The 57,671-nt window shown below is 28.8% G+C and carries 56 protein-coding genes, 2 pseudogenes and 2 riboswitches (2 of these 60 cut by a window edge); of the genes and pseudogenes, 38 read left to right on the top strand and 20 right to left on the bottom strand.

Going from position 1 to position 57,671, the window contains the following annotated elements; genetic code table 11:
- From tnpC to J2Z42_RS07195, 4 genes and pseudogenes are all read right to left on the bottom strand, one after another.
- A pseudogene (gene tnpC / locus J2Z42_RS14830) lies at positions 1 to 123 on the bottom strand (IS66 family transposase); it reaches 1,430 nt to the left of the window's first position.
- A 162-nt stretch (positions 124 to 285) separates the two neighbouring features.
- On the bottom strand, positions 286 to 588 hold the full coding sequence (gene tnpB / locus J2Z42_RS07185; protein WP_209701966.1) for an IS66 family insertion sequence element accessory protein TnpB: 303 nt from the start codon (positions 586 to 588) through the stop codon (positions 286 to 288).
- The gene (gene tnpA / locus J2Z42_RS07190) at positions 578 to 934 is read right to left on the bottom strand and encodes an IS66 family insertion sequence element accessory protein TnpA (RefSeq protein WP_209701967.1); all 357 of its coding nucleotides are present in this window, start codon (positions 932 to 934) and stop codon (positions 578 to 580) included. Before tnpA ends, tnpB begins: the two co-directional genes overlap by 11 nt.
- 459 nt (positions 935 to 1,393) lie before the next feature.
- Positions 1,394 to 2,056 (bottom strand): DedA family protein, encoded by a 663-nt coding sequence (locus tag J2Z42_RS07195; protein WP_209701968.1) that lies wholly within the window; start codon positions 2,054 to 2,056, stop codon positions 1,394 to 1,396.
- Positions 2,057 to 2,509: 453 nt separating this feature from the next.
- Between J2Z42_RS07195 and J2Z42_RS07200 the strand changes: the two genes are divergently transcribed.
- The 14 genes and pseudogenes from J2Z42_RS07200 to J2Z42_RS07260 all read left to right on the top strand — a co-directional run.
- A complete protein-coding gene (locus J2Z42_RS07200) occupies positions 2,510 to 3,385 on the top strand; it encodes a hypothetical protein (protein ID WP_209701969.1) in 876 nt (291 codons plus the stop codon).
- A 99-nt stretch (positions 3,386 to 3,484) separates the two neighbouring features.
- A complete protein-coding gene (locus J2Z42_RS07205) occupies positions 3,485 to 4,246 on the top strand; it encodes an ABC transporter ATP-binding protein (RefSeq protein WP_209701970.1) in 762 nt (253 codons plus the stop codon).
- On the top strand, positions 4,215 to 4,964 hold the full coding sequence (locus J2Z42_RS07210; RefSeq protein WP_209701971.1) for an ABC transporter permease: 750 nt from the start codon (positions 4,215 to 4,217) through the stop codon (positions 4,962 to 4,964). The genes J2Z42_RS07205 and J2Z42_RS07210 overlap by 32 nt, the downstream gene beginning before the upstream one ends.
- Before the next feature lie 568 nt (positions 4,965 to 5,532).
- Positions 5,533 to 5,703 (top strand): hypothetical protein, encoded by a 171-nt coding sequence (locus J2Z42_RS07215; protein ID WP_209701972.1) that lies wholly within the window; start codon positions 5,533 to 5,535, stop codon positions 5,701 to 5,703.
- Between the two features lie 507 nt (positions 5,704 to 6,210).
- Positions 6,211 to 6,894 carry a polysaccharide deacetylase family protein gene (locus J2Z42_RS07220; protein WP_245331529.1) on the top strand — a complete coding sequence of 228 codons (684 nt, stop codon included), beginning with the start codon at positions 6,211 to 6,213 and terminating at the stop codon, positions 6,892 to 6,894.
- A 783-nt stretch (positions 6,895 to 7,677) separates the two neighbouring features.
- Positions 7,678 to 8,685, top strand: a complete 1,008-nt coding sequence (locus J2Z42_RS07225) for a phosphodiester glycosidase family protein (RefSeq protein WP_209701974.1) — start codon at positions 7,678 to 7,680, stop codon at positions 8,683 to 8,685.
- 18 nt (positions 8,686 to 8,703) lie between these two features.
- Positions 8,704 to 9,720, top strand: coding sequence for a hypothetical protein (locus tag J2Z42_RS07230; RefSeq protein ID WP_209701975.1), 1,017 nt, complete (start codon positions 8,704 to 8,706; stop codon positions 9,718 to 9,720).
- A 151-nt stretch (positions 9,721 to 9,871) separates the two neighbouring features.
- On the top strand, positions 9,872 to 10,906 hold the full coding sequence (locus J2Z42_RS07235; protein WP_209701976.1) for a bifunctional glycosyltransferase family 2/GtrA family protein: 1,035 nt from the start codon (positions 9,872 to 9,874) through the stop codon (positions 10,904 to 10,906).
- A gap of 175 nt (positions 10,907 to 11,081) precedes the next feature.
- On the top strand, positions 11,082 to 11,912 hold the full coding sequence (locus tag J2Z42_RS07240; protein ID WP_209701977.1) for a phosphodiester glycosidase family protein: 831 nt from the start codon (positions 11,082 to 11,084) through the stop codon (positions 11,910 to 11,912).
- A gap of 25 nt (positions 11,913 to 11,937) precedes the next feature.
- Positions 11,938 to 12,951 carry a hypothetical protein gene (locus J2Z42_RS07245; protein WP_209701978.1) on the top strand — a complete coding sequence of 338 codons (1,014 nt, stop codon included), beginning with the start codon at positions 11,938 to 11,940 and terminating at the stop codon, positions 12,949 to 12,951.
- Positions 12,952 to 13,283: 332 nt separating this feature from the next.
- Positions 13,284 to 13,802 carry a glycerophosphodiester phosphodiesterase gene (locus tag J2Z42_RS14670; protein WP_342590008.1) on the top strand — a complete coding sequence of 173 codons (519 nt, stop codon included), beginning with the start codon at positions 13,284 to 13,286 and terminating at the stop codon, positions 13,800 to 13,802.
- Complete coding sequence (locus tag J2Z42_RS14675; RefSeq protein WP_281063532.1) at positions 13,802 to 14,083, top strand: glycerophosphodiester phosphodiesterase; 282 nt, start codon at positions 13,802 to 13,804, stop codon at positions 14,081 to 14,083. The genes J2Z42_RS14670 and J2Z42_RS14675 overlap by 1 nt, the downstream gene beginning before the upstream one ends.
- 665 nt (positions 14,084 to 14,748) lie before the next feature.
- Positions 14,749 to 15,141, top strand: coding sequence for a hypothetical protein (locus tag J2Z42_RS07255; protein ID WP_209701979.1), 393 nt, complete (start codon positions 14,749 to 14,751; stop codon positions 15,139 to 15,141).
- Between the two features lie 245 nt (positions 15,142 to 15,386).
- Positions 15,387 to 15,530, top strand: a pseudogene (locus J2Z42_RS07260) (IS256 family transposase); the annotation flags it as partial.
- A 497-nt stretch (positions 15,531 to 16,027) separates the two neighbouring features.
- On the opposite strand, the gene J2Z42_RS07265 reads toward J2Z42_RS07260, so the two are convergent.
- A complete protein-coding gene (locus J2Z42_RS07265; protein WP_209701980.1) occupies positions 16,028 to 16,429 on the bottom strand; it encodes a pyridoxamine 5'-phosphate oxidase family protein in 402 nt (133 codons plus the stop codon).
- A gap of 146 nt (positions 16,430 to 16,575) precedes the next feature.
- Here J2Z42_RS07265 and J2Z42_RS07270 point away from each other — a divergent pair, with 146 nt between their 5' ends.
- Complete coding sequence (locus J2Z42_RS07270) at positions 16,576 to 16,911, top strand: winged helix-turn-helix transcriptional regulator (RefSeq protein ID WP_209701981.1); 336 nt, start codon at positions 16,576 to 16,578, stop codon at positions 16,909 to 16,911.
- A gap of 298 nt (positions 16,912 to 17,209) precedes the next feature.
- Here J2Z42_RS07270 and J2Z42_RS07275 read toward each other — a convergent pair whose 3' ends face one another.
- Both J2Z42_RS07275 and J2Z42_RS07280 read right to left on the bottom strand, forming a co-directional pair.
- Positions 17,210 to 18,622 (bottom strand): sugar porter family MFS transporter, encoded by a 1,413-nt coding sequence (locus J2Z42_RS07275; protein ID WP_209701982.1) that lies wholly within the window; start codon positions 18,620 to 18,622, stop codon positions 17,210 to 17,212.
- Between the two features lie 679 nt (positions 18,623 to 19,301).
- Positions 19,302 to 20,138 (bottom strand): helix-turn-helix transcriptional regulator, encoded by an 837-nt coding sequence (locus J2Z42_RS07280; RefSeq protein WP_209701983.1) that lies wholly within the window; start codon positions 20,136 to 20,138, stop codon positions 19,302 to 19,304.
- 536 nt (positions 20,139 to 20,674) lie between these two features.
- Between J2Z42_RS07280 and J2Z42_RS07285 the strand changes: the two genes are divergently transcribed.
- Together J2Z42_RS07285 and J2Z42_RS07290 are read left to right on the top strand one after the other, a co-directional pair.
- Positions 20,675 to 21,553: a sugar phosphate isomerase/epimerase family protein gene (locus tag J2Z42_RS07285; RefSeq protein WP_209701984.1), complete on the top strand. Its 879-nt coding sequence runs from the start codon at positions 20,675 to 20,677 to the stop codon at positions 21,551 to 21,553.
- A gap of 118 nt (positions 21,554 to 21,671) precedes the next feature.
- On the top strand, positions 21,672 to 22,808 hold the full coding sequence (locus J2Z42_RS07290; RefSeq protein ID WP_209701985.1) for a Gfo/Idh/MocA family protein: 1,137 nt from the start codon (positions 21,672 to 21,674) through the stop codon (positions 22,806 to 22,808).
- A gap of 265 nt (positions 22,809 to 23,073) precedes the next feature.
- Here J2Z42_RS07290 and J2Z42_RS07295 read toward each other — a convergent pair whose 3' ends face one another.
- Together J2Z42_RS07295 and J2Z42_RS07300 are read right to left on the bottom strand one after the other, a co-directional pair.
- On the bottom strand, positions 23,074 to 24,270 hold the full coding sequence (locus J2Z42_RS07295; protein ID WP_439897318.1) for an MFS transporter: 1,197 nt from the start codon (positions 24,268 to 24,270) through the stop codon (positions 23,074 to 23,076).
- Positions 24,271 to 24,364: 94 nt separating this feature from the next.
- Positions 24,365 to 24,808 carry a helix-turn-helix domain-containing protein gene (locus J2Z42_RS07300; protein ID WP_209701987.1) on the bottom strand — a complete coding sequence of 148 codons (444 nt, stop codon included), beginning with the start codon at positions 24,806 to 24,808 and terminating at the stop codon, positions 24,365 to 24,367.
- A gap of 365 nt (positions 24,809 to 25,173) precedes the next feature.
- On the opposite strand from J2Z42_RS07300, the gene J2Z42_RS07305 reads away from it, so the two are divergent.
- From J2Z42_RS07305 to J2Z42_RS07315, 3 genes are all read left to right on the top strand, one after another.
- Positions 25,174 to 25,710 carry a phosphatase PAP2 family protein gene (locus tag J2Z42_RS07305; protein ID WP_209701988.1) on the top strand — a complete coding sequence of 179 codons (537 nt, stop codon included), beginning with the start codon at positions 25,174 to 25,176 and terminating at the stop codon, positions 25,708 to 25,710.
- Positions 25,711 to 26,672: 962 nt separating this feature from the next.
- A complete protein-coding gene (locus J2Z42_RS07310) occupies positions 26,673 to 26,816 on the top strand; it encodes a hypothetical protein (protein WP_209701989.1) in 144 nt (47 codons plus the stop codon).
- Positions 26,817 to 27,029: 213 nt separating this feature from the next.
- Positions 27,030 to 28,436 carry a sugar porter family MFS transporter gene (locus tag J2Z42_RS07315; protein WP_209701990.1) on the top strand — a complete coding sequence of 469 codons (1,407 nt, stop codon included), beginning with the start codon at positions 27,030 to 27,032 and terminating at the stop codon, positions 28,434 to 28,436.
- Positions 28,437 to 28,531: 95 nt separating this feature from the next.
- Here J2Z42_RS07315 and J2Z42_RS07320 read toward each other — a convergent pair whose 3' ends face one another.
- Complete coding sequence (locus J2Z42_RS07320; RefSeq protein ID WP_209701991.1) at positions 28,532 to 29,587, bottom strand: LacI family DNA-binding transcriptional regulator; 1,056 nt, start codon at positions 29,585 to 29,587, stop codon at positions 28,532 to 28,534.
- Between the two features lie 344 nt (positions 29,588 to 29,931).
- Here J2Z42_RS07320 and iolG point away from each other — a divergent pair, with 344 nt between their 5' ends.
- The 3 genes from iolG to J2Z42_RS07335 all read left to right on the top strand — a co-directional run bounded on the left by iolG (position 29,932) and on the right by J2Z42_RS07335 (position 32,296).
- A complete protein-coding gene (gene iolG, locus J2Z42_RS07325) occupies positions 29,932 to 30,942 on the top strand; it encodes an inositol 2-dehydrogenase (protein WP_342590012.1) in 1,011 nt (336 codons plus the stop codon).
- 1 nt (position 30,943) lies between these two features.
- The gene (locus J2Z42_RS07330) at positions 30,944 to 31,732 is read left to right on the top strand and encodes a TIM barrel protein (protein WP_209701993.1); all 789 of its coding nucleotides are present in this window, start codon (positions 30,944 to 30,946) and stop codon (positions 31,730 to 31,732) included.
- 129 nt (positions 31,733 to 31,861) lie between these two features.
- Positions 31,862 to 32,296 (top strand): hypothetical protein, encoded by a 435-nt coding sequence (locus J2Z42_RS07335; protein WP_209701994.1) that lies wholly within the window; start codon positions 31,862 to 31,864, stop codon positions 32,294 to 32,296.
- Positions 32,297 to 32,445: 149 nt separating this feature from the next.
- Here J2Z42_RS07335 and J2Z42_RS07340 read toward each other — a convergent pair whose 3' ends face one another.
- Positions 32,446 to 33,636 carry an MGDG synthase family glycosyltransferase gene (locus J2Z42_RS07340; RefSeq protein ID WP_209701995.1) on the bottom strand — a complete coding sequence of 397 codons (1,191 nt, stop codon included), beginning with the start codon at positions 33,634 to 33,636 and terminating at the stop codon, positions 32,446 to 32,448.
- Between the two features lie 375 nt (positions 33,637 to 34,011).
- Between J2Z42_RS07340 and J2Z42_RS07345 the strand changes: the two genes are divergently transcribed.
- The 4 genes from J2Z42_RS07345 to J2Z42_RS07360 all read left to right on the top strand — a co-directional run bounded on the left by J2Z42_RS07345 (position 34,012) and on the right by J2Z42_RS07360 (position 39,180).
- Positions 34,012 to 35,412: an MFS transporter gene (locus J2Z42_RS07345; RefSeq protein ID WP_209701996.1), complete on the top strand. Its 1,401-nt coding sequence runs from the start codon at positions 34,012 to 34,014 to the stop codon at positions 35,410 to 35,412.
- A gap of 153 nt (positions 35,413 to 35,565) precedes the next feature.
- Entirely contained in the window at positions 35,566 to 36,180 is a 615-nt protein-coding gene (locus J2Z42_RS07350) for a manganese efflux pump (protein WP_209701997.1), read from the top strand.
- Positions 36,181 to 36,277: 97 nt separating this feature from the next.
- Positions 36,278 to 36,465: riboswitch (M-box (ykoK) riboswitch) on the top strand.
- 228 nt (positions 36,466 to 36,693) lie between these two features.
- Positions 36,694 to 37,920, top strand: a complete 1,227-nt coding sequence (locus tag J2Z42_RS07355; RefSeq protein WP_209701998.1) for a magnesium transporter — start codon at positions 36,694 to 36,696, stop codon at positions 37,918 to 37,920.
- Positions 37,921 to 37,935: 15 nt separating this feature from the next.
- On the top strand, positions 37,936 to 39,180 hold the full coding sequence (locus J2Z42_RS07360; protein WP_209701999.1) for an Nramp family divalent metal transporter: 1,245 nt from the start codon (positions 37,936 to 37,938) through the stop codon (positions 39,178 to 39,180).
- A gap of 70 nt (positions 39,181 to 39,250) precedes the next feature.
- Here J2Z42_RS07360 and J2Z42_RS07365 read toward each other — a convergent pair whose 3' ends face one another.
- Positions 39,251 to 39,946, bottom strand: a complete 696-nt coding sequence (locus J2Z42_RS07365) for an acetylglutamate kinase (protein WP_245331531.1) — start codon at positions 39,944 to 39,946, stop codon at positions 39,251 to 39,253.
- Between the two features lie 212 nt (positions 39,947 to 40,158).
- On the opposite strand from J2Z42_RS07365, the gene J2Z42_RS07370 reads away from it, so the two are divergent.
- The 3 genes from J2Z42_RS07370 to J2Z42_RS07380 all read left to right on the top strand — a co-directional run bounded on the left by J2Z42_RS07370 (position 40,159) and on the right by J2Z42_RS07380 (position 42,698).
- The gene (locus tag J2Z42_RS07370; protein WP_342590009.1) at positions 40,159 to 41,130 is read left to right on the top strand and encodes a stalk domain-containing protein; all 972 of its coding nucleotides are present in this window, start codon (positions 40,159 to 40,161) and stop codon (positions 41,128 to 41,130) included.
- Between the two features lie 184 nt (positions 41,131 to 41,314).
- Positions 41,315 to 41,806 (top strand): sigma-70 family RNA polymerase sigma factor, encoded by a 492-nt coding sequence (locus J2Z42_RS07375; RefSeq protein WP_209702000.1) that lies wholly within the window; start codon positions 41,315 to 41,317, stop codon positions 41,804 to 41,806.
- Positions 41,799 to 42,698 (top strand): hypothetical protein, encoded by a 900-nt coding sequence (locus J2Z42_RS07380; RefSeq protein ID WP_209702001.1) that lies wholly within the window; start codon positions 41,799 to 41,801, stop codon positions 42,696 to 42,698. The genes J2Z42_RS07375 and J2Z42_RS07380 overlap by 8 nt, the downstream gene beginning before the upstream one ends.
- Before the next feature lie 348 nt (positions 42,699 to 43,046).
- Here the strand turns inward: J2Z42_RS07380 and J2Z42_RS07385 are convergent, their stop codons facing one another.
- From J2Z42_RS07385 to cbiQ, 5 genes are all read right to left on the bottom strand, one after another.
- Positions 43,047 to 44,285, bottom strand: coding sequence for an IS256 family transposase (locus tag J2Z42_RS07385; RefSeq protein ID WP_209702002.1), 1,239 nt, complete (start codon positions 44,283 to 44,285; stop codon positions 43,047 to 43,049).
- Between the two features lie 217 nt (positions 44,286 to 44,502).
- Positions 44,503 to 44,826: an energy-coupling factor ABC transporter substrate-binding protein gene (locus J2Z42_RS07390; protein ID WP_209702003.1), complete on the bottom strand. Its 324-nt coding sequence runs from the start codon at positions 44,824 to 44,826 to the stop codon at positions 44,503 to 44,505.
- Entirely contained in the window at positions 44,826 to 45,578 is a 753-nt protein-coding gene (locus J2Z42_RS07395; RefSeq protein WP_209702004.1) for an energy-coupling factor ABC transporter permease, read from the bottom strand. The genes J2Z42_RS07390 and J2Z42_RS07395 overlap by 1 nt, the downstream gene beginning before the upstream one ends.
- Positions 45,579 to 45,625: 47 nt before the next feature.
- Positions 45,626 to 46,471, bottom strand: a complete 846-nt coding sequence (locus J2Z42_RS07400) for an energy-coupling factor ABC transporter ATP-binding protein (protein ID WP_209702005.1) — start codon at positions 46,469 to 46,471, stop codon at positions 45,626 to 45,628.
- Between the two features lie 12 nt (positions 46,472 to 46,483).
- Entirely contained in the window at positions 46,484 to 47,326 is an 843-nt protein-coding gene (cbiQ, locus tag J2Z42_RS07405; RefSeq protein WP_439897319.1) for a cobalt ECF transporter T component CbiQ, read from the bottom strand.
- A 258-nt stretch (positions 47,327 to 47,584) separates the two neighbouring features.
- Positions 47,585 to 47,765, bottom strand: a riboswitch (cobalamin riboswitch).
- 193 nt (positions 47,766 to 47,958) lie between these two features.
- Here cbiQ and J2Z42_RS07410 point away from each other — a divergent pair.
- Positions 47,959 to 48,315: a NifB/NifX family molybdenum-iron cluster-binding protein gene (locus J2Z42_RS07410; RefSeq protein WP_209702007.1), complete on the top strand. Its 357-nt coding sequence runs from the start codon at positions 47,959 to 47,961 to the stop codon at positions 48,313 to 48,315.
- 395 nt (positions 48,316 to 48,710) lie between these two features.
- A complete protein-coding gene (locus tag J2Z42_RS07415) occupies positions 48,711 to 49,604 on the top strand; it encodes an MBL fold metallo-hydrolase (protein ID WP_209702008.1) in 894 nt (297 codons plus the stop codon).
- A 75-nt stretch (positions 49,605 to 49,679) separates the two neighbouring features.
- Here the strand turns inward: J2Z42_RS07415 and J2Z42_RS07420 are convergent, their stop codons facing one another.
- Both J2Z42_RS07420 and J2Z42_RS07425 read right to left on the bottom strand, forming a co-directional pair.
- Positions 49,680 to 51,833 carry a sensor domain-containing diguanylate cyclase/phosphohydrolase gene (locus J2Z42_RS07420; protein WP_209702009.1) on the bottom strand — a complete coding sequence of 718 codons (2,154 nt, stop codon included), beginning with the start codon at positions 51,831 to 51,833 and terminating at the stop codon, positions 49,680 to 49,682.
- A 21-nt stretch (positions 51,834 to 51,854) separates the two neighbouring features.
- Positions 51,855 to 52,757 (bottom strand): chemotaxis protein, encoded by a 903-nt coding sequence (locus J2Z42_RS07425; RefSeq protein ID WP_209702010.1) that lies wholly within the window; start codon positions 52,755 to 52,757, stop codon positions 51,855 to 51,857.
- Between the two features lie 272 nt (positions 52,758 to 53,029).
- On the opposite strand from J2Z42_RS07425, the gene J2Z42_RS07430 reads away from it, so the two are divergent.
- The 5 genes from J2Z42_RS07430 to J2Z42_RS07450 all read left to right on the top strand — a co-directional run bounded on the left by J2Z42_RS07430 (position 53,030) and on the right by J2Z42_RS07450 (position 56,386).
- Positions 53,030 to 53,494, top strand: coding sequence for a methylated-DNA--[protein]-cysteine S-methyltransferase (locus tag J2Z42_RS07430; RefSeq protein WP_209702011.1), 465 nt, complete (start codon positions 53,030 to 53,032; stop codon positions 53,492 to 53,494).
- Between the two features lie 30 nt (positions 53,495 to 53,524).
- Positions 53,525 to 54,358, top strand: a complete 834-nt coding sequence (locus tag J2Z42_RS07435; RefSeq protein WP_209702012.1) for a deoxyribonuclease IV — start codon at positions 53,525 to 53,527, stop codon at positions 54,356 to 54,358.
- 64 nt (positions 54,359 to 54,422) lie between these two features.
- Positions 54,423 to 55,178, top strand: a complete 756-nt coding sequence (locus tag J2Z42_RS07440) for a sulfite exporter TauE/SafE family protein (protein WP_209702013.1) — start codon at positions 54,423 to 54,425, stop codon at positions 55,176 to 55,178.
- Positions 55,179 to 55,319: 141 nt separating this feature from the next.
- A complete protein-coding gene (locus J2Z42_RS07445) occupies positions 55,320 to 55,925 on the top strand; it encodes a hypothetical protein (RefSeq protein ID WP_209702014.1) in 606 nt (201 codons plus the stop codon).
- A gap of 110 nt (positions 55,926 to 56,035) precedes the next feature.
- On the top strand, positions 56,036 to 56,386 hold the full coding sequence (locus tag J2Z42_RS07450; protein WP_209702015.1) for a FlxA-like family protein: 351 nt from the start codon (positions 56,036 to 56,038) through the stop codon (positions 56,384 to 56,386).
- A gap of 37 nt (positions 56,387 to 56,423) precedes the next feature.
- On the opposite strand, the gene J2Z42_RS07455 is transcribed toward J2Z42_RS07450, so the two are convergent.
- Entirely contained in the window at positions 56,424 to 57,128 is a 705-nt protein-coding gene (locus J2Z42_RS07455) for a DUF6873 family GME fold protein (protein ID WP_209702016.1), read from the bottom strand.
- 276 nt (positions 57,129 to 57,404) lie between these two features.
- On the opposite strand from J2Z42_RS07455, the gene ytxC reads away from it, so the two are divergent.
- Positions 57,405 to 57,671 carry the start of a putative sporulation protein YtxC gene (gene ytxC / locus J2Z42_RS07460; RefSeq protein ID WP_209702017.1) on the top strand. Its footprint extends 588 nt past the window's final position, so only the first 267 of its 855 coding nucleotides appear in the window; it begins with the start codon at positions 57,405 to 57,407; its stop codon lies off the right edge, out of view.

Raw genomic sequence — 57,671 nt, forward strand, 5'->3', positions numbered from 1 at the left:
AGTTTTCTGCTCAGCACAAGTCTTTGAAAGATTTTCTGTAACTTTTTGCATAGTCAATAAAATAGAAATGATATCTTCTTTGCTATATTTAGTTAGTTCAACTTCTGTATATTTCTTATCCATATTGTCAAGATACCATATTTAGAGAACAGAAACAATAGAAAAAAAGCAATTTACAAAAGTTATGGAAAACTGTTATAAATCAAGCATTTATTGTGGATAGTTTCATTACAAAACCCTTTCGGGTGAAAGAGGTTTTATAGCTTTCTTTTGATCTATAGAAAGTCATTCCATTAACCACTTATATTGTTGAGGAGAGATAGCTTTTACTTCATTTTCATTACGTGGCCATTGAAACTTTCCTGTTTCTAAACGCTTATATAAAAGAAGAAATCCATCACCTTCCCATAAAAGTCCTTTAATGCGATCTGTTTTTCTTCCACAAAATAAGAAGAGTATTCTTGGCTTAAAAGGATCGAGTTTAAATTGTTGCTGGACAATGTTAGCAAGTCCATTGATACCTCTTCTTAAATCATTGTAGCCGCAGGCAATGAATATCTTTTCAAAACCAAAAGCATCATTTAACATCTGATATCACCTTCAAAACCTTTGAAAGCAATTCTTCTGAAACAGTATTAGATATCTCTAATACGTTGTCTTGGATATGTATAATAATATCTGGTTTAAAGGAAGGAATACTTTTTAAAGTATTATTATGAATTGGAAGTTGTACAAAATTTGCCTGGTTTTCAGATTCATTTCGTTTCAAGGTTTTAAAAGCTTCTCCTCTGATACGACGTTGCCAATAGTAGAATTTTTTTTCATTAATATTGTTTTGGATACACCACGCCCTCACGGACATGCCACTTTTGTGGCATTTACTTATAATAGGCATCCAATAATCCAAACGCATTTTATGAGTAATTTTATCCATCAATACCTCCAAGAAACTAGTTTAGCTTTTCTGAAAAACTAGTAGTTTTTTAAAGCTTGAATAAATTATCTCAAAATTTGGTGCTAATACGAGGTACGTATTATTCACCGTTTACCTCACTTTAGATAGTACATGGCTTATTTCAAGTAATACAATATTCAGACTAAAAAAATACAAAAAAACAGGAAGCATTAATAAATAACCTTCCTGTAAACTCAAAAAAATCAATTTAGAACATAGTACTCCAGTTATGATTCTTGTTATAACATCTGTTGGATAATTTACATATGAATAAATCCTTGAAAAAGCTATTAAAAAATGCTATCCCCATAAATATTAACTTATACTGGCTAAAATACATAGAAAGTACTTCTTATCCCTATTTCAGAGTAACTGTTATTATATTGACTTACTCTATTAAACACACACATTATTCTTTACATATAAAAAATATAATTATCAAGATGCTGTATTAGTAGCATTATCCTCATTTCTCTTTTCTTTAATTACTGTAACTATTGCTGGAATAATGGATATTATTATAATAGCAATTACTATATAAGAAAAATGTTGTTTTATTAAAGGTAATCCTCCAAAGAAGTAACCTCCACCTAGAAATAATGTAACCCACAAAAATCCACCTAACATGTTATAAGTAATAAACTTTGAAGAACTCATTTTTCCTATACCAGCAACAAATGGTACAAAAGTTCTTATTATAGGTATAAACCGTCCTAAAACTATAGTCATAGAACCATGCCTTTCATAAAAACCATGTGCTTTCTTAAGATATTCTTTATTTATATATTTCACATCTTTCCTTTCTAAAATATTATTTCCTATCTTTTTGCCTATATAATAATTTAGAATATCGCCAGCTACTGCGCTAATAAAAAAGATAATGAATAAATTCAAAATATTAAGAATTCCAATGGAGGCAAGTGCTCCTGTAGCAAATAAAATTGAATCTCCTGGTAAAAACGGAGTAACAACTAATCCAGTTTCACAAAATATAATTAAAAATATTATGCCATAAGTCCATATGCCATAATTTTGCACTATTACATTTAGATATTTATCAAGATGTAGTAATATACTAATCAAAGTTCCTATAATACTCATTTTTTTCTCCTATCATTATTAAAATTTATTATAAAACGGACGATTAAACACAGAAAACTTATTTTCCTTTAAATAATCTTTGTTCGTTATGTTATACATTATCTACACTTAAAATTAAAATTACATTAAAATAACCTTAAACTTTTATAAAAAAGTTTCTTATAAAAGATATAAATTATATAAGAAATAATAATAAAATATATAAAAATAACATGAGCATAAAAATTTTAGCTCATGTTATTGAAAATGTAGTTATTTTAGTTCTATTAATACTTATTTATATACAATACTTTATCTTGTAATCACAAAGTACTTAAAACATTTTGTTGTTTTAATAAATTTATAGCAAATTTAAGAATTATTTAATCTGATTTTAATAATGTAATAATATTATTGATTTATAGAAAGTTACGTATGCTTTCTAAATTTTATAATAACTTGGAGGATTCAAATATGAATAAAAAGCTTGTTGCGATGGTAACTAGCTTAGTGGTTGGTAGTAGTGTGCTTTTGGGAACTGCCTATGCTAATGCTTCACAACTTTCTGGCTATGAGGCTTATAAAACATCTGTAAAGGACAGTAAAGCTTTAAAGAATGAAACTACAAATCTAAAGATGTCTGTATATGACAATGGCAGTGATATAGCTGACATGACCACTAACTATAAAATTAACTTAGCTTCTAATGCTATGAGTCAAGTAACTACTGTAAAGTCTAGTGCTGGTAATCAAACTTTTAGTAAGTATAAACAGGATGGAAAAAACATTTCTAAATCAAGTAGCAGCGATGTATATAACGTAAGAGAAAATAAGAATAAAAACGTTAAGGAAAAAGATAAGGCTGAAAATCCTGAAATAGCTAAAAGTGTAGAAACTGTGATTGATACTTTAGTAGGAAATATGAAAAATAATGTATCAGTAGTTGATAACAATGATGGTACTAAAAAAGTATCTATTAATTTAAGTGAAAATGATGTAACACCTTTAGTAAACGCTTTAGCATCAATGGCTATAATTAAAAGTAGTGATGAACCAATGCATAATGAGAAAGCTGGAGATATTAATTTAACAAATGTGCTACCACAACTTCAAAGTAATATAAAAATCAAGACTGTAAAAGTAACTGGAGATATTAACAAGAATGATATACTTGATAATCAAATTGCTAAAGTTGTTTTAACAGGTATAGATGCTCAGGGAAAAACTCATGAAATTACTATTAATGCTACTTTAGATTTATCAAATATTAATAGCACAACTACAGATGCTGTTGATTTAACTGGAAAACAGATAAACAATGTAACCCAACAATTTAAAGGAAGAGATTAATAATTAATTTTTAATTAACCTAGTAACATAAAAATCAAAACTAAAAATTGAGCAGTGTATATGCTCAATTTTTAGTTTTAATTATAGAAAGGAAATAGTATGGAAAAGGTTCTCGAAGTAAAAAATTTAACTAAGCTCTATAAGAATGGCAGAGGTGTAAAAGATATAAACTTTGATGTCTATAAAGGTGATGTGTTTGGTTTTCTTGGACCAAATGGTGCGGGTAAAACTACTGTTATGAAATCAATTATAGGATTAAATATTTTTGAAAGAGGAGAAGTTAAAATCTTAGGTTTTGATATAAAAAATCAGTTTGAAAAAGCTCTAGAAAAAGTAGGTGCAATTATTGAAACGGCTGATGCTTATGAATATATGAGTGCTTACAAGAATTTAAAAATAGTTTCTAGATTTTATAGTAGTATTAAAGAATCGGATATAGATGAAATGCTTGAAATAGTTGATTTAAAGGAATTTAAAAATGAGAAAGTATCTAAATTTTCATTAGGAATGAAACAAAGATTAGCACTGGCATCAGCACTTTTATCTAACCCTAAGCTAGTAATTTTAGATGAACCTACTAATGGATTAGATATAGAAGGTACAGTACAAATGAGAAACTTAATAATTCAATTAGCTAAGGAAAAACAAATAACATTTTTCATATCTAGTCACCTTGTACATGAAATAGAACTTATGTGCAGTAAAGTTGCTATAATTCATAAAGGTATACTAATAAACCGAGGAGAAGAAATTAAAAATATAAAAGAAAAATATGCCTCCTTAGAGGATTTCTATATGAATGAGATAAATAAGAGGAGGAGAGAGTCTAATGAATATCTTAAAAGCAAATATTATAAATGAGATTCAAAAACTTTTCTTAAAGAAAAAGATAATAGTATTCTTAGTAATTACAGCCGTCATATGTTCTTTGTCAACATTTTTTGTTTCAAGTATTCAAGCAAAACTTGTATTCGTAGCTTTAAGTTCATTGAGTTTTCCTTTGATAACTTTAAGTATATTTACTAATATATTCTTGCCTCTATTTATATTTATGGCAGTGTCAGAATTATTTTCAGGTGAAGTTAGCGATAAGTCACTAAAACTAGTTCTTATAAGACCTATAACTAGATTAAAGATTTTTATTTCTAAAAATGTGGCAGTAGCTATCTATATCATCATAAATTTATTAGTTGTTCTTATAGTGTCTATGGTTTCTATAATGTTTTTGCATAAAGGTTCTATGATTCAAAGTATTTCACAAATTGTCTTTGCTTATTTTATTGATATAATTCCAGCAGTAGTTTTGGCCCTATTTGCAGCATTTATAACACAGTTTTTTAAAAGCAGTAGTGGTGCTTTAATTACCTGCATTTTATCTTTTATTGGCATTAAGATATTATCTATATTTATAAAAGGGCTGAATAATATTATTTTTACATCTTATTTAAATTGGTATTCAATATGGTTAACAGGAAGCTACAGTTTTTTAAGGAATATTAATACTCTTTTTATGGTGTTATCATATGGAGTAATTTTCTTTACAATTGGCTATTATATATTTTATAAGAAAGAAGTATAATTATAGGGAATAACAACTTTGGGGTATCATCTATAATGGTCTTAATAATACAGTGGTATTATGTCAAGAAAAAGTACAAATTAAAAAGAGTAAGTTAATCCGAAATACTAATTTATTACATTAATATAAAAATAGATATAAATTAAGAGCAGTATCTGAAAAGCTTCTGGAATTACATCGTCATCCAGATAACGTTAGATATCTCTATTTATTGTAGCCTATCCACTGATTTTAACAAGAACTATAAAAACTATATTTCTTTGTGAGTGCTTAAATTCAGAGGAATTGAGAATAGAAATATATGAAGGTCTTAATGTAGTTGAAACAGCCAGAGCCAATGAATTGGAACCATATAGTTATCCTGAATTTCTGAAAGCATGTCTGCCATAGGATTCATGAGTTCAATCTTCATGTAAAAAGAACAAATGACAAGTTATGACCATTCTAATGAATAGCCGTAACTTGTTTATTTTTGCAAATATACACCGGGTAATTTACCGTTTGCTATTGACATAATTTAATGTGATTTTAATCTTAGCAAAGTATAATAAATATAGGAGGTGATATAATGATTAATTCCATTAGTAATAATCATATTATGCAAAATATAGCTACAAATACTACTGTAAGTAGTAAAGCAGCCGAAGAGGCCAATGAAAGTCCAAGTGAAAAAATAGCAGAAGCAAATAAGCAAAATACACAATCATCATCAATGCACATAATTAATTCATATGCTTAGTAATATAACTATATAAAAAATATCAAAAATCTAATATCAAAAATATTAATAATATATCAAAAAATTAATAGTTTAAATCTTATATTTTTATATAGATTTAAACTATTTAATTGCATTAAGTTTTATACTATAGACTATAGCTCGACGAGATGATATACATCGTTTATATCATCCTGGCTAATACTTAAATAAATTTTGGTTATACTTTAATTTGAGTGATTATATAATTCCATGGGGATTGAGATATAAAATGAAAAATGTAAATACCTTAATGGCATCATAATTAATTTTCATATAGAAAATTATACTAAATTATAAGAGATAGTAACTATGCGATATTAGAAAAGCCCTTAACTCTAGAGTGTCTACTTTTTCGAGAAAAGTTATTATAGTAATGGAGAAATTTGCTTTAATAAGGATCTTTACTCCATAATAGTATTTGATTTTCCTGTATTAATTAAAATAGAGTTATGATTGTATTTATGATTAGAAGGATGGGTGACTAATTTGAAATTGGACGTATTTTCTTTAGTTTTAAGTTATGCAATATTACCAAGTTTATATTATAGGGATTTCTCAAATAAAGTGATTAAAAAAGTTTCATCTAATGATGATAAATCTATTGTTTTAACATTTGATGATGGACCAGACCCTCAATATACACCAAAACTTTTGGATATACTTAAAATAAATGATGTAAAATGTACATTTTTTGTTCTTGCAGAAAATGCACAAAAGTACCCTGATGTAATTAAACGTATTAAAAATGAAGGACACTGTATTGGATTACATTCCTTAAGGCATGGAAATGCAATTTTTTCATTACCATATCAAACGAAGAAAAGTTTTGTAAAGGCTTTAAATATCATGGATGATTTAGGAATAAATATTAAATTTTTTAGACCTCCTTGGGGAATATTTAATCCATTAACATATCATTATGCTAAATCTAATAATCTAAAAATTATTCTTTGGTCCATGCATGCTATGGACTGGAGTAAATGGGTAACCGAAGATTATATAAAACAGAGGATTATAAATAATATAAAGCCTGGTGACATTATATTACTGCATGATGGTAGTAGAGGAATGAAGAACTTTCCTGAAAAGACAATAAAGGCTCTTAAAACGGTTTTACCTATTCTTAAAAAAAGGGGATTTCAATTTATTAGTGCAGATGATTTTATTTGAGTTTTAATAAATATTTAGTAAATCATAGAAATAATGATATGTTAAGGTTAAAAGTAGTATATACATTCTTTTAGTTTTAATGGTTTATATTATTTGTTATAACTTATATATTAAAAACTGGTACTACTTCTAAATTATCAAAAGGAGATGAGAGTTTTGATAATTACAAGTAATCTAATTGTAAAATGAATAAAAAATTTGGTAACACAGCGAGCGGTTGCAATAAATAATACTGTTAATATTGAAATTTTGGGGAAAATCATAAAAAAGCGGCCATAGCCATTTAACTAGGCTGCTTTATTATATGGAATGATTAAATCTATCCATGTAGGGGTTCGTGTAACATAATACATCTATACACTTCCACTATCTATATGGTAACTCTTACATTCACCTGTTTCTCTTTTTTTTTACTCCTTTAATAATTTATCTAGATAGTCCTTCATCAACAATCTCCTAATCTATTACACTGTACTGTAAAGAAATTTAATTAAGGAATTTCTATATATTTATCTTAACAAATCATTTAACCATATCAAAGTTTCTAAGATCTTTTTAATAGTAATTCTAATACCTTTCTTGTACCAACAAATTTGGCGGAAAATTGTAAAAATATGAAGCACTAAATTTTTATAAAATTCTAATTAAAATTTAATCTAATTTTAACTTCTTATAGATATATTAAAAACAGTGAGTAAATATCATTCTATATTTAATGTACAGTTAATTTTATTAAATTATGGAATATTAAGTGGTGAAATCTTGAAAAGTGTAGGAGGAAAAATGAATTTAAGTAATATGTCAAGAGAGAAAAAGAAGCACACACTAAGAAACTTTATATTTTATGTGATGTTTGGGCTAATATTTACTGGAGTTACAACTCCATTAATTATATTTTACGGACCCTTTAATAATGTAAAAAAGACAATTGTAGATGCTGCAATGACTACACTTAGCCACCAATGGATTGCAAAGCTGTTTTTATCGGATGCTGAAATTCAGAAAATTCGAAGTGAAGACACAGTTCAAACTGTACAGCAAGGAAATGATACTCTTGTCAAGCTTGACAACACCCATGATAATATAATTGAAAGATATGACATTTCAAATGGAATAAAGTTCTCAGGCTATGTACTTATTATTCAAGACTCAACAAAAGTGAAAGCTGGCTATAGTAGTAAACTGGGATCCGAAGGAGAACCAACAAGTCATATAGCACAGGATAATGGTGCTATAGGAGCTGTTAATGCAGGAGGATTTTCAGACTCATCATCATCTAATACGAAATGGACTGGTACAGGTGGAACACCGACGGGTATTATTATGAGTAATGGAGTTATCAAATTTAATGATATAACAAATTATGATAAAAAAGTTGATATTACAGCAATTACAAAGAAAGGGCAACTTCTTGTAGGGCCTCACAATTTGAATGATTTGAAGAGACTTGATGTAACTGATGCAGTATCTTTTGGCCCTGCGCTTGTGGTTAATGGCAAGGGTACAATAAAATCTGGGGATGGAGGTTGGGGAATCGCACCGAGGACAGCAATTGGACAACGTAGCGATGGTGCTATAATACTACTTGCTATTGATGGAAGAACAACTAAAAGTATAGGAGCCTCGCTTAAAGATGTACAAAATATAATGCTCCAATATGGAGCACTCAATGCATCTAATTTGGATGGCGGTTCGTCAACTACAATGTATTATGATGGTAAAATTATTAACAATCCTTGCGACCCACTTGGTGAAAGAGCAGTTCCATCCGCTTTTATCGTTATGCCTTAGCTGAAAGGAGAGTAAGCTATGAAAGTATTAAAAAAAATAACAATATGCATTATAATTTCATTAATCATACAGTTTGGTGGGCTTTTCTATATAAATAACTATTTTTTAGCTTCAAATACTGTTGTAAAATCTAAAAAAGTAGTTAATTCAAGTAACAAGGCTTCTGTTTTTCAAGTTAATGTGCCGAATAACGCTAAATCCGTAAATATTTCCTATGATGCAAACTATATTGCCTATTATTTGAACAATGCGTTATATGTAGTTAATACTAAAACAGGCAAAAGTAATAATGTAAGTTTTTCTAATGGAGTTAAATTATCTTTTTATAAATGGCTACCAGATAGAAACAGAATGCTTATTGCAGAAAAGGAAAATAGTAATCTTTTATTATCATATTATGACGTTGATAAATCACAAAAGAATAATATAACTAAGTTTGCAATGATTAGTTCAACAGCTGAAGTAACGGATATTGAAGCAGCACCTCTTCCAAATGTAATTTACATTAAAGTATCAAATGGCGCTAAAGAAGACGTCATATATTGGGTAAATATAATGAAATCTAAAAAGAAAATTAATACTAAAACTTATAATATAGGAAATATGGAAGTGGTACCCCACGAAGATAAAATGGTATACGAAGATTTAATTAATAACAAGGTTTATGCAACTGGAATAAATAATGCTTTTAGCTTCATTGGTTCGACGAAATCATGCCTATTAGAGATAGACAATAATGACCAGGTTTATATTGGAGATGTGGATAGCAGTAATAATATTGGTAAGATATACTTTGGTACATTGAAAAATAATACTTCAAGCTGGCAGACACTTCAGTTAAATACCCCAGTAAGCAAAGCCAACTTATTTGTTACAGCTAGAGGAAAAGTTTATATAAATGATACCCTTAAAGGTACTGTAGAAGAGTTTAAGACGGGGAAAAAAACAACATACAAATGTATATTCCTTCAACCATATAGTGATGGAATTACATCAATAAATAATGGAATTTTAGTGAAAACTCCTTTTAATTAAACTTATGTTATTAATGCAACATTTACAGTTATATTGCAATCTATTGGACGTTCAAAAAACAATGTAAATATATTTTTAGATAAGAAAATTGCCAACGTAAACTTGATACGAACTGTAATATCTAAGTAAAAACAAATAAAGAGGTATAATAATGATTATATTAATTCCAGCATTTGAACCAGATAATCATCTTATAGAATTAATTAAAGAATTAAAACTAAATTGTGATTATAAAATATTGATTGTTAATGATGGCAGTGGTGAAGTTTATGCTTCTGTTTTTAAGCAGTGTAAAATATTAGGTTGCACAGTGATTAAACATGATAAGAATATGGGCAAAGGATGTGCCCTTAAAACTGGATTTACTTATATAAAAGATAATACTGATGAGAAAATAGGAGTGGTAACTGCTGATGCAGATGGACAGCACTTGGTGAAAGATATATTGAATGTATGTTTAGAATTATCAAATAGTGATCATAAAATTGTTCTTGGAGTAAGAAAATTTATAGGCAAAGTTCCTTGGAAAAGTGCAATTGGCAATGCATTTGCCAGGGGTATGTTTAAGTTAGCATGCGGTACTAAGTTGCTGGATACCCAGACTGGTCTTAGAGGACTTCCCATAAAATCACTGCCTTGGTTGTTATCTATTAAAGGTGAACATTATGAATATGAAATGAACATGTTGCTTCAGGCAAAAAAAGCAGGGTATGGATTTAAACAAATAGAGATTGATACCGTGTATGAATTTTCAAATAAATCATCCCACTTTAGGGCTGTGAAAGATTCTATAAGTATATTCATGCCTTTTTTAAAGTTTTGTGGTTCAGGAGTTTCTGCGGCTTTTGTGGATTATTTTTTGCTCTTTTATGTTCAGTGGTTAACGAAAAATTTATTCATATCAGTAGTAATTGCTAGAGTGGCAAGCTCGGTTGTTAACTTTACTATAAATAAATTTCTGGTTTTCAATGTTAAAGGCAGAGATAGAAAAAACATAAATGAATTGATCAGCTATTATTTACTTGTGTGTGCTTTATTATTTGTTAACTATTTTATATTAAGCTTTTTTTCTGAAACCCTTCATATATGGCTGTTTTGGAGTAAAATTATAACAGAAATGCTTTTATTTACTATAAGCTATACCGTTCAGCGTTTATTTATTTTTAATAGTAAAATACAAGCTTAATTTTAAAAATATTTAGAAATAAGGTAATATAAATGAAAAAAAAGCAAAAAAACAAAATTATATATATATATGTCATTTTATAATTTGCCAAATTATTTTTCTGATTTTGTTTAGCGTAATTCTTATATATCACGGACCTTTTATAAATTATAGGGACTATATTGTTTCCACCAGCATGGCTACAAATAAAAACAAGTTTTTTGCTACCTGGTTCCTAAGCAGCAGTGAAATAAATAGTATTCTCGCAAAAACTAATTCTTCTGTAAGAGACTCCAAGGAAATTGTCAATAGTATTGATATCCAAAGATCTAAAAAAAGCAGTACAAAAATAAAAATTATTGACATTAAAGAAACAAACTTTAAAGCTAAATTAATGGTTATAAGTGATTCTTCAAAGATATTTTTAGGAATAGCACCTAAATTTGGACATACAGGAGCAACTCTCAGTGAAATTGTCAAATCCTATAATGCTGTTGGAGGAATTAATGCAGGAGGATTTTTAGATGATAATTTAATGGGTACAGGTTCAAAGCCTGATGGGATAGTAATCAGCAATGATGTTGTTAAATTTAAGCAAAGCGGTCTAAACAAATTTAATGTCATAGGTTTTAATAAGAATAATATTCTTATTATTGGTAATTCCATGACAATGGGTGAAATCTACAATTCTAACCTTAAGTGTGCAATTTCTTTTGGACCTGCACTTGTTTTAAATGGAAAACCTCTTGTAACAAAGGGTGGTACATCGCTTCAGCCACGCAGTGCTATAGGACAGAGAAAAGACGGAACAGTTCTTCTGCTTGCAGTTGATGGAAGAGAACATGACAGTGCTGGCGCAAATTATATAGATACTCAAGATATAATGTTAAAATATGGAGCTTACAATGCAGCCAATTTAGACGGAGGTTCATCGACAACTTTGAATTATCTGGGCAAAACTATCAATAACCCCTGTGATATTGCTGGAGAACGTTCAATTGCTACTGCATTTTTAATTGCACCTTAAATTATGGAAATGGATGATGATAAGATTGAAAATAAAGAATAAATTAAAAAGATCGTTGATTTCTTTAACTTTTATTTATGCCTTTTGTGCTTTTATAATTTGTTTTGTAGTCATTTCACACCTTAATGCATCTATAGTAACTCACAATATTTCACAGGCAAATGATGCAAATTCTAAGACATCTTTAAAAGAAGTTCCAAATTTCACTATGAACACTGTACCTAACGAAGCTATAGATATATCATTTTCTTATGATGACAAGTATTGCACTTATCTTTATAACTCTGAAATTTATGTTAAAGAAATTGGAACAAATAAATTAATTAAGAAAATTTCTGAAAAATCAGGAATAAGGAAATCAATACTTATGGGAAACCGCAATATTATAATGTATTTCTACATTTTAAATAGTAAATTAGAAGTAAAAACGTATAATATTGAAAACGGACTTATAGCTGAACAAAAGTCTTTTGCTGTGCCTAAAAATTCAGCAATAAAATCAGTTGATTATTCAAATGCTACAAATCTTATTTTTATTAACTTGGAACAAATCAGTGGGAATAATAAGATAGACAGTATATATTATCTTAATATTATGAAGAATGTAAGAAAAATTTACCCAGGCCATAGTGTTAATAACATGCTGCTGGCAAATAATTCCCTTGCATTGTATTTTGAAGACAATAATAACAATTTATATTGTCATTCAAAACTCATACCTGGTATTAAAAGAGAACATATAATTGGCTGTGATTCAAATGATAATGTTTATGCCAGATCTTTAGATAATAAGAGTATAATTTATGTTGTAAACAATAATAATCTGATAAAAACACGAAGACTTAATGATTTGAATTTTGTTGGTTTTTACACAAATAAAAATAGCGTTTATGTTATATATAAAAATTATATAATTAATTTAACAAACAATGCTAGGTTAAATTATAATAATGAGTTAAGATTCATAGGCATGGGTGGCTTAAATGTGTATTTTAAAGATAACAATGATCATATAGTAGGGCTGAAACGAACAATATAAATAAAAATGATATTCTTAAGCATTATAGATGTTTTGCTCATTTGTCTTTATATTAGTTAGGCAATTTTAAAATTCAAATTGAATGAAAATGCTCATCTAACTTTTGATAATCATTTTCATATTGTTAAGGAGTAATATAACCTATTGAATCATGTATTCTATTTCTATTATACCAAGATTCTATGTAATAAAATACAGCTAATTTTGTAGAAACATAATCATAGTATTTAACAAGTGGGGATAATATTATTCATAAGAGTATAATAACGACAATTATTATTTTATTAATCATACTGATTTCAGAAGCAAATTTTTCAAAAGTTTCATATGCAGTGCTAAAGCAAAAAATAAACTTAGTTGATAATAAAAATAATTATAATAATTTGTCACATATAGTAATAAATCAAAGATATAATTCTATAAATTCAAGTAAGCCAATTATAGTGGCACATCGTGGTGCAAGCAGTATTGACCCTGAGAACTCTATTCCATCATCTGATGGTATTTTATATTTACTACATGATGGAACACTTGATAGGACTACAAATGGACATGGTTTAATAACAAGCAAAAGTTCACATATAGTAGACAGTCTTATAATCAACAACGGATCAAATATATCAACTTACCCCAATTTAAGATTACCTAGGTTCGAAAATGCACTTATAGAATGTAAAAAAGATAAGCTTACACCAATATTTGATATTAAATTCCTTAGTAGCAAAGATAGAAATTTAAATACATTTTTACGAATTATACGTAAACATGGATATGAAAGAAAATTATTAGTTCATTCATTTAATTATAAGGATTTAGAGTATTTGCGTAGTAAGGATAAAAAATTATCTTAATGCCAATGGTAAATCCAAACAGGATAACATATGGCTATAGATATATTAGGTCATTTGGATCTACTGGAGTTGACTGTAATATTAATTATTTAAATAAAAGACTTGTGCAGCAAGCTCATAAAGATGGCTTAAAAGTATTTTGTTGGACAATTGACGCACCAATGGATCTAAATAAAGCTGTGCACTTAGGTGCAGATTTTATATATTCTGATACATTTTATCCTGGTAATATAAAATCTTTTCAAAAGACATTTGATTTGAATAAACATACGAAACCATAATTTTACACACAAAGTCCAAGGGATAGTCTGCCATTTTCTAGATAAAATATAGACAATTTTATTGTAAAAATAACTTTTTCAGTACATGACACGGATGCTCCTTCTACCCCAAAAAGAAAGGCAGTTATGCCTTTTTCTTTTTATACAAGTATAAGATTTTAAATTATAATATCTACTGTACACCCTGGTGACACGTTCGCTGGTATTACCCTCTAGCCATCAAGTTGAAATGAAAAATAGCATTTAAGAACTAGTAAAATAGCCATTTTAAAAGATTACTTATTATTATATTTTCTCAATATTTCTAGGAATTCGTATCTACATCAAAGCGTTGATATTACTACGTTTTTAATTTTACTTTGCACTTCATAACAGTTATACTGGTATTGGATCTTTTTGGCTGATGAACAAAATAAGAATTTTACGAACCAATTTTTGACATAAAAACTATATCATAAAACATGTTTCTAACAACGATTCTAAATAAAAAATTTTAAATGTATGATTCTTCTTTTTAATGAAATTTTAATAATTATTAGGTATAATTATACATTATGACAGGACAGTAGCTTAACTACTTCCATACCATATTTATATTTTAATACGTAATAACTCACTTTCAGTTAACTAACAATATTAAATATAGTAAAAAGGAGATAATGAAGATGAATATTACAATTGGAGGAACAAGTAACAGCACGTATGGAAATCTAAGCATTAGGAATTCTCAAACAAATGTACAGGGAACAGATAATCAAGGAAAAAAGCAAGGAGTTCAGCAAGGCGTACAATCAGAAAATAATACACAAGTAGCAACTAAATACGTTTCATCTCATGGAGATACTGTAGAAATTAGTAAAGCAGGTGCAAAGGCATTACAACAATCTACTAATTCTAATACTTCTAAAGCCTCATCGACCTCTAATAATAACACAAGCAGCAGTGTCGTGTCACCTGGCACTCTTTCAGTTCCACAGCTTAAGCAGGCATACGTAAGTGGGAAAATATCAAAAGCACAATATGATCAACAAATGAAATTAAGAGGGCAAGCAGAATAAAATACCGCAAATTCTTGTACTACCGTAGAAAAGTTATATTTTAAATAATAAAATATAAGAATGAAGTGACCTTTAGCCACTTTTTCTATATACTATAAATGAGAAAAAATAAATACAAATATTTACAATTTTGAGAACGTACCTAGATTTGTGTAAATCAAATCTAGGTACGTTCTTTTTATGTATGTATAACTGGTAATAGTGGTAATAATAAATATAAATAATTTTTGAGAGGAGATTTAAATATGAATGTATTAGAAATACCTGATATTGATTTAAAAAAGGAATTAAAGAAATGCAATAGTATGGAAGATTTAGTAGGTAAAAATGGACTTATGCAAAGATTATTTAGGAGCATAATACAGCAATTTTTAGAAGCAGAAATGGACATCACCTTCTCAAAACTGGGCAAATACACTGGCTCAATTAACTATAAAGTTTAAAGATAGAATAGAACCATATATATAGAAATAAAGCCTGTACCATTTTACACAAAAGTGAATAATAGTATTATTATTACAGATAATACTATTATCAGAAAGTTAAAAAACACTATTATTAGTTATCCCCTAAAAAATAAAAATTACTACAGAAACTTAATCCTATAGTAATTTCCAAATAAATTTTATCCCGTCTATTCTATTTTACACAAACCTATGGACTTTCCCTAAATAAAATTATTATTTCAATATAATATTTTCTTACAATATTATGTATTCCAATAATCATTTATATTTATAACACTTCCCTCATAACTATTATCTATAACCAGTTTTATTACATAAAATAAACACTAGTCTTACCCAGTGCTTATTTTATGTAATAATATTTGTTTTGCAAATAAAAATACTATAAAATTCTTTAATATATATTCTCTAAATTGAAGTTAAAGGGTATACTCTATAGGTGGATTGCCTGAAAAGTCAGCTATAACAGCTTTCGCATCTGCAAGGTAGAATACTTCAAATATTGGATTATCAGCAGTTTTATACTGACCTTTTACAATAGGATTTTTCATACAGCCTTCTTTTATGGTCATATTGTTTTCAAATACAGCCTTACCATTTAAACGAATCCAAGCGTATTTAGGACTGGAAACAGAAACTTCAATATAAGGATTTTCTTTCATATCTTTATAAACATCTTTAGTGCTGTTAGTACAGAACCACAGCTTATCATCCTTTTCAAAACAGAACATGAAAGGACGACACTTTGCTTTTCCATCGCGGCCAACTGTTGCCAAATACTGTACTGGGTTGTTATTTAAAAATTTTATTACTTCATTCATACTTAACATCTCCTCAATTAAATTGATTTTTAGTGGCCACAAATATATAATAATTTTATAAGTATATTTTTGCAAGTAAGCACTTTAAAGTACCATAAGTACCTGTAGGTAACTATTAAAAATGAGCTGTTATTATTTGAAAGGAGATGATATTCGTGAATAAAGAATTTCCTCCATGTCCGGTTGAAACAACTCTTTTGCTTATAGGAGAGAAGTGGAAGGTTTTAATATTGAGAGACCTTATTGACGGCACAAAGCGGTTTGGTGAACTAAAAAAATCATTGGGTTCTATAAGTCAAAAAGTTCTTACTCAGAAGCTGCGAGCTATGGAGGAAGATGGACTTGTAGTTCGTAAGGCTTATGCCGAAATTCCACCAAGGGTTGAGTACTCTCTTACTGAATTAGGTTTAAGTCTTAAACCAATTCTTGACTCAATGTGGGATTGGGGTATGGAATATAAAACTAAAGTAAATAAGGAATAGGTTTATTTAATAGAGAGTCTAATATTAAACTTGATTAAGACGTAATCTTCTTAAAAAGTTTACTAAATTAATGATTTTGAGCAAAAATAAAAAGAATATTTTATGTCTGCAAGTATAGTAATATTTTTTGCTGTTTTAACTTGAACTACTTTTGGATAAATTATATCAATTCACGAAAACTAAAAATTTCCCGCCTGATATGATAGAAAGTTTGTTAGTTATACATATAGGCGAGAAATAAATTTTGGCTATTTAGTTACAAAGATTATATTATATAAATATTTACATATACATAATATTAAAGCATTTCTTTTTCTGGTTTTTTATATTCTCTGAATGATTGTTCTATTTCCTCTAGTGATTTGCCACGAGTTTCTGGGCAAAATCTCCACATGAATATAAAACCTAAAATTGAGAATATAGCAAATGATATAAATGAACCAGATAGTCCAAATCTTGCTAACATTATAGGAAATAAAAGACCTACTAAGAAATTACTTATCCATAGTACAAATACTGCAATACCCATTCCTAAACCTCTTAATCTTAATGGAAAAATTTCTGACTCTAATAACCATGCTAATGGTCCAAGACAACTTTGGTAAAAAGCTAAATAGGTAATAGTACAACACATTACAAGAACTGGAAGTAAATATGATTTTGATATTGTTGATGTAACAATAGTCATCGCTATCATAGCTATAGTAGTTCCAGAAAGTCCAATTAAAAATAATCTTTTTCGACCAAATCTATCACTAAGCAACTTTATAAATACCAAAACGCCAATACAAGAAGTTATTCCATTTCCTATATTAGCAACTAATGCTGCTCTTGTACCTAATCCAGATTTTTCTAGGATTGTTGTTCCATAATACATCATTACATTAATCCCAGAAAATTGTACGATAATTCCAATAACACATCCAATTAAAACAAGACGTCGAATCCAAGGAGTAGATAATTCCCTAAATGTAGCTTTATCTAAATTTTTTTCTTCATCAATATTTTTTTGTATTTCTTCTAATTCTGCTTCAGCTTCTGCTTCCTCACGAATCTGTTTTAAAACTTCTAAAGCTTTAGCGACTTTTCCATTAGCAGCTAACCATCTTGGTGTTTCTGGAAGCATAAACATTCCAAACCATAAGAATACTGCTGGAATAGAAGCAATAGCTATCATATAACGCCAAATACCAGCAGTATCTCCAAATACATTTCCTAAAATAGCATTAAATACATAAGCTAATAATTGTCCAGTTACAATCATCATTTCATTTTGGGTAACTATACTACCTCTTAATTTTGCAGGAGCTATTTCAGCTAGGAATGTTGGGACTATAACTGAGGCTCCTCCTACAGCTAGTCCTAAAATAAATCTAAATGAAATGATAACGTTTGAAGTAGGTGAAAAAGAACATCCTAATGTTGAAATAAAAAATACTACTGCTAGAGCCTTAATAACTGATTTTCTACCATATTTATCAGATAATCGTCCACCAAACATTGCACCAAAAGCGGCACCCAATAATAACGAACTTGTAACAAGTCCTTCAGCAGTAGGGCTTAAGTTTAACTGATCTGGTCTCTTCATATAAGTAAGTGCACCATTAACTACACCAGTGTCATATCCAAATAGAAGCCCGCCTAAAGTAGATATAACAGCTATTTTTCTTATAGTCTTTTTGGTGTCATGACCTTGTATGTTTTTTATCATTTTAATTTCCCCATTTCTTTTAATTTTAACTTTTTGAATTTAATACATTGCGAGATTCATAATTAGTTGCTATAATATAAGATGGATTTTATTTGGCATGCTGACTGTTATTCGTATGTTTATTTATTTTATACTTTGTAAATAGAGACGAAATCAATCAGTATGTCTCATTTTCTTAACTTTGAGGATTTAACTTTTTATTCATCAATATTCAAAAAAAATAAGAAATATTTAGCGTATGACAATATCAGAATTGATGAAAGTAATTCTTAAAAGTTGAAGTAATGTGTCAATTTCCTTTGCAAAGTTAATGTGTAACTATATTTTTATTGTATATAATCTTATATCACCTCCCAACAGAATATTATTGTAAACATTTTCTATATTTAATTATCTATTAATTTACTATTTGAATCAATTACATACATTGCTTAAAAATCAACTTTTTATGCTATAATTCATATAATTATTAAACTTTGTTCCTTACTTAGTGATATATAACTATATATAAAAAATTCTTTGAAATGTTATTGAAATTGCTTTTAAAGTATAGATTAGAAAATAATATATGGCTCTTTATGAAGTATTAAGTGCATATTATTTATAATTTTATATACTTTGGATAAGTTTATATAGTTGAAAATATTATTAAAAAGTTGTTTAAAAAGGTTTATATTCATCAAATTGCTGACTGCCTAAATTTGTTTGGTGTTATACCAATAGCCTTTTTAAAAGCTCGAATAAATTGAGTTGTACTTTTAAAACCACATTCAGATGCGATGACTTCAATAGTTTTAGTCGATGTAAGCAACTGTTTCTGTGAATAGTTTAAACGGATACCTAATAAATATTTATGTGGAGACTTATTTGTGTATTTTTTAAATAATCTTGAAAAATAAAATTCGCTTAAATTGACATTATCAGCAATATCTTTTACAGACAAATCGTTATAAAAAAATTTTTCAATAAAGACTATTGAATTATTGACAATAGAATTTTCTAAAGTGGAATATTCATTTTTAGACAAAGCAAGTGCGCTCAAAATGTAGTGTACCTGTACAGATATTAAATGTTCATTTAAAACGTTTTCTTTTGCCAACTGAAAAATTGTTTCAAATGAACTATCAACCATAAGACGCCGTGAAGGGTTTAAAATATAACTATTTTCTGAAGTTATCAAGTCAAAGTATGGTTGGCTACCAGAACCATTGAAATGAAAAAAATGGAATTTAAGGTTACCAACAGCACCATAAGAATGAGGTTCTTTACAGTCTAATATTACGATATCCCCAGGAATAGCAATCATAGTTTTTTTACGATATGTTATGGTCATATTTCCGTCGTCAATAAAAATTAACAAAAATAAATTTAAATAATTTCTTGTTATTTGATAATTTTTTGTACATTCAAAATTTCCGACGTATGAAATATAATAAAGTGCTTTTACTGCAAAATCTGAAGGAATATGAAAAAAGATTTCTGATGATTGAGAAACTCCACGATCTAAGGCTTTCATTTATAGATACCTCCCACTAATTTACTATGAATAAAATATTTTTGTTGCATCATATGTATCATAAAAAATTAATTAAGAAAAATAATGATTAACATATGTAAAAATATAGCAACTATGATAAAATCAACTATCATAATAATATAATATTTTGTTTTTTAAATCAAATATAGCCATCCTTATATTTATCACTTCATTTCTATTTTTACAAAACTATAACTTATTATAATGTAAATTATTAGTTCTAGCCATCTGATTCCTTAATTGGGTTTATGCAGTAATAAATTTACTAACTATGATATATTTGTGCATTTTTACATTCACTTTTATGAAATACTAGTGTTTATAATATAATTATTAAATTGTTAAAGAGCATAAAATGTATATTATTAGGCAAATAGAGAAATTGATTTTGAATGTAAATTATTACATAATGTAAGCATAGTAATTGATTACGTAATTAAATGCTAGATCTATTAGGCCTCATCTGGTCTATAGGTTTTAATTCAAAAATTATAAATAAATGAGGTGAATGAAATATGACTATTAAAATAGGTACGGCTCCCGATTCTTGGGGTGTATGGTTTCCCGATAATAATAAGCAAGTTTCTTGGGAAAGATGTATGGATGAAATGCAAAAAGCTGGATATGAGTATGTAGAGCTAGGACCATGGGGTTATTTTCCAACTGACTATGAATCTTTAAATGCTGAACTAGAAAAGCGTAAATTAAAACTAGTTGCAGGAACCGTTGGTGGAAATTACGTAGATGATGCATCTATTGATAATATGTTTAAGACTATTGATGAGTTAGCACCTTTATTGAAAAAATTTCCAACAGCAAAGTACGTTGTTATGTTAGCTGATATGTATACTGATTTGATGACAGGTAAGTTAGCAATGCCTAAGAAACTAACAGAAGATCAGTGGAATCAGCTTTATAAAAACGTTCAAAGAGTCTGTGATCACATAAGAAGTTATGGTTTGGTACCAGCATTTCATCCACATGTTGATTCTTATATTCAAACTGAAGAAGAAATCGAAAGATTATTAGCAAATACAGATGCAACTTTATGCCTTGATACTGGACATCATGTCTATGGTGGTGGTGAACCTATTAGTTTTTATAAGAAGCATTATAAACGTATACCATATTTGCATATAAAAAAGTGTGACATGAATGTTAAGAAAGAAATGGACAAGAACGGCTGGTCCTTTGCAAAGGCAGTTACAAAAGATATAATGTGTGAACCTGGAAAGGGTAGTATTGATTTCAAAGAATTATTTGATTTCATGAATAAGATTGGCTATGATGGATATGCTGTTGTAGAGCAAGATTTGTATCCTGTTTTATCTTTTGATGTTCCATTTCCAATAGCAAAAAGAACAAGAGATTATTTAAAAAGTCTAGGAGTATAAAGTACAATGTTATAATTTAGGATTTTTAATTCTTGCAAGCAAAGTAATAAATAAAATTTGGATATATGTTCAACTTGAAAACGATTTTAAAAACATATTATGTTAGGAGGTAATTTTAATGAGTAAAAAAGTTAGAATTGGTATGGTTGGTGCAGGATGGATGGGCAGAGCTCATGTTAGTTCATATATGTCAGCATACAGTATATATGGAGAAAAAATTGGAGAACCTGTTTTCAGTATTTTAATGGATGTTAATGAAGAATCAGCAAAATCTTCAGCTGAAAAATTTGGTTTTAAAAAATGGACAACTGATTATAATGACGTTATTAATTCCGATGATGTTGATATAGTTGATATAGTTACTCCAAATGCTTTTCATTATGAGATTGCTAAAGCAGCATTATTAAAAGGTAAAAGTGTATATTCTGAAAAGCCATTATCTTTATCTGGAAAGCAATCACAAGAATTGGCCAAGATTGCAAAAGAAAAAAATGTTTTCAACTATGTAGGATTTAATATGGTTATGATGCCAGCTACTGCATATATGAAACATTTGGTTGAATCGGGAAAGTTAGGACAAATTATGCGATTTGACGGAAGATATGACCAGGATATGCTTCTTGACCCATCAATTCCTCTTGCTTGGAGACATATAAAGAAACAGGCTGGAAGTGGAGCACTTGGCGATTTAGGTTCACATCTATTAAGTATTTCTCAATATATAATGGGAGATATTGAATCGGTTAATGCAATTTCAAAAATTTATATTCCAAAAAGACCAATAAAAGCTGGTTCAACTAAAATGGGCAATGTTGAAACAGAAGATTATATAGCATTTACTGCTTCATATAAAAACGGTGCTACTGGCCAGTTATCATCAAGCCGTGTAGCTACTGGAAGAAAAAATTATCTAGGTGTTGAGATCCAAGGTACTTTAGGTACTGCAACCTTTAATTTGGAAAGATTAAACGAAGTTAATGTTTACTTCCACAAAGATAAATCTATTGATCGTGGATTTAGAAATGTATTATTAGGACCAGATCATGGTGATTATGGTATGTTCCAACCTGCATCTGGCATAGAATTAAGTTACAATGATCAAAAAGTTATAGAAGTTGCACATGTGTTAGATGCTTTCACTAATGGTACTGATTATGTTTGCAATTTCAAATTCGGAGCAAAAATTGATACTTGTGTTGCAACAATTTTAAAATCTGCTGAAACAAAACAATGGGAAAAAGTAGAAGAGTTTTAGAAATAATTAATTATATGTAGCTTAAAAAACTTATACTGAACAATTTACTTATGGTGAAATATATTTATAATGAGGAATGCAGGATTTTGTTTGAATATATAGAATATTTCTATATATTCAAACACTGTATTCTTTGTTCTTATATATTTTCAAGACCATCATTTATTAAAAGTTAGCATTGTTTTATTTTAATTTTATGAGTGTAATTTTTTACTAAAATTGTACATTCAGTTAAGATACATTTTAAGAAATTTGCTTGTTTAGATTATATTTGATTCACCTTGTTAAATTTCTTGTAAAATAAGAACATTAATATTGCAGCAATTAAAGCCATTGCTGAACCTAAATAAAAAGGAGCACTATTATTAACCTTATCATATAAAACACCAGCTATAAGACTTGCGGGGAGTAAGGTTATACCTATTAATGAATTATATATTCCCAATCCCGTACCCCTCTTATTTTTATCGATAAGGTCTGAGACCAGTGCTTTTTGTATTCCATCTGTTGCTGCACTGTAAAGCCCATATAGTGCAAATAGCAAAATTACTAGAAGCTTATTAGTTGTCATTCCAAAACCTAAGTATATTACAAAATAAAGCAAATATCCAAAGATAATAAGTTTTTCTCTACCAAATTTATCAGAGAGGATTCCCATAGGAACGGCAAATATTACTGATACCGAGTTAAATATCAAATATACAATAGGTATAAATAAAGCTTTTATACCTATGTCATTAGCTTTTACCAGCAGCAAGGCATCGGTTGAATTACCAAGGGTAAATACAAAAGCAATACATAGAAATATATAATATTTATATGAAAAGTCATTAAGGGTAATCTTCTTAGGAAGGGCATCTTTACTTTTTTTAGCTTCTTTTACAAAGAAGATTATAGTAATTAACCCAAATATACCAGGTAGAGCTGAAAATATAAATACCTTTCGATAATTACCAGGAAATACTGATAAAATTATAAAAGCAAGAAGAGGTCCTATTATTGCTCCGCTATTATCCATAGCCTTGTGGAACCCAAAATTTTTTCCTTTTTCACTATCACTTGATGAACCAGCTACAAGACTATCTCTTGGAGCAGTTCTTATTCCCTTTCCAACCCTTTCGCTGAATCTGATAACTAACACCTGCAAAGGCGAAGTCACTATTGAAAATAATGGAGACAAAATAGCTGTAAATCCATACCCAATAATCATAAAAGGTTTATTTTTGCCAATTTTATCGCTCCACCAGCCAGATACAGCTTTAAGAACTGAAGCTGTACTTTCTGCAATTCCTTCAATAAGAGATACCTCTGTTTTTGATGCACCTATAGACATTAAAAATAATGGCATAATAGAATATATCATTTTCGTGGTTGTATCTGTTAAAAAGCTAGTTATACCAGTAAAAAAGATGTTGCGTTCAATTCCTAAAACCTTCTTATCTTTTTCATTATTAATATGCACACTCATACCACCTTTGTTCTGAGATTATTTACTGTTATGACTAAAAACTAAGTTGCTATGTTTTCAAAAAACTTTCCTAATTTCTTATAAAGTTCTATTTTTGATTTATATCAATTTTGTACTCTTTTCTTTGAGGCCAGTATATCTTAAATTCAAGCTTTTCAATATCTCTTTGTTGTTTATAACTCATCCTTAAACTCACATCTTCAGGAATATTTACATCATTATTAAGCTTTTTTAAAATAAGTTTGATATTATTAGTACTTTTTAGACTTGATATATTTGAAGAAATATTATTTAATAGTTGCTCAGACTTGCCAGATTCATCTACAGAAATTTGATAGATTTCAGCTTTATTAATATAATTGCGTGAATCACCAGAAGACAACCATTTTATTAAAGCCTCTTTACTAAATCTCCATTCTCTACCTATCTTTCTGGCGGGTATATGTTCTTCTCTAAGTAATTTTATTAGTGTTTTTTCACTTACCCCCAAAAAGTCTACTGCTTGTTCAACATTTAATATACTATTGTCCATGTATTTTCACCTCATATATAATTATAGCAAAATTTATTTTTGATACAATACATAAATGAATATAATATGAAATTGATTGTATATAACATATATTTAGATGTAATTAACAGCAAAGCATTTATATATTTTCTTACAAACGGATTTAAGTATGATACTGTTCAATAAAGAAATTTTTTATAGAAGTTTAACGCTATTTTAATATAATTTTAATTTTAAGCGTAGATAATGTATAACATAACGAAGATTATTTAATAAGTACAATTTTATGCAAAGAAATTTTAAGATAACAATTCATAAGATAACAATTCATATGTTTAACAGAGTAAGTCAATACATAACAGTTATTATGAGAAAGGGGTGAGAATATGTACTTAAGTACTTTGAGAAGAATAAATATATTTGATAATTATATCTTATATGTTGTTAAAAAGTATATGCAAAATAAATATTTTGACAGAGTAATGCCTATAGTAACAAGTATGGGTAATGGAGGATTTATATGGATTACGATAGCTGGAATTTTAATATTGGATAAACAATATAGAGCAATTGGAAATATAGTGATACTTACATTAATTATAAGTACCATTGTTGGCGAAGGAATAGTAAAACATATTGTAAGAAGAGTTAGACCATGCAATTATCAAAATAGTATTAATTTTAACCTCTTGATTACAAAACCTATGTCCTATTCTTTTCCTTCTGGACACACCTTATCTTCATTTGCTGTTGCAGAAGTACTTTCTATGTACTTTAGCCAGTATAAGTTGATATTTATGGGGATAGCTCTTTTAATAGCTTTTTCAAGAATCTATCTATATGTACATTATCCAACAGATGTTATAGCAGGGATTATAATTGGAATATTATGCTCTAAATTAATTTTTATAGTTTTACAATAAGGTTATTTATCAATGTTTCCTGTTTTTTATCAAAAATTATTATAGAAAACTATTTTTAAAAAATTACAATAGTTGCCGAAAAATGTTTTAAGAAATAATAAAATTTATACTAACGCTTTGAAGCGGTTGTTTGGTGCTTTTAGGTACATCATGTATAATATGCCAGAGTTACTTTTTTACCGGTAGTACTAACATATGGCTTATAGATCACAGAAAGTTGTGGAATTTGTTTTAAAGCATAGTTTGTACATACTTTGACAGAAACCATTGAGGCACATGCAGGGCCATGAAATTTCGTCTGAAGCCAGAAATGGCGAAATTATCCCGTTAACTTTTTATTTTAAATTTTAAAACTATCCATAAATAAGTTTGCTAAAATTCATTTCTTGAAAAAATCTCCATATTGCTTTTCTTCCATTCTTAAGTAATATGGCCCCAATTCTATTTTGTTATCAGATTTTTCTACTAAAGTAATTGAAATATGATCCATTGTATCCATTGTAAATATTCATCTATGTGAGGTACTTTTGTATCTCAATTTATTTTTTAAGCAGTAATTACTACTATTTTTATCTACTAAAATTATAATCTAAAAATTCGCAGTTTAAATTAAACTTAAGTTAACAGTATTAAATACTAGTAACTTTTGATGTTATATTCAAAAGCACACAATGTAAAATATAAAAAATATTTTAAACATAATATTGAAGATATAGTGTTTTAAGAAAATTTGTATTGACATAGAGGAAAATATTGGATATAATTTGAACTATAAAAGCACATATTTGTGCAAAAGAACACAAGACGTAAAAGTTGAAATGGAAAAAATTAAAAGTAGGAAAATGGAGGTTTTTATTATGAAAGTAGGTATTATCGGTGCAGGAAGAACCGGAAAAGTACAAGCAAGAAATATTTTTATATGTATACCATAAATTAGGATTAAAACGATTGCAGATTAATTTATGAATAAAAAAGCGGTATTATGCAATGAACATGGAACAAGCTGTGAAAATACGTATAAGATTATGTGGGATCGTTATATAGGTGCTTGGAGAAAAATACAAATGTTTAATAAAGACAAAATAAAAATAGGAATTGTCATATAGGATGGACAAATAATGATATGTAGAACTTAGAAAAAGAAAATACTTTTGAATAAGCTGTAAGTGAAATAGTATTAGCAAGATTTAAAGGTACGAAAGTAATAAATGTACGAAAGATGTAAAGGTTTAAAAAAATTTTTTGATTTAAAATTTAAACTATTATGTAGGTACATTAATAATTATATCTAAAAAATTAAAATATAGGAGGGAATTAAAATGGAAGAAAGCATAAAGAGAAAAAATTTTTTAAAGAAAATATCGATTTTGGCTACTTTTGGATCACTTTTATTTGGTTATAATAGTGGTATAATTAATGGCTCTCTTACTTTTATGAGTAGAAAAGACCAATTGAATTTGACACCTTTGACACAAGGACTTGTTACTAGTTCGCTATTATTGGGTGCAGCTTTTGGTGCTGTATTATGGGGACGTTTTGCTGATAAATATGGGAGAAAAAAGATACTTAAAATACTTGCTACAATTTTCTTTGTTTTTACAATAGGATGTGCGCTTTCACCTAATTCAACAGTTATAATTATATGCAGATTTATAGTAGGATTGGGAGTAGGAGGAGTATCTGTTGTTGTGCCAACGTTACTTGCTGAAATAGCACCTACAAAAATAAGAGGTAGTGTTGTTTGTCAGGATCAATTAATGATTGTTACAGGAGAATTATTGGCTTTTGTATTCAATAGTATTTTGGGAAATGTTTTTGATAATTCTGGTATTTGGCGTTATATGATAGCTTTGGCTAGTTTGCCAGCAGTTGTATTATGGTTTGGTATGTTTATAGTTCCTGAAACACCTAGATGGTTGGCAGCTAATGGTAAAATGACTCAGGCATTGGAAATTTTAAGACAGACACGTGATGATGCAGAAGCTGAGGCAGATTTTAGAGAAATACAGAAAAATATTGATGATGAGAAAAATATGGAAAAGGCTACCTTTAAGGATTTAGGTATTCCATGGATTCGTCATCTTGTAGTTGTTGGACTTGTATTGGCTATTATACAGCAAATTGCAGGCATCAATGTAATAATATATTATGGAACAACGGTATTAGAGCAATCAGGCTTTAGTATTAGGACGGCATTGATTGCAAATGTATCAAATGGGTGCGTATCTGTTCTTGGATCTTGGTTTTATATGCATTATCTAGCAAATAGGTGTAGAAGGAGACCTATGTTGATAGGTGGATATTTAGGAACTACTATAACTTTACTTTTAATGGGTATAGTTTCACGTGTTTTGGTAGGTTCAACTATACTTCCATATATGGTTGTTGCATTGACTGTAGTTTATTTAGCAATATTTCAATCTACTCTAGGTCCAGTAACATGGCTTATACTGTCTGAAATTTTCCCACTTAAAGTAAGAGGAATGGGATATGGTGTTGCAACGTTTTTTAACTGGATCTCTAATTTTGGGATTGGTTTAGTATTCCCTATGGCAATAGCTACTTTTGGTTTATCTAATACATTTTTTGTATTTGTAGGATTGGGTATTATATGTATAGTATGTTCTAATGTATTTGTACCTGAAACTTATGGAAAGTCTTTAGAGGAATTAGAAAAACAATTTAGAAATTATAAAAATAATAATAGTAAAGTAACTGTTGACTAAATTATATTAATTAATATTCAAAAACTCAGCACTTTTAAAAGTGCTGAGTTTTTGAATATTTAAATTTATGTGCAAATCTCTTGCTATGTTTAAAATTATTGTAAAATATTTTCCATGTTTTGAGAACAAATAATGGATATATTGGTGTCTGTCTGTTTGAATTTTGGAAAATTTCCTTTTTGCAGCAACTCTCTTAAATAAACTAATGGGAGATAGCCCTGCTGGAAAATGTTTTGAGAAATAGTAAAATCTATACTTCCGTTTTGAAGCAGTCGTTTGGTGCTCTCAGATAAATCATGACATATAATACGTAGAGTCCCTTTTTTACCGGCAGTACTAACTGCTTCGGTGCATCCGGCTACACTGCGGTTAGCCATATAGATTGCAGAAAGTTGTGGAATTTGTTTTAAAGATTCTGAAACCTTACGGTAAGTTGTTCGATAGTCATTGTAAGTTTCAATAATTTCAATCTGACTTTTTTTAAAACCCAGTTCGTACATACGCTGGCAGAAACCATTGAGGCGCATGCGGTGACCATCAAATTCCATATTTCCAACTACAGCCAAAATTTTACTTGTCATAGGTACACATTTGCTCATAAGTTCAGCAGCAATGCGACCACTCTGTTGATAGTTTTGTCCTATAAAACAAAGTCTCCGACTGTTAGGAAGATCAGAATTAAATGTAATTACAGGAATATTCATATCTGTCAATTCAGAAACCTTTTTTTCAATAGCAGGAGCATTAACAGAACAGAGGGCGATTCCCTGTACATTCTGTGCGATTAAAGTATCTAACAGCTCAATTGTTTCTTCTGGAATATCTGTCTGGCATTCCATAAGTATGATTTTTACATGAAAATCTACAAGATCTGTCCGAGCAGCATCCACTCCACGCAGAATTTCTGTTTTAAAATGTCCTGTCCAGTTAGGAATCAGGACACCTAATCTTATCGGAGAAAAGGCTTTTTCATAAATAGTGCGTTTATGATCCTGAAGCGGAGACAGATAGCCAGTTTCCTGAATAGCATCCATTACACGATTGCGTACGCCAGGAGCAACATAAGAACGGTTGTGTAAGACACGGTCTACAGTACCTCGTGATACACCTGCTTTTTCAGCAACCATTTGTATAGTAGTTTTTTTTCCCATTGTAATTCTTTCCTTTATTTTTTATTATTACATAAATATATTATAAATATTTTATCATTCCAAAAAGTATTTATCAATAGTTGTAATTCGCAGTTTAAATTAAACTTAAGTTCATAGTAGTAAACATTAGTAACTTTTAATGTTGTATTCAAAAGCACATAAGGTAAAATATAGAAAAAATTTTAAATATAATATTGAAAATATAGGATTTTAATAAAACTTGTATTGACATAAAGGAAAATATTAGATATAATTTGAACTATAAAAGCACATATTTGTGCAAAAGCACATAAAACATAAAAGTTGAAGTGGAAAAAATTAAAAATAGGAAAGTGGAGGTTTTTATTATGAAAGTAGGTATTATTGGTGCAGGAAGAATAGGCAAAGTACACGCAAGAAACATTTCTATGTATATACCAGAAATTCAGATTAAAACGATTGTAGATCCATTTATGAATAAAAATATGGAACAATTTGCAAAAAAATATGGGATTCCAAATATCACTAAGGATGCAAATGACATTTTAAATGATCCAGAAATTGAAGCAGTTTTAATTTGCTCATCTACAGATACACATGCAAAATACATTATAAAAGCAGCAAAGGCAGGAAAACATATTTTTTGTGAAAAGCCAATTGATTATGATTTAAAAAGAGTACATGAAGCAATTGATGCTGCAAAAAATGCAGGTGTAAAGCTGCAGATTGGTTTCTGTCGTAGATTTGACCATAATCATCATGCTGTATATAGTATGGTACGTGACGGAAAAGTAGGAAAAGTAAACATTATCAAAATCAGTTCCAGAGATCCTGAACCACCTTCTATTGATTATGTAAAAGTATCTGGCGGTATTTTCTATGATATGATGATTCATGATTTTGATATGGCACGATTTCTTGCCGGTTCTGAAGTTACAGAAGTTAATGCAGTAGGATCTGTATTGGTAGACCCTGAAATTGGTAAAGCAGGTGATGTAGATACTGCTGTTGTTACACTAAAATTTGAAAACGATGCAATTGGAATTATCGACAATAGTAGAAAAGCTGTTTATGGATATGATCAACGTGTGGAGGTTTTTGGTTCTGAGGGATGTGCATTTAACAATAATGATATTCCGAATACTGCGGTATTATGCAATGAAGACAGGACAAGTTGTGAAAATACGTATAAGGTTATGTGGGATCGTTATACAGGTGCTTTTGTTGCAGAAATGCATGCATTTTTAGATGCTATTGATAATAATAAAGAAACACTGGTTACTGGAGTGGATGGATTGTATCCTGTATTAATGGCTGCAGCAGCAACTAAGTCGTTAAAAGAAGGAAGACCAGTTAAAATATCGGAGGTAGAATAATATGGCTTTAAGAAAATGTGCATGCATTGATACCTTATATACAGAATTGCCATGGCTTGAGAGATTTCAAGCAGCCAAGAATGATGGGTTTGAAGCAGTAGAATTTTGGGACTGGAGAGTTAGGGATCTAGAAGCAACTAGAAAAGCAGCAGAAGTCGCTAAAATTACAATAAGTGGTTTCAACGGAGATGCAGGCTACTCTTTGGTTGATCCAACTCACAAAGAAAAATATTTGAATTATTTAAAACAGTCTATTGCGGCAGCAAAACAGGTGGGTGCACACAGTGTTACAATACACTCCAATGCATTAGGAGAAGGTGGCGTAGTTGTAAATCACTATGATAATTTGTCTGATACCGTAAAACTTTGTTCTATGTATGATGTGCTTTTAGCTTGTGCAAAGATTGCAGAAGAAGAGAAAATTAACCTGAATCTAGAAGCTTTAAATATTACAACAGATCATGTAGGAAATTTTCTAAAATACACTCAAATGGGAGCAGAAATCTGTCGCCTTATCAATTCTCAGCAATTGAAACTGTTATATGATGTTTACCATATGCAGATTAATGAAGGATGTATCTGTGATACAATTACCAATTACGTAGATCAAATGGGACATATTCATGTGGCAGATGCACCAGGACGTCATGAGCCCGGAACTGGTGAAATTAATTATAAAAAAGTAATTCGTCATTTGGAAGCATGTGGTTACACTGGATTTGTAGGATATGAATTATTTCCACTTACAGATACAGCTGAAGCGGTAAAAGCTATTATGGAGAATTGTTGACAAAAGAATTAAGAAAATAAATATTACCCCAGCATATATTATTTATTGGAAATATATGGACAATATTCAAATAAATGATTATAATATAACTGAAATAAAATATATTATATTTTTAGGGGGATTCAAAAGATGATTCACAAAAGAAATAATACCAAAATAATATTTTTAATTATGCTAGTATGTTTAAGCATGCTAGCTTTTGCTGGATGTGGTTCTAAAGCTAAATCAGGTGATACTAAGTCAACAACTGTCAAATCAACAGCTCAAAAGGCTAATGATCAAAATACAGACGAGTCTAAAAATACTACTGAGAATCAAGAGAAAAATAGCAAGGCTCAAAATTCAACTAAGCCTGAACAGACTACTAATAAATCTGTTAAAAATACAACTTCGGCAAATACCAAGAATGGTAATACTATAGTTTATTATGTTCCAGGAAGCACTATATATCATTTTAACAGAACTGATAGCACTATAAAAAATAATAAAAATGTACACACAATGACGCTTAGTCAAGCTAAATCAAAAAAAATGCAGCTTTTTAAAGAAAAAGTAAATAAATAATATTAAGTTATAAAATTTATGTAAAAATATACTCTCTTTAGAATAGATAGTTAAAATAATAAAATTGTATATCTAAGGGGAGTATATTTATGTTTAAAAAGCAAAATAAAAATATGCAATAGGCTGTTGAATAATGTTTGTATAAATACTTATTTATATACAATAGGGTTATCTAAATTTTTAGTGACAAAAGGAACTTCATTTTTTTGTATTGTAACTTTATTAGAATCATTACCTATGTTTAAAATAAAATTCACAATATTTTCTGCAGTATATGGATTACTGAAAACTTTTTGAGCATGTTTAATTTTGTTTAATTTAACTCCATTATTTGCAATTAAGTTATTTATAATAATTTGTATGTTATTAATATCACTGCATACTACTCCAAGATTGTGCTTTTCAATAAATTTTGGATTCTCCTCTTCCTGACCTGGTAGAGCACCTGTGATTATTAGTGGAATATTGCATGCTATAGCTTCCAGCATAACATTTGGACTTCCTCTTGTGAATGCTATGTCAGAAGATAACATTAAATCCTGTATGTTTTCGAGAAAACCATATATTTCAACTTTACTTCCGTATTTTTCAACTAATGATTGCTGCAATTTATTTTTTAATGCGGTATTTCTACCTGTAACAATCTTTATTGTACAATTAAAATTAAGGAGAAGAATTTCAGCTATTTTTTCCATATTGCCAACACCTTCGCCGCCGCTCATTATCAAGCATTTCAAAGGTCTATTTGCATTGTAATTATTATGTTTCATGTAACTATTTAAATAGTTGTAAAATCTTGAACGTACAGGAAATCCTAAAACTTTTATTTTATTTTCTATGACACCAAATTCTATACATTTGTTTTTTGCCTCTTGTGTAGGACTTATAATGTAATTAGCTCTTGGATCTGCCCATAGTGGTGATATACTTATTAAATCTGCAATAAGAGTAACCACGGGTATTTTAATATCATATTTTTCAAGTATATTTATAACAGATCCATTAAAATTAGGATGTATTGTCAGAATTAAATCAGGATGAACTTCTTTTAATAGTTTTAAAAATCTATCTTTTATTTTAAATTCTACTATTTCATTAATAAATGAAGGATTATTAGAGGATATATCCCATATCAATTCCCATAAGCTTTCAGACTTCCTAGTGATTGGACCATAAGCCTTGCCTATATTTAATAAGGTTGTTCCGCCAAGAGAAAATCCATCAACAACATGAATTCTAATGTTATCATGTTTTTTAAATTTTTCACATAAAGCCTCTGCTATGCTTTTATGACCATGTCCTGTAAAATCAGATGAAATGATGAGTATATTATTAATCATAATGTACCTCCCTTCATTAGCTAAATTAGGTATTAGTATTGTTAAGTAAGATACCATCATCACTTGTAATATAATTTAGCTAAATTAAAATAGGTTTAAGATTTTATTAAAATTAAATTAAATTTATTATTTATTTTAAGCAGTTTTTTATTTTTTATAAATTGATTTTGCAGTACAAGTTATTAGATTGAAGTTATTAAGGCGTTTTTAATTTGATTTTAATGTAATTTTAATCTTATAAGGTAAAAATATAGATTAAGACATTAATATGTTAAGAGGTTAAATCAGATACGAAATCATTAAATGTTATGTTATTAGATTTTTAGGGAAAAATGATAGATGGAAATACAAATTTTAAAGGAGCTCTAGACTATTATGAATACTGGTAATATAAAAATAACTTATACAATATTTGTTTTTGTAGCCCTTGCAGCTTTTGACAATATAATTATAGGATTATTTCCACCACTTTTTTCATCTATTGCAAAGGATTTAAATATACAAGTGTATTCATTGGGAATTGTTTCAGCTATTAACATTTTGATTACAGCTTTTTCCTCAATCGGCTGGGGTTACCTTGCAGGAAAATTTAATAGAAAAAGACTTATTATGATAGGTACTATTCTATGGTCAGCATCAGTATATTTAACTTCACGTTGTAACAGCTATACTCAACTATTTATTTTTCAATTTTTTACTGGATTAGGACTTGGGTGCATAGCCTCAATTGGATTTAGTGTTTTGACTGATTATATTCCTTATAAATTCCGGGGAATGTTATTAAGTCTTTGGGGTATGTCGCAAGGATTTGGAGGAATAGCAGGAGCTTTAATGGCATCACTTATTGCACCTTCTACAAGTTGGAGAAAACCTTTTGAAATTGTCAGTATTATAGGATTCTCATTAATTATTTTTTATTTTTTTGTAAGAGAACCTAAACTAGGTGAATCAGAGCCGGAATTACAAGATATCCTTAAACAAGGATATAAGTATGATCCCAGCATTGAATTTAAATATTTATATGATATTATTTCCAGAAAGAGCAATATATTATTGTTTTTACAGTCATTTTTTATGAATATAACAACTGGAAGTTTAATATGGCTTCCAACATTATATATCTCAAAAATTCAAAGTGAAGGATATAGTATGAATACTGCAATTATTGCCTCAGGATATCTTTTTGCCATATTTCAATTAGGTGGTTTGACATCACCTTTTTTTGGATATATTGGCGATGTACTTCAGACAAAAACATATAAAGGAAGATCATTGCTTACATCTTTTTTTGTTTTTGCAACCATGATATTTTATGCAGTAATGTTTGTAATTCCAATGAATAAACTAGTATTACCCGATAATAATAAATCTTTATTAATACTTTTTGACTTATTAAAGCAAATTATTATGAACCCTTGGATAAGTGTGATATTTTTATTGTCTTTTTTTGCAAGTGCAGCTCAATCTGCAAATACACCAAATTGGCTTGCTTTAATAACTGATGTAAATCTTCCTGAATATAGAGGAACAGCCTTTAGTATAGCCAACCTTGCAAATGGTTTAGGAAGGACTTTAGGAAATGCTGGAGTTGGTACTTTGTTATCCGTTGTTTCATTATATGCAAAGGAACCGAAGAATTATATAATTACGTTAGTATTATTTCAATTGTTTTTAATTCCCTCATCTTTATTTTATATAAAGATGGCAAAGAATAATGAGGAAGACATAAATGAAGTAAAATCGATTCTTCGTAAACGAGCTAAATTAATTAAGTGAAGCACTATTAGATATTATGTATTTGATAAAAAAGAGGAATAAATTGATATTAGAAGAAATAAAAATGTCAATGAATATTTCTTTTTGATGCCTAAGCACACAAAAAACTTAAAATCATATATTAAAGTGTGAAGAATAAAAAGGAAACTATATATGGCATTAATTTTATCTGCATTATTGTTTAGTTTATCCTCTAATTTAGATAATGTAGTTGTAGGTATTGCTTATGGAATAAAGAAAATAAAGATAGGAATAATTCCTAATCTTACAATAGCAGTTATAACTTGTACAGGAACATTTTTATCAATGTCACTAGGAGTGTATATATCAAAATTTTTGCCTCATTTTATAGCAAATGTTTTAGGATCTATAGTTATTGCTATATTAGGAGTATATTTTGTAACACAAAGTATAATAAAACTTATAAATAATAAAAAATCAAAGGAACTTGCTTTAAAAGATGTTACTGATATGATTGAATATGCTCAAAAGTCAGATTTGGACAGCTCTGGTGATATAAATATAAAAGAAGCTTTCATTGTAGCATTTGGATTAACTTTTAACAATTTAGGTACTGGGATAGCAGCTAGTATAACAGGAGTTAGTATTCAATTTACAGTCATATTTACATTTATCTTAAGTATTCTTTCAATTATAATTGGTGAGACTGTAGGTAATCATGTATTTGGTAAATTATTTGGTAAATATGCACCATTAATTTCAGGAATATTGTTAATAATACTTGGCATAATTGAATTCTTTAATTGATATTTTAAAAATATATTGACATTATATGATTTTAAACATAATATAATAATGCGAAATTAATATTAATTGATAATTAACTTATTTTTTATTTAAAATTTAATAATCTTGTTAGGTGAGGTTACTGTATAAGATATACGCTACTGCCCAGAAATGTCGAGAGACGCCAATGGGTTAGCAGGTATTACCGGATTAAGGTTTTACTTAATGTAGCTGACAACACTTATGTATATATGTGTTTATGTTCAAAGCTATACAATGCCAAAACTCAACGAGTGAAGATGTGTTGTTTTTGATGTTTGATTTAATAAAAGATTAAACTCTTCACTTTGTTGCGAAGAGTTTTTTATTGTATAAAAAACTCTTTAAATTATAAATCTAAGGAGAGTGATAAATTTAATGGATAGTAGCCCATATCACCAAAATATCTATACAAAAATTATTGCTAAAAATACATAAGGGTGTATTCTAATTAAATTTTTTATTATGCACTCTTAAAGAAGAGGAGTGTGCATAATGGAATTTAAAAGTGCTTATCTGAGTAGACTATTAGGTAATAATATATATATTAATAAAACTCAAATATTAGGAACCTTGAAAGATTTAGCTGTTGATGTAAACTTTAAAAATCCAAAGGTTACCGTAGCTGAGGTTAAAACAAAAGAAGGAACAAAGTTTATTGATTTTGATAATATTAGTGTTTCTAAAGAAAAAGGACAATATATTTTAGTATGTAATAAAGTTCAAAATAAAGATTTAGGTAACTATATGCTGCTTAAAAAGTATGTTCTGGATAAACAAATTATTGATGTTAATGGAAGAAAAGTAGTTAGGGCCAATGATGTTAGATTAGTTATATTATCTTCAGGTATGTTTATTGCAGCAGTGGATATCGGCATGGAAGGATTATTAAGAAGGATTGGAATTGCCAAGCCATTGAAAAGATTAGGATTTAAAGTATCAAGTAAATTGATGTTATGGGATGAAATTCAAGCAGCATTTACTTCAAAGGATATTTTACTTTCAAAAAGTTATAATAAACTACACACACTTCATCCTTCGGATCTTGCAGATATAATTGAAGATTTTGATGTAAACACAGGTGCAATTATTTTTTCTAGCTTAGATAATGCTAAGGCAGCAGATGTTTTAGAAGAGTTAGAAGAAAGTGTACAGGTAAATTTGCTTAGAACATTGTCCACAGATAAAGCAGTTGATGTACTAGAAGAAATGCCATCAGATGAAGCAGCTGATGCATTGGATGGATTAGATGAAAATAAAGCAGAAGAATTGCTTAATAATATGGAAAAAGAAGCTTCAGATGAAATAAGAGAACTTATGCAATATAAAGAATATTTAGTCGGAAGTCTTATGAATACTGATTTCATATCATGCCCATCTGACTATACAGTAGGTGATGTAATAAATGATATTTGTCAATCAACAGAAGAAATTGATGAATTTTATTATGTTTATGTTGTAAGTGACATAAATAAACTTGTTGGATCAATATCTTTAAAGGACTTAATTGTTTCTAATTCTGATAAAAAATTAGAAAACATCATGAATAAAGAAGTTATATATATAAAGGACATAGATAAAATAAACGATTTAGTTAAATCTATAATAAAATATAATTTATTTGCTATACCTGTAGTAGATGAACAAATGAGATTAATTGGAAATGTAAGTATAAATGATGTTCTTTATGAAGTTACTAAGTACAATAAGAAATATAAATAGAGGGAGGTATGAAAAATGAAGGCAAAGCGAAAAACATGGATGGCAAATCTATTGATATTTTTAAGTGTTATAGGTCCAGGAATTATAACAGGCAGTGTAGATAATGATGCAGGAGGTATTACAACATATTCTGTAGCTGGTGCTGCCTATGGTTATAAATTACTTTGGTCATTAATCCCTTGCTTTATTGTACTTCTTGTAGTACAGGAAATGAATGCTAGAATGGGTATAGTTACAGGTAAAGGTCTAGCAGATTTAATTAGAGAAAACTTTGGTGTTAAGGTAACATTCTTTATATTTATTGGATTAATCATTGCAGACATAGGAAATACAGCTACTGAGTTTGCCGGTGTTGCAGGTAGTATGCAGGTTTTAGGAATAAGTAAATATATATCGGTACCATTAGCAGCTATTGCAGTATGGATTCTTGTAGTAAAGGGTACATATAAAGTTACTGAAAAGATATTTTTAGTTTTCAGTGTATTTTTATTATCATATATTGCGTCTGCATTTCTTGCTAAGCCGGACTGGAATGAAATAGGTAATGCTGTAATTCATCCTACTATTGGAACTGATTTCAACTATATAAGTATGGTTATCGGCATGGTAGGAACTACTATTGCTCCATGGATGCAGTTTTATATGCAATCAGCAGTTATAGAAAAAGGTCTTGAGATTAAAAACTTTAAATACGAATTTTGGGATGTAGTCGTTGGCAGTATTATTACAGTTGTAGTTGCTTTTTTTATAATTGTAGCATGTGGTGCAACTCTTCATAAAAGTGGAATTAAAATAGAAGAAGCTAAAGATGCAGCGGTAGCTTTAAAACCACTCGCAGGTGCTTTTGCATCTCAAATATTTGCCTTTGGACTTTTTATAGCTTCTATATTTTCAGCTACAATACTACCTTTAGCTACAGCTTTTTATATTTGTGAGGCTTTTGGATTTGAAGCGGGCATAGATAAAAAATTAAAGGAGGCACCAGAGTTTTTTACACTATTTACAGCAATAGTTATTATTGGTATTGCTATAATACTTATTCCTGGAATTCCTTTAATACAAATAACATTAGGATCGCAGGTTATAAATGGTATATTATTGCCTGTAGTTCTGATTTGTATGATGTTAATGGTAAACAATACAGAAATTATGGGAAAATATATAAATAGTAAAATTAAGAATGTAATTGGATGGACAACTATTGTAGTTTTAATTATATTAACAATTATTTTGACATTTGAACCTATTATAACTAAATAATTAAGCCTATATTCTAATGAAAGAATATAGGTTTAGTAAGAGTTTTATTATTTTTGATATACTAAAGCAATTATCTTATAAATTTTTCTGGAAATTGTCTAATAATACCCTTTGTCATTACATCAGCCATTTTAAGAGCCTGTTTCTCAATCTGATCATATAAATTAATACCTTCTTCATAATTTCCTGTAAGTATGTCAACTGTTTCAGATTTAGTTAGTGCTAAATGTTCATGTAGCATTTTTTGCCAATCACTTTGAGACCAATAAGGATTTATTTTACCTAGGAAGACAGCAATTTCATCTGCATTGGTATACCATCTTTTTTCAGCATTTGCGGCTGCTTTCTTATTGCCAGCTTTAGCAGCCTTGACTAGTTCTGAAGCTATGATAAGATGGCTTTTAAACAAGTCTCTGAATTTGGAAGAAATTCTATCTCCATATAAAGGACTTAAGGCTTTCTCAAAATCTACAGGGTTCCTAAGAAGCCGCCTGGTAACAAAGTCTACATCTGCTAAACCTGCTATTATACTTATTATTGTCATTCTTGTCCATACAATATGCTGTTCCCAAAGCATACGCATAGTATTTGACAAAGCCATCTCTGGTTTACTGATTTTCATAGAAGTATATCTATATTTTTTATTGTAATCTCCATATGCAGAATATATACAGTTGTAGTTTTTTTCTAAATTTGCTGTATTAAAAAGCTCATGGTTATTGTATGGCTGAATAGCGCAAAAAAAATGTCTTAAGGGACATAGCATTTTACCACCACTTTAATAATCTTTACATCTTTATAGTATGTTTATATAAATAAGAAAGTTCCAATCCGAGTATAGATTACAATTATTACATATGGAAATAATTGAATCAAGTAATTTTTATAAATTATTGCAACACTTTTACAGTTCAGATTGTATTATAAGTGAAAAGCAATTTTAAAATTATATTATAAGGATTAAAGGAGAGAAAAATTATGATGAAAAAGACAATAGCACTTTTATTAGGTGCAGTGACAATTATGGGAATGTCTATTCCAGTATCGGCGGCAGATCAAAATAAAGGAAAGTCAATATTAATATCAACTAATAAATCTAAATATACAATCAACAATAATTTAAGTATAACAGGAAAGAATGTGAATATTGGTAATCTTGGCGTTGTAATAAATAGTGGGAATGTTATGGTGCCATTAAAAATCACATCAGAAAGCTTAGGATTTAAAGTTAGTACAAGTTCTGATAATAAAATTATAACTTTAGATAATGACAAAATTAAAACCGAAATAAAAGTGGGAGTAGATCTTTACTATTATGAGAGCAGCCATGCAATAGGATGTACTGCACCTGAAAGTTTTGGAGTAGCACCTATGTTAGTAGATAATGTTGTGTATGTTCCAATTAAGATTTACAATTTAATTTTTAATGATCCAAATACAATAGGAAGATTTTTTTGTGAAACCAAAGATGGAGAATTAGTATATGTCAACAATGAAAATTATACTATTGGTTCCTTTGTAGAATCAAAATCAAATGGTATGTCAGAACCAATTGGTATTCCATCTCCAATTAAAGAGTTTAATACTATACAAGAAGCAGAAAAGTCACTTAAATTTAAGACTGTTGTACCTAAAGAAATAGCATCACAATTTAAAATAAAATTCATTAGCACTATTTCCAACGAGTTATTCCAAATTTGCTATAGTGATGGTAAAAATGATATTTTATTTAGAATGGGACAAGGCATAGATAAGTTAGATGGAGATTATAATGTATATAAGTTTAATGAAACAACACAGGTAAATGGTACAAATGTTAATTTAAAAGGAAATAATAGTAGTTTAATTAATCTTGCAACTTGGAAGATTAATGACATATCATATTCAATTTCAGTGAAAAATGGAATGGAAAATGATAATATCATAAAAATAATTAAGAGCACTTTTTAATTATTTAGTTAAAATTAATATAAATTGCAATTTATAGATGATTATTTTCCCAGTCATTTTCAAATGGCTGGGAGAGTATTTATTAAATAAAAAATATGATACATTTTGTAACGAAGTCAATTTTGTGGCTGGAAGTATTTTATTAGCTAACATTGTGCTGCAAAATGAAAGGATGATCTTTATAATGAATGAGATTTCATTGTGTACAGATGAAATTATCTCAAAGGCTTTAGATGATTATGGTAATATGTTATTAAGATTTTCATATTCATATATGAAAAATATATATGATGCAGAAGATGTAGTACAGGAAGTTTTTGTACAACTGCTTAAAAATGTAGATACTTTTAATAGTGAAGATTATAAGAAAAATTGGCTTATCTGCGTTACTAGAAACATATGCAAAAATAAGTTAAAATCTTCATGGTTTAGAAGACGTGGAAAGCTAATAGAAATGCCATATTATGATGAATATACAGATAATAGTGTTCTTAATGAAGTAATGAATCTTCCTCTAAAATATAGAGAAGTTATTCATTTATATTATTACGAGGATTATAGTACTGTAAAAATTGCGTCTATATTAAACAAGAAAGAATCAACAGTACGATCACTATTGAGTAGAGGAAGAAATCTGTTAAAGAAAGTGTTAAAGGAGGAGTATGATTTTGAGTAAAAAATATAAAGAAGAAATGAATAAAATTGCTATGAATGAAGAAATGAAAAAAAGAATACTCAACAATGTACTCAATAAAAATAGTCAAACCAAAAGGAAAAAATATTATTTACGAAAAATATATATGCAAATTGCTGCAGCTTGTTTTTTGGTTGTTATATGTTTTAGTGCTGCTAAGAATTTTATGCAGCAAAATAGAAATTTACCAAAACAAATATCTCAAAATGCATATGATAAAAATAAAGATTCACGTTGTAAAGAACTAAATAAAAATCATTATAATAAAGAAAACAATAATAGTGTAGAAAAACATGAAAATTTAGAACGACATAGTATTGCATATATAAATTCTCCTAAAAATAAGTTACAGGAGAATAATACTCAAGCAAATAATACTAAAGCCTCAGATAACATAAAAAATAATGAAGATAGGACACAAAATAAAGTAACCCCTAATTATAATTCTCAAAATAATTTTAATGGTTCCTCGATGAGTTTTGAAGAATGTCCTATAAAAGAATACAAAACAATAGAAGAAGCTGAAGAGGCAGCTAAATTTAAAATTAATATTATTAAAGTTTTGCCAGATAAGTTTAGCATAGATAATATATGCGTTATATCAGGAAAAGCAATAAGAATAGAATATAATAATGGAAAAGATATAATTAATTTTATAGCTGGAAAGAGTTCTGACAATATAAGTGGAGATTATAGTAAATACGAATTTGAAAAAAGTTTAAAACTAAATGATAAATATATAAAAGTAAAAGGTCACACAGATGGAAAAGTTAATTTTGCACTTTGGAAAATAGGAGATATTTCATATTCACTTTTATCATCAAATGGTATTGAAGAAGATATAATATCAAAAATGATTAAGGATTCTTTTTAAATAACTAGTAATAAATATTTTCACTTTGGTATGAATACACCGTTAATGTTCAAGAAAAATGTAGGTTCCCAGATTTATTGATTTAAAAAAGAATTAATGAATAATAGTATTATTATCACAAAGTTAAAAAACATTATTATTAGTTATCCCCTAAAAAATGAGAATATAGATATATTTGTGTAAAATAGATTTGATTTAATTTTATATAACTGGAAATTTTGATTTTCAGTTATATTTTTTTATATTTGAGTAATACTAATAATGATTAATATTACATTTTTATTGTGTGTATAATGAATTTTATTATACACCAAAAGAGGAAAATTTATAAAATTTTTTTATTATATTTTAGATTATCTCCTCACCTACTTTATCCTTGAACACAATTGTTAATTGTGCTAATGTTAAACCCCAGTTTGGTGATGGAGAAGTCCATTTTTCCATGACTTTCTCGGTAGCTAGGTAGAGAGATTTCCTGAGAGCTTCATCAGTTGGAAAAACAGTTCTTGTTTTTGTAAATTTCCTCAACTGCCTGTTGAAGCCCTCTAATGCATTTGTGGTATATATTATTTTTCTTATTTCAGGAGAATATTTAAAATATGTTGATAATTTATCCCAGTTATTATACCATGAATCAATTACCATACTATATTTATGATCCCATTTATCTTTGAGATCATCTAAACTAGTTATTGCAAGTTCCTCTGTAGATGCTTTATATACACATTTTAAGTCTTTCATAAATTCTTTCTTATCCTTTGATGCCACATATTTAATAGAATTTCTAATTTGATGAATAATACAATTTTGAATACTAACGTCAGGAAATACTGTCTTTATAGCATCAGGAAGGCCCTTAAGTCCATCCATACAGGCAATTAATATCTCTTTTACGCCTCTATTTTTTAAATCATTGCAAACTGACAGCCAAAATTTAGCGCCTTCGGCTTCACCTATCCATATACCTAAAATATCCTTATAACCTTCCATATCAAGAGCCATGCATATATAGGCAGCTTTAGTAACAATTTTATTTTCTTCTCTAACTTTAAAATGTACAGCATCCATATAAACAATTGGATATATTTCGTCAAGCATTCTATTCTGCCATTGGGCGGCAGCCCCCATAACCTTATCGGTTATTTTTGATATCATAGATGGTGATACATCTATACCATATAATTCTTCTAATTCTGCTTGAATATCTCTAGTAGACATTCCTCTAGCATATAAACCTATTATTTTTTTATCAAGTTCATTGCACACAGTTTCATACTTTTTTATAACTCTTGGTTCAAAATTTGAATTTCTATCCCTTGGTATATCTAGCTTAACATCACCAACACTGCTCTTAATATTCTTCTTAGAATATCCATTTCTATAATCTATATTAGTATCATCGTCTCTGTCACTTCTTTCATATTTTTCTCTGCCCAAATGTTCTTCCATCTCTGCTTCTAGCATATTTTGCATAACATCTTTTAAAAGTCTCTGCAATAATCCATTTCTGCCAACTACATCTTCCATAGTCTTACACTTTTTAACCTCTTCCTTATAATTAATATCTGGTATTTCAAAATCCTTCATTTAGAACTCCTCCTTAAATTTATTTAAGTATATTATTCCAAATCTACCAATTAACTATACGAAAAAAATGTGAGTAGATTTGGTTTTTACACAAATCTACTCACATTCCTTAAAAAATAAAAATTACTACAGGAACATAATCCTATAGTAATTTTCAAATAAATTTTATCTCATCCATTCTATTTTACACAAACCTACTGACATTCCTTTACCGCAGCTAATCATTTTTAATTTGTTTATTTTCTTTTTTATTTCGTTCTACTAATCTTCCCATGAAGAAAGCTATAACTCCAACTCCAATACCAGTTTGTACACAGAATAATAAACTTTCAACTTCACCCGGTAATTCTCCTCCAATCCAGGTTTCCATAACAGGTTTAAACCAAGGCTTATATTTTTTGCCTGTAATCTGCGAAACTGTTTTGCTTCCTGCATCATCTGAGCCACCAAATTCAGCGCCTCTTAATGTGAACAATGGTATAACAGCAATCAATGCAGCAATAACTAATAAAATAGTAACCTTTTTTTTTATCTTTGTCATTAATTTTCACCTTTCTTTAGAAATCCTATACCTGTTAATTCAGACTTTGCATATGTTTCAAGACCCATAATTATAACAACAGTAAGAATACCTTCGATAACTGCAAGTGGAACTTGTGTTGGTGCAAATACTGAAAGAAACTTAGCTGTAGATGCTGCAACTCCACCACTTTGAGAAGGATATGCAAGTGCAAGCTGAATGCTTGTTACACAATAAGTAAATAAATCTCCAATCGATGCGGCTAAAAAAATACCTATATGTTTGTTAACTTTTAAATTCTGACATAATTTATAAATTCCATAAGAAACTAATGGACCTGCAATAGCCATAGAAAAAGTATTAGCACCAAGAGTTGTAAGTCCGCCATGAGCTAGAAGGATTGCTTGAAAAATAAGCACAATTATACCTAGAATGCTAACTGTAGTTGGTCCAAATAAAATTGCAGCAAGTCCTGTACCGGTCATGTGCGAACAGCTTCCTGTTACTGATGGAATCTTTAAAGACGAAAGTACAAAAATGAATGCACCTGCCATAGCAAGAATAGTCATTGATTTATGGTTTTCAGACAATGTTTTTTTTATTGATAGGTAACCTGATACTAAAAAAGGAATGCAAATGATACCCCATGCAATACAAAATTTTGGTGGAAGATATCCTTCCATAATGTGCATTGCATTAGCTACCGGAATTACTCCAAAAGTCAACGCAAATGCTGTGACAATGGTAATAATTTTCTTTTCTTTTTGATTCATTTTTTTCCTCCTTGTGTTATTTTAAATTTATATTAATCTAAGCCAAATTACCTAGAAAAGATATCTGTTTTTTCAAGTATTTTTTTAAATTCTTCAGTACTTTTTGGATAGTCTTTTGTATTTTCCACTATATGTTTTTCTACAAGCAATTCATAAACCTTTAGCATAATCGGTTGTTTTAAATTTGCTTGTTTTAAAACCTTCGTGTTTTTAAAAATTTCTAATGGGGTTCCATCAGCTATAATTTTTCCATGGCAAAATACAAGAATCCTTTCTGCCCATCTGTATACGAAATCTACATCATGAGTAGAAATAAGCATTGTCTTGCCATCTGAAGCAAGTTTGCCTAAAACTTTTTCTAACATCAATGCATTTAAAGGATCCAGTGCTGCTGTTGGCTCATCAAAGATAATAATTTCTGATTGCATAGCAATAATGTCTGCAATAGTAACACGTTTCTTCTCACCACCACTTAAATAGTGGGGTGGTCGATCTTTGAAATCAGAAATATTCATATATTCCAGTGCTTCTTCAACCCTCTGCCGAACTTCCTGTTTTGAAAGCTTTAAATTCATAGGACCAAATCCAACCTCTGCCATAACTGTAGATGCAATAATTTGATTATCTGCATCTTGAAATACAATTCCTATGTTTTTTCGAAGTTCTTTCAAGTTCTTTTTATTAACCACTGTATCCCGATAAATGATCTTTCCATGTTCTGGTGTAAATACACCATTAATGTTCAGGAAAAACGTGGATTTTCCAGATCCATTGGAACCGATAACAGCAATTTTCTCACCTTCATAAATATTTATATTTATGCCGTTTAATGCAGGTTCTCCATTTCCATAAGCATAACGCAAATCTTCAACCTTTAGTATTGTTTTTCCCATAATATCTCCTCTCTATCTTGTAAAGCTCCAGAGTAAAATCAAAAAGATTATAAATGCTGATGCTGAGATAATTTGAGCTATCTCTACTTTTTTATTTTCCTCATAAAACACAAGATCCCCATCATAACATCTAGACTCCATTGCATCATAATATGAATTTGCTCTTTTTAACGAAGTAACTAGCATGTTGCTTGCAATGTTCCCAAATGTATAGCAGGAAGTTTTAAAATCGCAGTATCCCTGGCGTGATTCTGCAGAATTTTTCATTTTAGTATAAACATCCATTAAAATAAAAATATAGCGATAAATCATATCCATCAATTCTACAATAAGCTTTGGAATATGTGCTTTTCGAAGTACATATATAATTTCAGAAGAAGGGGTTGATAGTGTCATCATCTGCAGTGCATTAATAGCTGCAAAAACTTTTAAAATCAAAAACAAAGCTTTCCTAAGCATTATATTTGAAGTAAGTACATAACAAAAGCCAAGATACAAATTATACTGTCCCATGGGTTGCTTTGAAAAATCAATGGCAATGGTAAATGTACCTAGTAGGATAAAAACTATTGGAATAGCCATTATTGACAAGTATTCATGTACAGGAAGCTTTCCTTTTACAATTGTAATATAGACCATTGCAATAATGACAACAACAGATACATAAGGGTTGTCCAATGCAATGCAAAGAATCAGTGTCAGAACAGAAAAAGATACTTTAAAAGTAGGATTCCAATGTCTTATTTCGGAAGTATAAGCATGAAAATCAATTAAAAATTCTTCCCTGTGTTTATGTCCGATTCCATGATGGTGAGTACTATTCTTATTTTCCAATTTTAAGAAAACTACAGCCATCAAAAATACTGCACATAAAGCAATAATTTTTCTCATTTTGCACCTTCTTTAAAATTTTTAGTGAAATATTTTGATTTAATCTTTATTAATTGGGTTAATTTTAAAATTTGCAACTAAGAAAGCCTGCAGCAACCTGCAGGCTAATATAGCATCATATTGAACTTACATGATGTTAATATTACTTATTGATAGAAAATTAACAATAAATTATATGACTTTTATGTAAGTAAATAACACCACATACTTCCCACCGAAGTTGTCGTTAATTAGTTTAAGGAAGGTCTCCTGGCTCGTAGATCAATTTACTCTCTAAACTTCCCAGCATTATGCCAGTGTTTTACTAGATTTCATCCCTATTCACAGTAGCGGGGGCTGTAGTGGACTTTCACCACTTTCCCTTTTAATTATTATTAAATAAGCCTTATACTTTATTATTTAATTTTATAATAATGATTGTATATCTATTTTCTTATTACGTCAACTTCATTTATCTATTATTTTCAGATGTTTCTATAATTTTTATTGTTAAAGTTGACAATAAATAATTATTTACTATATAATATAAATAGCATATGCTATTTATAAATTTAGATACTTGTTATGTATTAAATAAAACAAGGAGGTTTTATAATATGAAAATAGCAATACCCAATAATGGAAACATGGTGAATCAACATTTTGGAATGAGTGAAAGTTTTATTATTGCAACAGTAGATGATGAGAAAATTATACAAATTGAAAAAATATCTGCAGTAGAATTTGCACATCAGCATCAAGGATTAGCAGATTTGCTTGTGAAACATGGAACTAATGTAGTTATTACTGGAGGTATAGGAGGAGGTGCACTTGCAGGTTTACAACAAAATGGGCTTAAGGTAATAAAGGGAGCATCAGGAGAATATACAAAGGTTATTCAAGAATACATTGATGGAAAACTGGAAGATAAAAATATAGTTTGTAATCATCATGGGGAACATAATAATAATTAGTAATGATTTCTAGACGAATAGACTATAAATTGATATGAATTTTAATAACAAATAATGTTAAAAGTATAAAAGAATTGTTAAAAGAAAACTACTGTGATAATTGAGTAGAAAGTATGCAGGGCATGTAAATTAGTTAAATACTGATTACATGTCCTTTTCGTTGAAAAAATTTATGTGGATATAAAAGAAGAATTTTAATTCAATATTGTTATAAATTCTACAAGTGTTATAATTTTTATATTGTTTAAGCGAAAATAGTTGAAAATTGTTATTGGTTATGAGGTGATTAATACTGTAATGTAATACATATAAACAATGTAGGTTGAATATAGAAAGGAAGTGAATATTTAGTGATTTAATGTACTTTTAGTACATTCTATTGCTAAAAATAATATATGGAAATGAAAAAGATAAAGGGGAATACATTTTGTATTGATACAGGAATGACGTATATACCTTTTTATAAAATTGATGATGAAAAAATTATTATGCTTGATTCTGGATGGTCAAGAGGGGAAAGAGAAGGAATAAATGAAGTTTTAGAAAGAAATAAATTTAAAGTAATTGGTATAATATGTAGCCATGCCCACATAGATCATATAGGAAATAATACATATTTTAAGAAAAAGTATAATTGTGTTATTGCAATGCCAATTTATGAAGCTTTTATTTGCAGTTCAATAGTCAATCTAAAGCTTTATTATAATACACAGACATTATCAGATGTCAAACAACATTTTGGACATATGGTTTGCAAAACAGACATTATGATTCCTGATAATCAAGATAAAATAAGTGTTTGTGGTATTGAGTTCAAAATTCTTCATACACCTGGGCACAGTCCTGCACATATATGTATTACAACTCCCGATGATGTTGCATATCTTGGAGATGCACTTATAAGTTATGAAGTTATGGAAGGAGCTAAAATGCCATATGCCTATATACTTAGCGAGGATTTGAAAAGTAAAACAAAGCTTTATAATTTAAAATGCAGTAAATATTTAGTGGCACATAAAGGTATATATGATGACATCACAAAGCTTATAACGGATAATATAAATTTCTATAAAAATAGAGCAACAAGTATTGGTGATCTTATAGATGGCAAAATGACAATAGAAGAAATTATGAAGAAAGTTGTTGAAAATTTTAATATCAAGATGGGGGATAAATATAAATATACATTAATAGAAAGGATGCTAAAGTCATATATTGAATATTTGATTGAAACTGGAAATGTAGAATCAAATATTGACCATGGATTTTTAAAATTTTCAAGATGTTAATTGAAAAATGTGTTTATATAGGAATGTCCATAGATTTAATTTTACACAAATCTATGGACATTCCCTTCAAATCTTTTAATCAAATTGCTTATGTAATACTTTTTCAATAAATATTTTTGTGAGTTCAGGATCAAACTGAGAGCCTGCATTTTCTTTTAGTTCTTTTATAGCAACATCTTCTGTTAAAGCATCTCGATAACTTCTTTTACTAATCATAGCATCGTAGGAATCAGCTATAGCTATGATTCTTGATTGAAGAGGTATTTCTTTTCTCTTTAAACCTTTTGGATAACCAGTTCCATCCCATCTTTCATGATGGGCTAATACGTATTCTGCCATTTCTGACATATCATTTACTGTGTTAAGTATTCTATAGCCTATTTCTGGATGCTTTTTTATTTCTTTCCATTCATCATCTGTAAGTTTTCCATTCTTATTTAATATATTTTCTTCTATAGCTATTTTTCCTATGTCATGAAGTAATCCAACATTTTTAAGTTCCTCGATTTTACCATCAAGCAGGCCTAGAGCTTTGCCTGTATCCTTGCATAATTCTGAAACTCTATGTGAGTGCTGTTCTTCTCTTTTGTTTTTTTCATGAAGCGTACTAATTATGGCATTTATAGTTTTTCCTCTCATACTTGGTCCTTCAAACAACTTCTTTTTGTACATATAATCTTCAGCTTTTTTTAAAATCTTTTCAATTTTTTCTTCTTCATTTTTTTTAGTTTCGTATCCAAATGAAATAGATATGTCAACAGCACCAATTTTTTGTTTTAATGCTTCAGATTTAATATGTTTGATAATTTGATCTGTTTCATGGTCGCATGTTTTTGGTAACAAAATTACAAACTCGTCGCCTCCAAGTCTGGCAACGATACCATTAGCCTTGCAACCATTTATCATAACTTCTGATACTTTTTTAAGTAGTTCATCTCCTACAGCATGACCTAAAGAATCGTTAACAAGTTTTAATCCGTTAACATCTGCCATAACAATTGTTAAAGGAAAGTTTTCTTCTGTATCCAGTCTCTTTAATTCTTCTTCAAAGAATCTTCTATTGTATAAACCCGTTAGTTGATCATGGTAGCTTAAATATTTCATTTTTTGCTCCATTTGTTTTCTAGTGCTTATATCCCTCCATAAAGAGTGAAAAAATTTTTTACCATTAATTGAAATAGTTGTCAACATAACTTCAACGGGTAATAATTTTCCATCAGATCTTTTATACCACCATTCAAATTTCCAATTTCCATTCTCTATAGTACGTTTACGCATTTCAACTACTTTTTTTTCAGAAATTTTTCCATCTGGCTGCTTTTCAGGGTAAAATTCACATGGCTTTTTACCAAGTATACACGATTTTGAATTATATCCTAATAATTTAAGCATAGCTATATTACAATCGGTTATCTTATCATCCACAATTATAAGTATTCCATCTGATGAATTTTCAAAAATATTTCGAAATCTATTCTCGCTTGTCTTTAAAGCTTCTTCACTTATTTTTAAGTTTAATTTATTCTGCTTTTCAATAGTAATATTCCTTGATATAGCAAGTATTTCTTTTTCATTATTTTTAATTAGTCTAACTTCAAAATATTGTTCTTTATTGGAAATTTTAATTTTGTATTCGAAACTTTCCAATAATCCATTTCTAAGTAATGAATGTATTTTTTTATAGGCTATTTTTGATATTTCTTCAGGAAAAATTTCATGAATAGTTTTTCCAATAAAACGTTCCCTTGGCAACAATAGATTACTCTTATCACTTGACATACAATCTATAAAATATCCATTATTATCAATGATAAATAGTAGATCAGGTATTGCTCTAATAATAGCTCTATTTTTTTCTTCACTTTTTTTAAGTTCTTCTTCAGAGTCATTCAATTGTTGTATGTATGATTCAAGGTTCTTATTAACTGATGATAATTCTTTATAACTTTCATTAAGCTTTTTTTCTGCTAAATCAACCTTTTTTAAAAGACTTTTTATCAATAAGTAAAGAATAATTGAAGTTACAATGACATATAGCCAGCCTTTATATATATTTATAATTAAAAGCATGCCCTTATCATTAGCAAGTTTATGAGAAATTTTTTCAGAAAGATAAATCCAAAGAAAACCAATTAAAAAATACGTAATACATATTTTAATACATTCATAATTTAGTTTGTTTTTTTTATTAATTTCTAAAATTGAGCAAAGTTTTCTTGTTATAAACATTAAATGTAGCTGACCTCCGTTTTAAATTTTGTTTTCTACAAATTTATCTATTACTTTTACTAAATCCGATATTTCCGGTTTACTTAATTGAGCATCTGCACCTACTGATACTCCTTTATGTTTTAGATCATCTGTTATTAGTGATGAAAATATTATAACCGGTAATTTTTTTAAAATAGGATGTTCTTTGATTTTTCTTGTGAGCGTATGTCCATCCATTTGAGGCATTTCAACATCTGTAATTAAAATTTGAACGTCTTCTATAAAATTTTCTTTCTTTTTTTCTACTAAATCCTCTAAATAATCTAGAGCTTGTTTACCATCGTTAAATAGTTTTAAATTTTTAAAACCAGCTTTAGTAAGTGTATCTTTTAGTAGCTTTCTTATCAGGGCTGAATCATCTGCTAAAGCAACTTTAATATTGGATCTATCTTTATAATCTACTTCTACAATTTTATCTTCACTTATGCCTGTACTTGGATTAATATCTGTAACTATTTTTTCAAAATCTAACATCAATATTATTTTATTATCTAGAACAATATTTCCTATGACTAATGAATCTGTAGATATATCATCCGGTTTCATTATTTTATCCCATCCAATACGATGAACACCTACAATACTGTCAATATTAAAACCAACTTTAAGTTTATTAAATTCACATATTATAACTTTAGATTCTTTGTCTATTTTACTTCCTTTTTCTAAAATATACTTTAGATTTATTAAAGGTATTATTTCATTCCTGCACAGCATAAGTCCTCCAACAGCAGGATGTGATTGTGGGAGTTTTCTTAAATTATCCAATTTTATTACTTCTTTAACTTTTATAACATTAATTGCATAATGCTTATCATTTATTATAAATTCAAGTATTTCAAGTTCTCCAGTCCCACTTTCTAATAATATTTTTGATTCCATGATTTTTGCGCCCCTCTTCATTATTTATTATAAAAATATAAAAAATTTATAAATATCTTAATTATATAATCTCACATAATAATGACATATACAATAACCGAGCTCAATTTTTATATTTAATAGGAATTAAATACTTTTACTACAAATCTTGATATATAATTGTACTTTTTAATATTTAATCAAAATTATAAAATGATATTTTGAAAGACAAATTCAGTTGTAAATAGTAAAATGTATTTGTAGGATAAAGATGATTATATCTGGAGGTTAATATGATTAGTGCATACAACTACGAATTTGAAATTGGAAAAATGGTAATTGTTGAGGAAAATAGTTTTATTACAAATATATATTTTGGAGAAGTTATTCCTGAAAATGCAAATATAGTTGAGACACAATTAATCAAGAAGGCATATGGGCAGTTACAAGAATATTTTAATGGTTCAAGAAAAATGTTCAATTTGCCATTAGCAGCACAAGGTACGGACTTTCAAAGAAAGGTTTGGAATTATCTACAATATATTCCTTATGGAAAAACTTGCAGTTATAAAAATGTGGCAGATGGTATAGGAAATAAAAAAGCATCACGTGCGGTAGGAATGGCAAATAATAAAAATCCAATTCTTATAGTTATTCCATGTCATCGTGTTATCGGTGTAAATGGTTCGCTGGTTGGTTATGCAGGAGGTTTGGATGTAAAGAAAAAACTTTTAAATATGGAAAAAATTAATGTATAAAGTAAAAAATCAAACTTGGAGGAAATAATAATGTTTAATATAGGTTGTCATTTATCGATGTCAAAGGGCTACGAAGCAATGGGAAAGGCAGCAGTTAAAATAGGTGCAAATACTTTTCAATTTTTTACACGTAACCCAAGAGGAAAAAAGGCGAAGAATATTGATCCTGAAGATGTGAAGGCTTTGCTTAAAATTATGAAAGAAAATAATTTTTCTGCAATTTTAGCACATGCTCCGTATACATTAAATGCTTGTTCAGCAGATGAGGGAATACGAAATCTTGCTATTGAGCTTATAGAGGATGATTTAAAGAGAATGGAATATCTGCCAAATAATTTTTATAATTTTCATCCTGGAAGTCATGTAAAACAAGGTGTGGATATTGGAACAAGGTATATAATAAATATGTTAAATAATGTATTGAAACCAGAGCAAAATACAATTGTACTTCTTGAGACCATGTCTGGAAAGGGAACTGAGATAGGAAAAACTTTCGAAGAATTAAAGAATATATTAGATGGTGTGGAGCTTTCGAATAAAATGGGAGTATGTTTGGATACATGCCATGTTTACGATGCAGGCTATGATATAGTTAATGACCTTGATGGAGTACTAAAAGAATTTGATGATATTATAGGTCTTGATAAATTACGTGCAATTCATCTAAATGACAGCAAAAATCCTTTTGCAAGTCATAAAGATAGGCATGAAACAATTGGAGAAGGTTCAATTGGGCTAGCGGCCATAACTAAAATTATAAATCATCCTGAATTGAGACATCTTCCATTCTTTTTAGAAACTCCAAATGACTTAAGCGGTCATGAAAAAGAAATTAAAATACTTAGAGAGGCATTTAAGTATTAGAATGGTTATATTTCAATTTGCCTATTAATAAATTTTATCAGCGTAGAGAAAGAAGGAGTTTGCTTTGGCAATACATATAATATTGGTAATGTTTGTAGTTGGAGTTGCACTTGGATTTGTAGGAGCAGGAGGATCCGGATTTATAATATCTATTTTAACCACAATATTTGGTTTTACTATACATATAGCGCTTGGAACAGCACTGGCTGCAATGATATTCTCATCTATATCAGGTACAATTAGCCATTATAAAGAAGGGGATATTATTCTTAAGGTAGGAATTGCAGTTGGAATTTTTGGAGCTATTGGAGCATGGACAAGTTCTAATTTTTCTGGCTTTATTTCAGGTTATAAATTAAAATGGATGACTTCTGGAATGCTTTATTTATCTGCATTAATATTGTGGATGCGTATGTTTCTTGTTGAAAGTAATAAAATTTCAGGTAAAAATTCGCTGCCTACTGGAATAAGATTCTGGATATCTGTATGTGGAATTGGGCTTGTAACGGGAACTCTATCTGGTATGTTTGGTATAGGATCTGCTGCATTTATTCAAATTGGATTGATGTTGATACTTGGAATGTCAGTAAGACAATCCGCAGGAACTACGATGATGGTAATTGTCCCAATAGCTATAGCTGGAGGACTTGGATATTACCATTTAGGATATTTGGATATACCATTGCTTTTTGAAGTTGTTGCAGGTACTATGGTAGGATCTTATATAGGTGCTAAATTTACTAGAAGAGTTCCCCTTCCTGTGCTTAAAGTTGCAATGATTTTGGTACCGGTTACAGCTGCTACTATGCTTATAATTTAATACTTTTTGGCATAATATGTATTTTGCACAAGTATATACTAGAAAATGATAGTATTTATGAGAAAAATGTTCATTATATACATCAGATACATCAAAATTATGCTATAATGTGAATAATATTTTAAGTATGGAAGTGTTTTTATGATAGAATGGATATTCTACTTTTTAGGAATTGTATTTTTAGTAATGCTTTTGAAGTCCCTCATACTTAAACCTATATTGTTTAAGGAAAAGTGGCAATCTGGAGTAATGTATGGTTTACCTACTATAATATGTTTTTTAATATTTTTTATGTTAATCTATTCAGATTATAATTCAGAACAGGTTTTTATTAAAAATAAACAAAATGATTATAGTACTACTGCATGGCAGCCTCCGCGCGTGAGCGGCAGTGAGACAGCTGTACAACCTGGCAGTGCAAATTATATCAGTATACCAGTTCCTCAAAGCAAGAATTTACAGAATGGACTTATAAGTTTGCAAAATGATTTGAATGCTTTACAAAAAAGCATGGGTATGGCTCAAAGTAGTACAACCACAGCTCAGACAACTAATGTAAATTCAAAGCAGCAAGCGTATACTGATGCTAATGGCAGACCGGCTATAATAGGAGATCCTATCAAAAAAACATATATTATTCCTGGTAGTGCAAACTATAATACAAAGTTAAAAAATACGGATAATGACAATGTTTATTTTAGGACTGAAGAGGAAGCTGAAACTGCAGGGTTTAAAATTGGACAATAATAAAATTGAAAATTAAAAGTTATTTTAAGAAAATATTAAGGTTGCTGTATTAAAATATTTGTGAAATTTAATATTAATTTAAAAAATTTTACAATAAAGGAAGTGTAGAAATGAGCGTTTCATCAATTTCTTCAATATCAAATGCTGCAGTATACTCTACTAGCAATAATAATGATACAAGTGCACTTGAAAAACAGGAACAAGCTATTGAAAAAGAAATTCAAGAAGAAAACTCAAGTAAGGATGATGAAAAGACAAAGCAATCAAAAGTAAGGCAATTAGAATCTCAGCTTCAACAAATTGAATCTCAAATTCAGCAAAAACAATCACAAAAAACAGGAAGTACCTCTGGTTCTAATACAGAAATATTAAAGAGTAGTAGTAGTACTTCAACAGATGCTTCTAAAACCAATGCTTCTAAAACAAATTCTAGCAGTAACATAGTTGACGTGTTTGCTTAATTTTAGCCAGACTATGAAGAGCAAGGCCAGAGGCTTTTTATGCCTCTGGAATAAAAAATATACTTCCCCTGTCTATAAGTTTTCCTTTTCTTAAAAATATAGGTTTTAAATTATATTTTCCTAAAAAGTTGATTATTTTTTCACTATAAGCATAATAATTTAGATCTCCAAAAAATATCATATAATTATCTAAAATTCCGCAGCAACCTCCAATAAAACCATAATCAAGACCTGGCAGAATAATATCTCCTGATGGAATTTTTAAAATATCAATATTTTCTCCTTCAAGTGTTTTTAAAATGGATGGATCACTTGTTATTATTGCGTTTTTATTTACTGGGGCACAGGAACATTTGGTGTATCCCTGACTTACATTTATAAGCTTCTTATTTTGCACATTATTTAATAATATTTTATCTGTATATTTTAAATTATGTACGAATAAATTAGGAAGATTTAAAGCATTTAAAATTATATCTTCAGGATATTTATCTGTAAGACTATTTTTTGATAGAATAACATTTAAACCAATGGAAATTAATTTGTTTATAAATATTTCATTCATATCTTTGTGAACTATTACTGTATGTTTATCTATAAAGTGAATCTGCATATCTGGATGACCACATACTGAATCATAAAGAAGCCTGCATGGAGGACACAATATGATTTCTACTCCTAGATTAATTAGATTTTGTTTTTCCTCATCATTTATTCTGAAATCTACAATAGCGTATCTCATTTGATTGCCCCCGTATTTAGTTAATAACTCAACTCTTTTAGTTAATAGTTAAGAATGAAGAATTAATAGTTAATGTGGATTTTTTATTTTGCTATTAAGTCAAGATTTTATATGTGTGAAAATTGAATGAATAATTCTATGTATATAATACACTTCTAATTATATTTATTAAAATCAAAATGTAAATTATATATTGAAAAAAGTCGATATTTGACAATGAAATTTTGAATATAGATTCCCTTTAGACACATACTATTTTAGAAGGGAGTGTAAAAAATGCTGTTATTAAATTTGGCTTACAATATTGAAAGAGATGATATATTTAATGGAATAAAATCTATTAAAGAGTACTTTAAAAGTAAAAATATAAACATAGGTATATCTGAAAGTGTAGAATGTAAAACTCACTTCCTAAAAATATTCTCTGATTGTGAATTGAATAAAAAGCTTATTAATGTGTTTAATATATATGCGGCTAATATGTTGTATGATATATTGATAGATGAATTTTATAACAAAGAATTAGACTCTTTTTTAAATGAT

This window comes from Clostridium algifaecis, assembly GCF_017874415.1.
Lineage (GTDB): Bacteria > Bacillota > Clostridia > Clostridiales > Clostridiaceae > Clostridium_B > Clostridium_B algifaecis.

Bases quoted from the DNA above. Each gene is read 5' to 3' on its own strand.
- tnpB (WP_209701966.1), bottom strand. From the start codon at position 588: ATGTTAAATGATGCTTTTGGTTTTGAAAAGATATTCATTGCCTGCGGC.
- tnpA (WP_209701967.1), bottom strand. From the start codon at position 934: ATGGATAAAATTACTCATAAAATGCGTTTGGATTATTGGATGCCTATT.
- J2Z42_RS07195 (WP_209701968.1), bottom strand. From the start codon at position 2,056: ATGAGTATTATAGGAACTTTGATTAGTATATTACTACATCTTGATAAA.
- J2Z42_RS07200 (WP_209701969.1), top strand. From the start codon at position 2,510: ATGAATAAAAAGCTTGTTGCGATGGTAACTAGCTTAGTGGTTGGTAGT.
- J2Z42_RS07205 (WP_209701970.1), top strand. From the start codon at position 3,485: ATGGAAAAGGTTCTCGAAGTAAAAAATTTAACTAAGCTCTATAAGAAT.
- J2Z42_RS07210 (WP_209701971.1), top strand. From the start codon at position 4,215: ATGAATATCTTAAAAGCAAATATTATAAATGAGATTCAAAAACTTTTC.
- J2Z42_RS07215 (WP_209701972.1), top strand. From the start codon at position 5,533: ATGATTAATTCCATTAGTAATAATCATATTATGCAAAATATAGCTACA.
- J2Z42_RS07225 (WP_209701974.1), top strand. From the start codon at position 7,678: ATGAATTTAAGTAATATGTCAAGAGAGAAAAAGAAGCACACACTAAGA.
- J2Z42_RS07230 (WP_209701975.1), top strand. From the start codon at position 8,704: ATGAAAGTATTAAAAAAAATAACAATATGCATTATAATTTCATTAATC.
- J2Z42_RS07235 (WP_209701976.1), top strand. From the start codon at position 9,872: ATGATTATATTAATTCCAGCATTTGAACCAGATAATCATCTTATAGAA.
- J2Z42_RS07240 (WP_209701977.1), top strand. From the start codon at position 11,082: ATGGCTACAAATAAAAACAAGTTTTTTGCTACCTGGTTCCTAAGCAGC.
- J2Z42_RS14675 (WP_281063532.1), top strand. From the start codon at position 13,802: ATGCCAATGGTAAATCCAAACAGGATAACATATGGCTATAGATATATT.
- J2Z42_RS07255 (WP_209701979.1), top strand. From the start codon at position 14,749: ATGAATATTACAATTGGAGGAACAAGTAACAGCACGTATGGAAATCTA.
- J2Z42_RS07265 (WP_209701980.1), bottom strand. From the start codon at position 16,429: ATGAATGAAGTAATAAAATTTTTAAATAACAACCCAGTACAGTATTTG.
- J2Z42_RS07270 (WP_209701981.1), top strand. From the start codon at position 16,576: ATGATATTCGTGAATAAAGAATTTCCTCCATGTCCGGTTGAAACAACT.
- J2Z42_RS07275 (WP_209701982.1), bottom strand. From the start codon at position 18,622: ATGATAAAAAACATACAAGGTCATGACACCAAAAAGACTATAAGAAAA.
- J2Z42_RS07280 (WP_209701983.1), bottom strand. From the start codon at position 20,138: ATGAAAGCCTTAGATCGTGGAGTTTCTCAATCATCAGAAATCTTTTTT.
- J2Z42_RS07285 (WP_209701984.1), top strand. From the start codon at position 20,675: ATGACTATTAAAATAGGTACGGCTCCCGATTCTTGGGGTGTATGGTTT.
- J2Z42_RS07290 (WP_209701985.1), top strand. From the start codon at position 21,672: ATGAGTAAAAAAGTTAGAATTGGTATGGTTGGTGCAGGATGGATGGGC.
- J2Z42_RS07300 (WP_209701987.1), bottom strand. From the start codon at position 24,808: ATGGACAATAGTATATTAAATGTTGAACAAGCAGTAGACTTTTTGGGG.
- J2Z42_RS07305 (WP_209701988.1), top strand. From the start codon at position 25,174: ATGTACTTAAGTACTTTGAGAAGAATAAATATATTTGATAATTATATC.
- J2Z42_RS07310 (WP_209701989.1), top strand. From the start codon at position 26,673: ATGAATAAAAAAGCGGTATTATGCAATGAACATGGAACAAGCTGTGAA.
- J2Z42_RS07315 (WP_209701990.1), top strand. From the start codon at position 27,030: ATGGAAGAAAGCATAAAGAGAAAAAATTTTTTAAAGAAAATATCGATT.
- J2Z42_RS07320 (WP_209701991.1), bottom strand. From the start codon at position 29,587: ATGGGAAAAAAAACTACTATACAAATGGTTGCTGAAAAAGCAGGTGTA.
- J2Z42_RS07330 (WP_209701993.1), top strand. From the start codon at position 30,944: ATGGCTTTAAGAAAATGTGCATGCATTGATACCTTATATACAGAATTG.
- J2Z42_RS07335 (WP_209701994.1), top strand. From the start codon at position 31,862: ATGATTCACAAAAGAAATAATACCAAAATAATATTTTTAATTATGCTA.
- J2Z42_RS07340 (WP_209701995.1), bottom strand. From the start codon at position 33,636: ATGATTAATAATATACTCATCATTTCATCTGATTTTACAGGACATGGT.
- J2Z42_RS07345 (WP_209701996.1), top strand. From the start codon at position 34,012: ATGAATACTGGTAATATAAAAATAACTTATACAATATTTGTTTTTGTA.
- J2Z42_RS07350 (WP_209701997.1), top strand. From the start codon at position 35,566: ATGGCATTAATTTTATCTGCATTATTGTTTAGTTTATCCTCTAATTTA.
- J2Z42_RS07355 (WP_209701998.1), top strand. From the start codon at position 36,694: ATGGAATTTAAAAGTGCTTATCTGAGTAGACTATTAGGTAATAATATA.
- J2Z42_RS07360 (WP_209701999.1), top strand. From the start codon at position 37,936: ATGAAGGCAAAGCGAAAAACATGGATGGCAAATCTATTGATATTTTTA.
- J2Z42_RS07365 (WP_245331531.1), bottom strand. From the start codon at position 39,946: ATGCTATGTCCCTTAAGACATTTTTTTTGCGCTATTCAGCCATACAAT.
- J2Z42_RS07370 (WP_342590009.1), top strand. From the start codon at position 40,159: ATGATGAAAAAGACAATAGCACTTTTATTAGGTGCAGTGACAATTATG.
- J2Z42_RS07375 (WP_209702000.1), top strand. From the start codon at position 41,315: ATGAATGAGATTTCATTGTGTACAGATGAAATTATCTCAAAGGCTTTA.
- J2Z42_RS07385 (WP_209702002.1), bottom strand. From the start codon at position 44,285: ATGAAGGATTTTGAAATACCAGATATTAATTATAAGGAAGAGGTTAAA.
- J2Z42_RS07390 (WP_209702003.1), bottom strand. From the start codon at position 44,826: ATGACAAAGATAAAAAAAAAGGTTACTATTTTATTAGTTATTGCTGCA.
- J2Z42_RS07395 (WP_209702004.1), bottom strand. From the start codon at position 45,578: ATGAATCAAAAAGAAAAGAAAATTATTACCATTGTCACAGCATTTGCG.
- J2Z42_RS07400 (WP_209702005.1), bottom strand. From the start codon at position 46,471: ATGGGAAAAACAATACTAAAGGTTGAAGATTTGCGTTATGCTTATGGA.
- cbiQ (WP_439897319.1), bottom strand. From the start codon at position 47,326: ATGGCTGTAGTTTTCTTAAAATTGGAAAATAAGAATAGTACTCACCAT.
- J2Z42_RS07410 (WP_209702007.1), top strand. From the start codon at position 47,959: ATGAAAATAGCAATACCCAATAATGGAAACATGGTGAATCAACATTTT.
- J2Z42_RS07415 (WP_209702008.1), top strand. From the start codon at position 48,711: ATGGAAATGAAAAAGATAAAGGGGAATACATTTTGTATTGATACAGGA.
- J2Z42_RS07420 (WP_209702009.1), bottom strand. From the start codon at position 51,833: ATGTTTATAACAAGAAAACTTTGCTCAATTTTAGAAATTAATAAAAAA.
- J2Z42_RS07425 (WP_209702010.1), bottom strand. From the start codon at position 52,757: ATGGAATCAAAAATATTATTAGAAAGTGGGACTGGAGAACTTGAAATA.
- J2Z42_RS07430 (WP_209702011.1), top strand. From the start codon at position 53,030: ATGATTAGTGCATACAACTACGAATTTGAAATTGGAAAAATGGTAATT.
- J2Z42_RS07435 (WP_209702012.1), top strand. From the start codon at position 53,525: ATGTTTAATATAGGTTGTCATTTATCGATGTCAAAGGGCTACGAAGCA.
- J2Z42_RS07445 (WP_209702014.1), top strand. From the start codon at position 55,320: ATGATAGAATGGATATTCTACTTTTTAGGAATTGTATTTTTAGTAATG.
- J2Z42_RS07450 (WP_209702015.1), top strand. From the start codon at position 56,036: ATGAGCGTTTCATCAATTTCTTCAATATCAAATGCTGCAGTATACTCT.
- J2Z42_RS07455 (WP_209702016.1), bottom strand. From the start codon at position 57,128: ATGAGATACGCTATTGTAGATTTCAGAATAAATGATGAGGAAAAACAA.